Consider the following 57671-nt stretch of genomic DNA (forward strand, 5'->3'; position numbering starts at 1 on the left):
ATGCCGCACGCGGCGGCAACTTTGCCAAGACCATGCTGCGCTTGGCCCAGGAGCGCGAGCGCCTGACCGTGATCGACGACCAGTGGGGCGCGCCGACCGGCGCCGACCTGCTGGCCGACGTGACGGCCCACGCGCTGCGCCACCTGCAGCAGCGCCCGCAGGATGCCGGCCTGTACCACTGTGTGGCGGCCGGTGAAACAACCTGGAATGCGTATGCAAAATACGTGTTTGCGCAGGCCCGGATTGCGCAACCTGCTATAGAAATAAAAGCAAAAGAGGTGGCGCCCGTCCCCACAAGCGCTTTCCCCACGCCAGCGGTGCGCCCGCACAACTCGCGTCTGAACACCCAGAAGCTGCAGACCACCTTTGGCCTTCAAATGCCGCACTGGCAGGCTGGGGTGGCGCGCATGCTGGCTGAAATTCTCTGAACGGCACCCAGACCATGACGCAACGCAAAGGCATCATCCTTGCCGGGGGCTCCGGCACCCGGCTGCACCCGGCCACCCTGGCCATCAGCAAACAACTGCTGCCGGTGTACGACAAACCGATGATCTACTACCCGCTGAGCACCTTGATGCTGGCGGGTATCCGCGACATCCTTGTCATCAGCACTCCGCAGGATACCCCGCGTTTTGAGCAACTGCTGGGCGATGGCAGCCAGTGGGGCATTCGGCTGGAATATGCAGTCCAGCCCAGCCCCGATGGCTTGGCACAGGCATTCCTCATCGGCGAGCAATTCCTGGGGGACGCGCCCAGCGCGCTGGTGTTGGGCGACAACATCTTCTACGGCCATGATTTTCACGAACTGCTGGGCCACGCGATGGTGCGCTCCGAGGGCGCCAGCGTGTTCGCCTACCATGTGCAAGACCCAGAGCGCTACGGCGTAGCCGAATTTGATGCGCGCGGAAAAGTGCTCTCGCTGGAGGAGAAGCCCCAGTCACCCAAGTCCAGCTATGCCGTGACGGGGTTGTATTTCTATGACAACCAGGTGGTCGAGCTGGCACGCGGGCTCAAGCCCTCGGCCCGGGGTGAGTATGAGATCACCGATCTCAATCGCCTGTACCTGGAGCAAGGCCAGCTCAACGTGGAGATCATGGGGCGCGGCTATGCCTGGCTGGATACCGGCACCCACGAAAGCCTGCTTGAGGCTGGGCAATTTATCGCCACGCTGGAGCATCGCCAGGGCCTGAAGATTGCGTGCCCCGAAGAGATTGCCTGGCGCCATCAGTGGATCGATGCTGCGCAACTGGAGCGCATTGCCCAGCCCCTCATCAAAAGCGGCTATGGGCAGTATTTGTTGCGTCTGCTCAAAGAAAAGGTCTATTGATACCCATGAAAGTCACACCGTTAGCCATCCCGGACGTCCTTCTCATCGAGCCCAAGGTGTTTGGTGATTCGCGAGGTTTCTTTTACGAGAGCTTCAACCAGCGGGCGTTCAATGAAGCCACTGGTACCAACCATCAGTTCGTGCAGGACAACCACAGCCGCAGCGCCAAAGGCGTTTTGCGGGGCTTGCACTATCAGATCCAGCAACCCCAGGGAAAACTGGTACGCGTGGTGAAGGGGGCTGTGTTCGATGTGGCGGTGGATCTGCGCAAAAGCTCACCGACTTTTGGCCAATGGGTCGGCGAAGAACTGAGCGAGGAGAATCGTCGCCAGTTGTGGGTGCCGCCGGGGTTTGCTCATGGGTTTTTGGTACTGAGTGACGTGGCTGAGTTTTTGTATAAGACCACTGATTACTACGCACCGGCCTATGAGCGCTGCATTGCGTGGAACGATCCGGACCTGGCAATTGACTGGCGCTTCGCCATTTCGGAGCCCTCATTGTCGGCCAAAGATGCAGCTGGGGCTCGGCTTACACAAGCCGAGCTCTTTGAGTGATGCTCTGCGGCGTCTCAATGTAGGCCTTGGACGGCCTCGTAGAGTTCTGAGGATCCGAATTTCGTGTTTTGCGGATCCAGAGAAAACAGGTTCTGATCGCGTGGCACGCGCTTACCTTGCCAGTAAGGCTCCAGGAAGAATGAAACGAATTCAGCGCCCCGCTGGGCGTGTTGGTCCAGCACCTTCTTCAGTTCTGCTGTCGAGAGGGCCTTGAGAGGATGAAACTCAGTGACGCCATAGCCTCGATGCGTCGTTGTGTTGTACCAAGCCGGGAAGTCCGGGCCATAAGTTGCATCCCCATACAAGCTCACGCCAAGCCGGATATTGGTAGTGTTGCGAAGTGATGCGTCAATGGCGAATTTTTGCGCATCCCAGCTTGGGTTTGCGAAAGGAATAATTTGGTGGGTATAACGTGGCGTTTTGGTCAAGCAAGATTGGCCGACAACGTCGTCAAAGAACCGTAGATAGGCCAGCACCTGCTGACCCCGAAATGCATGCCATAGTGGGACTAGCGGGTTGTAATAGTAGGATGAGCGATCCGCTGGGGTGTCGATATAGGCTTGTACGCTGTCGTCTGCCGGAACATGGTCGGGCAGCGGATGTTGCGGCATGGGGGCCGGAGTTTTTTGCCCTCGATCCATGATGGCAATTTGTCGCGTGCCCAGTGCAATCAGTTGGTCCGGCGCGCGCTCCAAAAATATGTCAATCCGGTGCAGACCTGTTGGCAGGCGCCTAAAGTCCATATCCAGTCGCCATCCGGTGTTGGCGTTGCCAAATTCCGGCTTCGCATCTAGGACATCCTGGCGGCCTTTGTTGGCCGCAGTCTTTCCGATAAAAATGCCGTTGCGGTAAACGTGAATCCAGGCGGGGCTGGCTGCTGCATCACGTTGAGGGACAAAAGCCCATCCGGTAATCGGCAGGCTGCCGTGGGCATACGAATCGACATGCTCGAAGTAGCTCGTCAGTGGTTCGACCCGGATGTCGCGCGATGGCGGCTGAACATCTTCAAAGGATGCAAATTGCGCACCCAGCACACGGTTGAGTTGGTCGATGTTTCCAAACTGGGTTTTTAGATACTTGTGAAATCCTTCAATGGAGGAAGGGCTGTAGTCCGTCACGCGGTAGGGCGGATTGAAGCCCATGCCCCCTTCAAAATTCGGGAACAAATGGTGCAACTCTCCTAGCAGTGTTACCCCACGTACTTTGGACAGGTCATGTGAAGGCAATTTGCACAACTCTTCGAGCAACGCTTGGCCTGCTTGCAAGCGCCGGGCGGTGATGTCCGTTTGTGTGGTTGCAAAAGTCCATGGATAGACTGGCTCTCCATAGTACGAGCTGATCGGCAGCTGTCCGTCTCGGGTCTTTGCCAGATTGTCTGGGTTGCGGGCCAACGCCTCCTCAATGGGCGCCTGTGCAGAAAAATGGGTGGAAAAGAGGTACAAAATTAACGGTCGCTCGGTGTCGCGCACCGTTCGTACAACGCGCCGGATCCGCTCTGCGTCAATGACCCAGTCTGCGCCCTGCGCTCGGAACAGCTGTAGCAGCGGCACTGGCAGCGTGTATCCCATAGGAAATGGAGAGCGGGTGTGAGGCGAAGGCTGTAGCTGGGTCAGCGTTGCCTCCACAAGGGCTGCAGCAGAGCCTTGAGGTCCTGTGCATCGTTGTTCAAGCGAGTCGGACACAGGCGGCTCGGTGGCGTTGGCCTCAGGTCTCAAAATGCAGGTGTCAATTGCACCCACCATGGGGGCTAGCATCATCGGCCCTGGAGGTTTTGTGGATGGAGGGACCCGTTGGTGAAACCAGGCGGCCCCAGCAATACCTGCGATGACGACACCACAGATTGCCGCTGCGATGGCGAGTGTCGTGGCTTTATGGGAAATTGCGTGCATGGCTCAATGGATTGTGAGTGGGTGGACTGTACGCGAAGGTAGTGTGGGGACGCGTCAACTGGTCGCTTTTGGCGGCGCCCATTGGGGCACTGGCCGCCGTCAATTCGCTCCGGTTTCAGGGGCCGGGCTACACTCTTGCCCATTCATTGCAGCCCGCTGGCTTTATTGCCCAGTTGGTTTGTTTTCAGACCATCATGACCACACAAACATTGATTTCCTCAGCCGTTCTGCAGGGCGCTGAAGCCTTGGCTCAGCCGAAATTGGGCGAGCTGCTGGTACAAACTGGCAAGCTCAGCGCCCGCGATCTTGAGCGGGCGCTCTCTGCCCAGCAGGAAATGGGCGGCATGCTCGGACGGGTTCTGGTTCGGCTGGGGCTAGTCTCGGACATCGATGTTGCGAGGGCGCTTTCTAGTCAGTTGAATGTGGATTTGGTGACGGCAGATGGCTTTCCTGACCTCATGCCAGAAGTGGAGGGGTTGCTGCCAGAGTTTCTTCATGCCAATGCTGTTTTCCCACTCCGCTTGGACGGGCGGGAGCTTCATGTGGCGATGACGGTGCCCCAAGACCCTTTCGTGGCGAAAGCATTGCGCCTTGCTACGGGCTGCATCGTTCGTCCGCACTTGGCCCTGGAGGGGGACATCGAAAAGGCTCTGGCAGAGCCGGTGGAGGAGGCTCCGGAAGATGAGGGCGGTTTTGGCGATGGTCTTGACGGTGGAGACTTTATCGAGCACCTCAAAGACTTGGCCAGCGAGGCGCCGGTGATTCGTCTAGTCAACACTATCATTGGCCGCGTGACCGACTTGAGGGCTTCCGATATTCATCTCGAGCCGTTCGACGACGGCCTGCACGTACGCTATCGCGTGGATGGTGTCATTCATATGGGTGAGTTGGTGCCTCCTCGTCTGTCCGCTGCCGTGAGTTCACGCGTTAAGCTGCTGGCCCATCTGGACATTGCCGAGCGCCGGTTGCCTCAAGACGGGCGCATCAAGACGCGAGTGAAAGGGCGAGAGCTGGACCTGCGGGTTTCCACTGTGCCTACCGTTCATGGCGAAAGCGTGGTGATGCGCGTGCTTGACCGCGCTAGCGTGCGGCTGAATCTGGATACCATGGGTTTTGAGCAGGACACGTTGGCCCGCTTTAATACGTTGCTGGCGCGGCCTCACGGAATCCTGCTTGTCACAGGTCCCACTGGCTCTGGTAAAACCACCACGCTGTATGCAGCACTGTCTAAGATCGATGCGCAGGCGAATAAGATCATTACCGTGGAAGATCCGGTGGAATACCAACTGGAGGGCATCAACCAGATCCAGGTGCATCCACAAATCAACCTCACCTTTGCCAACGCATTGCGCTCCATCCTGCGCCAGGATCCTGACATCATCATGATCGGTGAGATGCGGGATGGTGAGACAGCGCAAATTGCCGTGCAATCCGCTCTTACGGGCCATCTTGTGCTCTCCACGCTCCACACAAACACAGCGGCTGGTGCCGTGATCCGTATGCAGGACATGGGGGTGGAGAGTTACCTCATTACCTCTTCTGTCAATGGCGTGTTGGCGCAGCGCTTGGTGCGAACGCTATGCGGGCATTGCAAGCAGGCCTATGAGCCGGGGGCCGAGTTGCGTCAGAGCACGGGGTTGGCTCGCTTCTGCCCGGCGGACCGACCTGTGTATCAAGCAGTGGGTTGCGAGCACTGTCGGCAATCAGGTTACCGGGGGCGCACGGGCATTCATGAGCTTTTGGTGCTGGATGAGCCTATGCGTCGTGCCATCATTGAGGGCCGCGATGCTAATACGCTCAATGCCCTTGCGGCCAGATCCGGAATGTTGAGTCTTTTCGAAGATGGCATGCGCAAAGTTGCGGCAGGCATTACTACGCTGGATGAGCTCGCCCGCGTGACGCAGGATCAGTCCGATGCCTGATTTTGTTTGGAGGGCCGCCTCGGCGGCAGGCAAGATCGAAGAGGGGCAGTTATCAGCATCTAGTAGCACGGCTGCGCTCAAGCAGTTGCGAGCGCAAGGGTTGACGCCGCTACGCATTGAAGAGGCCGCCACTGCCGCATTTGCTGGGACGACGCCCGGGCAATCGAGCGCTGCGGCTGTAGCGCAGCCCAGATCGCGCGCGTCCAAAGGACCGGTGACCTCTGCGGATGTGCTTGCCATAACCTCAGAGCTTGCCATCATGCTGCGTGCCGGCTTGGCGTTGGACAACGCCCTTCGGGTGTTGATCGATATGAGTCACAAGCCTAGCCTGACGGCATTGATGCAGGGTGTTCTCGATGCGGTCAAGGGTGGTACCCCTCTGAGCCGCGCGCTCACCGCGCGCCGCGACCTGTTCGGGGATTTCTACATCAACATGGTGCGTTCGGGTGAGGTCAGCGGCCAGATGTCCGCTGTGTTAGATCGACTGGTAGAGCACATGGAGCGCCAGCGTGCGCTGCGCGACAGTGTTGTATCTGCCACTATCTATCCGGCCATTCTGTTGGGAGTCGCTGTGCTCTCTTTGATCGCAATGCTGGGCTTCGTGGTGCCTCAGTTTGAGAAGCTCTTTACCGATATGGGCGATGCGTTGCCGTTGCCTACGCGCCTGGTCATGATCATGGGGCAGGCATTCAAGCAGTATGGCTTGGTGTTGGGCGTGTTGACGGCTGTGGGCGTGATGCTGCTGCTTCGATGGTTCAAATCACCCGCTGGCCGCCAGTGGTGGCAGACCAGGTTGCTGCGCCTGCCGCTGGTGGGGCGGCTCGCGCTCAAGTACCAGCTCACGTTGTTTTCTCGGTCGCTTGGAACGTTGCTTGGTAACGGGGTTCCGATGCTCACGGCACTTCACATCGCCACGGAGACAGTGGGAAACACCGTGCTTCAGCAGTCACTGGCACGCGTCGCGCCTATTGTGAAAGAGGGTGGAAAAATGGTTCAAGCCATTTCGGCGGCAGGCATTTTTGAACCTCTTGCCATCAACCTCATCCGAGTAGGGGAGGAGACGGGGCGCGTTGGACACATGATGCTGGAGTTGTCCAATATATTGAACCGAGAGGTGGAGACCGGCATCAAACGGTTGCTCACCTTGGTCGAGCCGATCCTCATCCTGGTGCTTGGTGTGCTTATTGCCGCCATAATCGTTTCCATTTTGCTTGGTATCCTTTCCATTAATGACCTCGCCGTATAATTTTCGTTTGCCCAAGGAAGTTGCTCTCATGGTGAGTACTCGCACACGCCGGCGCGCACGCGGCTTCACTTTGATCGAATTGTTGGTGGTGCTTGCCATCCTGACCTTGCTTGCGGGCTTGGTGGGCCCCCGCGTGCTTGGCCAATTGGGCGGCGCCAAGTCAAAGACGGCAGCTGTGCAAATTGCCGATCTCGATAAATCCCTTGAATTGTTCAAGCTCGATGTGGGGCGCTATCCATCTACGGAAGAAGGTTTGGATGCACTGGTCAAGAAGCCAGGCAGTGTGAATGGATGGAACGGTCCTTACCTCAAGGGCGGACTGCCCTCGGACCCTTGGGGGCATCCATATCGCTATGCCAGTTCTGGCAAAGGCATTGAAATCACTTCCTTGGGGGCAGACGGTGCACCCGGTGGCGAGGGGGAGAACGCTGACGTCCGCAACACTCCCTGACCGATTTGTCGGTCGGGCAGGTTTTATGCGGGACGAGCGCGGTTTCACGCTGATCGAACTGCTGGTTGTGTTCGCGATTTTGGCCGTGGTGGTGGGGCTTGTGCCCATGGCCTATGAGCGTGGGCGCGAGGCGTCGCAATATCGTGACACCGTGCGTGGCGTTATGAGTCAATTGCGTTCTGCACGTCTTTTGGCAATGGCTGAAGGCCGAGAGACTCGCTTTACGCTTGATTTGCGCAACCGCCGATACGGGGTGGATGGAGCGCCTGCGAAAGAGCTTCCAGAGCCGCTGCAATTGCGCGTAACAGTTGCGGACCGCGAGATCGATGCAGACGGGCAAGCCTCCATCCGCTTTCTCCCTTCTGGTGGCGCCACAGGCGGCAGCATTGAGGTACTGCGTGCGCCTGGATCCGGAACGAGACTGCGTGTGGACTGGTTCTCTGGCCGTGTCTCTCAAGAGCCGCTGCTGCCATGAAGGTGCGCCAAGCGCAGCGCGGGCTTACTTTGTTGGAGTTATTGGTGGCTTTTGCCATCATGGCTCTTTCGCTGGGCATGATCTATCGCATCATGGGCGGCAACGTGCGTAGTGCCGGAGAGCTTGAAGCGCGTCAGCGTGCTGCTGTTCTTGCGCAATCGCTACTGGCCTTGCGAGATACCGTGCCCGAGGGTGGTTTGGCGCAGTCGGGGGAAAGTGGCGGCTATCGGTGGAGTATGCAAAGTGCGCCTTATGGCACGGGTGTCTCGGGCCCGTCGGTTACACCGCTGCATGAACTCACCATCGTTGTCGCGTGGGAGGGCGGAGGGCTGAGTCGTCGCTTTGAACTCGCCACGTTGCGACCTCAGCGCAAACCCTCTCCAGGGGTGCGTAGATGACCAGCAACACCCATCCGGCCTCATGGCGCGGCTTTACATTGGTCGAATTGCTGATTGTCCTGGTTTTGCTATCGCTGATCAGCCTAGCCCTTGTCTCGGCCATTCGTACTGCGGCGCAGACCGAAGAGCGTGTTGATGCTCGCCTTGAGCGGGTGGATGATCTGAGGCTCGCCAATGATTTTTTGCGTGCCGTATTGGGGCGCATCTCTGCGCAAAAACGGCCAGGTATTCTTGAGCCGGAAAGCAGCCAATACTATTTTCTAGGAACCACGTCGGAAGTCCGGTGGGTCGGCGTTATGCCCGCTCGCTACGGAGCGGGGGGACGATATCATTTTCGCCTCCATTTGGCGGATGACGATACGCTTGCGTTGCAGTACTTGCCATGGTTGGACTCTCCTACGCAGCCCAACTGGTCTGCGGCGTCCAGTACACCTTTGGCCTTGGGAGTGACGGGGCTCTCTTTGCAATATGAAGACGCTTCCGATGAGCCGGTGCAGTGGGGGGCGCCCTGGCGAGTCCCGGAGCGCATGCCTGCACGCATCTCCATCAACGTGACTACCGTGAATGGCGCTTGGCCCGAACTGGTAGTGCCGTTGCGCGTTTTGCCCGCCAGCGATGAGCGCCTCAGGGGACCGGTGTTCGGAGGGTCCGTATGATCAGGTATTGCGCGCTCGCTGAGAATTCGTATCCGCGCCAGGCAGGGATGGCGCTCATCGCCGTGCTGTGGATGGTGGCATTTCTCAGTATCGTTGCTACCAGCCTTACCCGCTCGATTCGGCTTGAAACCCGCTCGGCTGCGTTGGTGTGGCGGCAAACGGAAGCCATGGCCTTGGGCGATGGCGCCATCCAGATTGCATTGCAGGCGATCGCCTCTATGCCGCAGCCGTTGAATCAGATGAGCCAGACGAACATCACGTATCGGGGAGTCGCCATGCAAGTCCAGGCGATGCCGCTTAATGGTCTTGTGGACATCAATGCGGCCGGGCCTACTTTACTGGAAAAAACCTTTGTGGTGGCTGGCGGTTTGTCGGTGCAGGATGCTCAAGTGGCAGGGCAGGCCGTTGTCGAGATGCGCCAGCGCCGCGATTCTCAGGGGCGTATGCAGCGATTCGAAGCCGAAGAAGACCTCTTGCAGGTGCCAGGGATCGGGTATGACCTCTATGCTAGACTTGCCCCGCTTTTGACAGCAGATTTGCGCGGCTCAGGCCGTATCAACCCGCTGGCAGCACCTGTTGAGGTGCTCGCTGTCTTGAGCGGGGGAAATCTGGCCCAGGCGATTCAGATCGCTGCTAGCCGTGATGCGGGCGCCGTCGGTGTGGATACATCGTCGCTGGACGGCAGTCTGATTGACAACGCTGTTTCGCGCACTATGCGCTTGCGTGCTCGTGTTCCCATGGCAGACGGAACCGTGGTGTATGTTTCGCGCAGCGTTGACCTCGCGGCGCGGACCACTGATGGCATGCCCTGGCACACCTTTCGAACTTCAACGAGCGTCGAGCCGCTGCCTCTCAATAAGTAACCCTGATCACCGTATGACCCTCATCACGTCCGACGTCCGGTTCTTGGGCATTGATCTTCGTGCCCTGTGGCGTGAAGTGCGCCAAGCATGGATGTATTTTCAGACTCGGGCGCCTTTGTCATGGCTCACCCCGGCGGTCCCGGTGCGGTTGATTCAAGGTGATGGAGATGAGTCGCTTTGGAGAGATGGGAGGAGACTGAGCCCGGGTTCTTCTGCTCTTAAAAACACTAAAGGAGCTAATAAGCCGCTACTTGCACTCGAATTGCCCGATGATCTTGTGCTGTGTTTGGCTTGGAGTGTGCCAGCGGTGGGAGACGCGGACATTCTTAGCGCGATCGCACTGCACGCCCAGTCCGTGAGCCCGTTTCCCGAGTCCGATCAAATATGGGGCTACCGGATGCAGCCAAGCGTCGATGGCATCGCCCCAGTGGTGGACATTGCCGTTGCCTCTCGAAAGCAGGTCGCTCAGCACATTCAGGCGCAAGCAAGTCGATTGGGGGGCACTAATGTGCCGGAGATTTGGGTGCTGCCTCCCAAAGGGGGGGCGCCTATAGTCCTGCAAGGATTTGGTGAATCCGCACGGCACGCACGGGAGGCGAATGGCCGTGCTGTCCGCTACGTGTTCGTGGCGGGCGTGTTCGCGTTGTTGGCGGCCATTGTCGCCACTCCTTCGCTGCAACTGAGATCGCGTGCTCTGGATGCCTATGTGATGCATCGAGCGTTGATACAAAAAACGGCACCTCTTGTAATGCAGCGTGAAGCCTTGATGAAGAGTGCAGAGGGACTCGGAGTCCTGGCTGAACTTCAGGCTCTGCGCATAGAGCCGCTGCGGGTATTGGAAAAACTCACCCGCGCACTTCCTGACGATACGGCTTTGCAGAGCTTTCTTCTAAAGGAGCAGAAGGTGACCATTGGCGGCCTCACCGCCAACGCCTCTGCTCTCATGCAAATACTGAGCGAGCAGGAAGGTTTGCGCGATGTTCGCGCTCCCAGTCCTGCCGTCCGGTCGGGGGGGGACTCCAAAGAAAATTTCACCATTGAATTCATGGTTGACCCGCACGTCTATGGCATGGCGCCTGGCGCTTCTGCCGCCGGTGTGGCCGCGAAAGCATCTGCTTCAAGCCCGTCGGAGGGGAAACCATGAACAAGCCCGCCTTGCGCAGGGGTGTCATTGTTGCGCTCTGTGCGGTCATCGTCCTGCTGCCTTTGTTGTGGGGCGGCCTGTTTGTCTGGCGCAAGTACGTCTGGGTCAGCGACAACCTCGCACGCATCGAGCCCCGCCATGCGCGGTTGCTTGGTCTTGAGTCACAGGGGGCAGATCTGGCTGGCATGCTCCAGCGCACTCAAGCTATGCGCGCGCAATTTGTGTACCCTGCGTCGCAGGATGATGCCCAGACGGGCAATCTTGCCCAGCAAAAAGTGCGCAGCATCTTTGCCTCTGCCGGCCTTCAGGTTATCAGTAGCCAAGTACTGCCTTCCAAGGAAAACAAAGGCTTTGACCGCATTCCGCTTTCCGTGCGGGTAGAGGGAGAAATGCTGGCTTTGCAAAGTGCCTTGGCTGTCCTGGGCAATCAGCAGCCGGTGATATTTATGGACGATATCAACATCCAGTTGGTAGGCGGTTTGAGCCAGGCCAACATGCGGGTTGCCCCGAAGCTCGCTGTTCAGTTTAACTTCAGCGTACTACGGGAGCGTTCATGAGCTTCATGAATCGGTACGCACTCCATGCGCTCCTGGGCCTGAATCTCGCGCTCGCGTTGGTATTGGCCTTCCTGTGGGTCGGGCCTGGTGGCAAGCTGCGACGCACACATTGGCAACCTCCGGCCGCGCAAATGACCGACTATGCTGCCATGTTGCCAGATATACCGGCTTCGGTGCCAATGAGCACGGGTGACGTCATGGCCATGCTTGAGCGCCCCTTGTTCACCATTACCCGTCGTCCCCCTCCGCCTCCCCCGCCGCCGAAGCCGACCGAAGCGCCTGCGCCAGACAATCTCAGCACCGCCAAACTCACGGGTGTTTACATGGGGCAAGAGGCAGGTGGTGTCATTCTTAACATCGGCGGCAAAGACCGGCGGGTGCGCATGCGTGAACAGGTGGAGGGCTGGACGCTCTCTGCCATAGATCAGCGCAGTGCCACTTTCTCCAATGGTGACAGTCAGCGTGTTTTGCCGCTCCTCAAAGGTAGTCTTGCTAATTTTACGGGTCAGGTGCCGGCGGCTCCCGTGCCACCGCCATCTGTTGCATCGCCTTTGGCTGTCCCAGCTCCCGCAGAGAATCCTGCAACTGCGACCTCGGGCGCAGCCAGAAGCGGGCGCCCGCAACCTGTTTTTGGCGGCAGCATTCGCTAACGCAGACTAATACCTATCTAACACAAGGGTTCTTGAGAATCTATGTCGACATCCTCCAGTCAGCTCCTTGCCGTGACAGCCCTTGCGGCCCTTCAGGTAGCGTGTGTCCAGGCGCCTTTGCAACCGGTTGCCGCCGCTCCCTCGTCGGCATTTGCTCCGGTCACGACCAATATCAAGACAGAATCCGGGGGGGCTGCGACGACGACTAGTTCATCCGAGCCGCAGTCTGTTGGGGCACCCGTACCTGCGTCCACACCCGCTGCGGAGCCGCGCTATATACGCGGAAACGATCAGGTGGTGGCGCCGCCCAAGCCCGTTCCGGCGATTGAGGGCAGCCCCATGGTCCTCAACTTTGAAGAGGCGCCTGTGGCTGAGGTCGTCCGCACTGTGCTGGGCGACATCATGAAGGCTCCCTATGTGCTTCATCCGCCCCTGAGCGGCACAGTCACCCTGACCACCCGCAATCCCGTAGCTCCAGACCAAGCCGTATTTTTGCTCGAGAGCGCATTACAGGCCAACGGCCTGGCGATGGCGCGCGACGCGCGGGGCGCCTATCACGTTGGTCGAGTGGACGCGCTCAAGAACCTTGGTGTTGGTGCGGTAGGTCAGGCTGGTAGGGGGGCTCCATTGCCGCCGGGTTATGGGGCTGTGATCGTGCCTCTGCAGTACATTGGGGCTGGCGAAATGGCAGCCATTCTGCGGCCCTTGGCGTCCGGTGATGCCATTGTGCGTGTGGACAACGTGCGTAATCTTCTGGTATTGCGTGGCAGCCGAGCCCAGGCCGAGGGCTGGCTTGATCTTGTCAGCACCTTTGATATTGATTTGCTCAAAGGCATGTCGGTGGGGCTATTTCCTCTAAAGCATGCCACCATCAAGGAAGTTGAAGAGGCATTGCGTCTTGTTAGCGGCGCGCCACAAACCTCTGTGCCTGCAGGCAGTGCGGCGGTCGCCGCGGCCAGGCCTGGTGGGGCTACTGGCACTGCATCTTCCGGCTCGTCAGCGGCAGCCATGTTGGGTGAGGGCAATCCGGTGTTCGGTGCGCTGCGCGTGATGCCTGTAGAGAGGCTCAATGCCATATTGGTAGTGACTCCGAGGGCTGCATATCTGGAGGATGCCCGTCGCTGGATTGAAAAGCTCGACCAACCCGGCGACGGTGGTGCTGATGCGCAGTTGTTTATCTACCGGGTGCAAAACGGCAATGCAAAGCACCTGGCAGGCGTGCTTTCGGGCATTTTCGGAGGTACGCAGCAAAGCGGCGCCAATGTCGCGAACAGCGGCGTGGCGCCTGGATTGCGCTCGGGCGTCAGCAACTCGTTCGGGCAGTCCCAGTCCTTTGGAAGTACAGGCGGTTTTGGTGGAGGATTGGGCGGTGGCTATGGAGGGGGCTCGTTTGGTGCGAACAACGCTTTCGGCGTCAATAGCGGGGGGGGCAATGCGTTCGGCAATCAAAATCGCAACAACACCGGCCAAGCCGCGGGTCAAGGGGCTGTTGCCGCGACGATTGGCGGCGTGCGCGTCATGCCTGATGAGCAGAACAACTCCGTTCTGGTGTGGAGTACCCGGGCCGAGTTTCAGAAAATCGAGGCTACCCTCAAGCGCTTGGACCTGCCGCCCACGCAGGTGCTTATTGAAGCCAGCATCATTGAGGTGACCCTTGGCGACGATTTGAAGTATGGCTTGCAATGGGCTTTCTCGGACACTCACCGGGGAGGGCCAGGCCATGGCGTTGTGGGTGCGCTGCCCGCCGACTCTGGCGGAGGCTTTTCGTACACGCTCAAGGAGACTCTGGGTAATATGCGGGTCACCCTTAACGCGCTTGCGGCTAAATCGCTCATCAAGGTCATCTCCAGTCCATCGTTGATGGTGCTAGACAACCAGACTGCCACCATTGCCGTCGGCACACAGCAGCCTATCCGTACGGGCGAAACCACCAACCTCAATACGGTGGGCAACACGACCACCACGACCTACCAGTACAAAGATACTGGCGTACAGCTTGCTGTGCAGCCGTCAGTCAATTCTGGCGATCTTGTCACTATGGATATCACCCAGTCCGTCACCGATGTGGGCGAAGGAGACACGGTCACTGGGCAGCGCGCGTTCTTGCAGCGGCAAATCAGCAGCAAGGTGGCGGTGCGCTCGGGCGAAGCCATTGTGCTTGGCGGGCTCATTAAAGACAATGCGTCCTCAGGCCGTTCTGGAGTGCCCTTGCTAAGCGGGTTGCCCGTGGTGGGCGGACTCTTCGGCGCCACCACGAGTACCAGTGGACGCACCGAGTTGCTCGTTGTCATCACTCCCCGGGTCGTACGCACCGACCCCGAGATTCGCGAGGTCAGTGAAGATTTGCGCGAGCGCCTCAAAGGGCTGCGCATGTTGGACTTGCGCCAAAACGGCCCTGCTTCCCGCATCTCTGCCGAGCCTAGCGTGCCAAACGCCGCTCCGCAGCAGTAAGTCGTCCGCAAACTGGGCATAGATGGCGCACCGAACCTCTTTGGAGTAAAGGGCGGTTGCCGACTCCATAGATTCGCATCGAGCGGTCTATACCATTCGTTTTTCTACAGGAGAAAGTTAACATGAACATGTCCCCATGGCAAAGTCCACGGCCCTTGCGTGCCGGCATTGCTGCAATATTGGTAGCGCTGGCGGGCTGCGCAAGCATTGGCGATCAAACACCCGAGCAGCAGGTGGAGCGACGTGCCGCCGCCTACTGGAAAGCCAGGGCGAGCGCAGACCTAAAAACAGCTTATTCGTTGCTGACGCCCGCCTATCGCGGCATCAATAGTGAAGAGCAGTTTGGCAGGCAGTTTGGCACGGGGGCTGCCTTGACCGATACTGGGGTCGAAAAGGTGACATGCGAAGCCGAGGACCGTTGCACCGCGCGGATCAGAATCACGGCCAAACCAGCAGTGCCCGGGTTGAGCTTGCCGAAAGTTACCACCTACATAGATGAAACATGGCTGCAACAGGGGCAGCAATGGTGGCGTTTTGAGGAGCCTTGAAATGCGTTGGCCTAATAGCAACACTTTGGCGAATGAGGCCTATTTTCTCTTAGTTGGTGAGTGTACATTCCTAGCTCGCAATTGCTAGTGGTGCGGCATGGTACGTCTGGCGCGATGCATCTATTGGTGCTGGATTTGTTGTTGCGCTTTAGCAACTAATTGAGCGAAGGATCGGGTCCGTGGCAGGTTTTTTCAAAGGCTGTGCTAGGATTCTCATGCGTAATCAATCGTGGTAGTTGCGCTTATTTTTTTAACTGGAGTTAAAGCATGAAAAAGAATGTATTGGCACTGAGCATTGCTGCCATGGTTGGTGGCTTTGCCGGCGTCGCACAAGCAGGCGTCATCAATGCCGCCGCTGCCCTGGCAACTGGTGCCGTCATGGGTACCAATCCGGAAACGACGCCTGGTACTGTGGCTGCTGCGGCTGCGCCTCTGGCTACCGCGCTGGAAATCAACCCCAATCGCGTGGGCCACATGCTGGTGGTGCCTTACTACACGGCTCAAAATGGCAACATGTCGGTCATTCACCTGACCAATACCGACCGTGCCAACGGCAAGGCTGTGAAGGTCCGTTTCCGCGGCGCTGCGAACTCTGACGATGTGAAGGATTTCCAGTTGTACCTGTCGCCTGGCGACGTGTGGACTGGTGCTGTGCTGCAAGGTGCTGACGGCGCGGCTGTTCTGTACTCGGCTGATAACAGCTGCACGGTTCCTGCAATCCCCAGCACCGGCACATCTTTCGCTACCGCTCGTCTGAACACTGCTACGAACGTGAATGGCACGCGTGAAGGCTACGTTGAAATCTTCAACATGGCTGACATTCCTTCTGTGCAGCTGTACTCTGCTACTGGCGCTGGTGCTGGTGCAGTGAACTCGAATCTGTACAACGCCATCAAGCACAATGCTTCCGGTGTGGCTCCTTGCTCGGTGACAGGCTCTGCTGCTCGCACCGCGCTGGACAATGTCGCTTTGACCAACTACACCACTGCTGCTGCAGCTGCTGGCATTGGTTTCGGCCTGCCTACCACTGGTCTGACCGCTGACTGGTACATCCTGAATCTGGCCCAATCCACGGCCTTCTCGGGTTCGGCAACTGCTGTGGAAGCTCGCGCTGGTGCTGCTGGTGCTGCTGGTGCTGCTAACTTCGTGCACTTCCCGCAAACCGACGTGGGTTCTGGCGCGTTCTTCTCGGGTGCTAACACTCCAGCCGATGCCTTCACGGCTGACCCGCTGCTGCGTCAGCAAGCGGTCAACAACGCCAATGCAGCTGCTGCAGGCCCTGCTGTGACGCCTCTGTTCATCGACCTGCCTGACATGTCGACGCCTTACGTCACGCCAATGGGTGCCGCTCCAGCGGATGCCAACCTGCCTAAGGTGCAAGCTGCCATCCTGACGCGCGCTCTGTCGCGCACCACGGTGGCTAATCAGTTTGCACTGGATGCTGGCATCAACGCTGCTACGGACTGGGTGTTCTCCATGCCTACCCGTCGCTACAGTGTGGCTGCCAACTACACCGTGTCGCCTGCAACGGCTGCTGGTTATCGCCTGTACTCTGACCTGAACACCGTTCAAGCTACGGCTGCTACGGCTGTGGCTGGTGGTAACACGTCGTGGTTCAACCCCGGTAACACCCGTGTGGACGCCCGTGGCAACATCTGCGTGGACGCTGCTGGCATGCGTTTCTTTGACCGTAACGAAGTGACCTCCGGTGCTGCTCCGATCTTCTCGCCTGCTGTGGCTGGAACGCTGAGCTTCTGCGGCGAAACCAGCGTGGTGTCGTTCTCTTCGCAAAAGGTTCTGGGCTCCAGCTCTGATCTGACGGCGCTGACGATGACGGCTCCTTACGCTAACGGTTGGTCCGTGGTGAGCGTGCCTAACGCTACTACGTTGGTGGCCGGTAACATGACTGCCGCTCAGCCTAATGGTGCTGGCTACGCTGCTGGTGCGACTAACCTGGGTCTGCCAGTGCTGGGTGATGCCTTCATCAAGCTGAACAACGATTCCGCTGGTAGCGGCTTCAAGAGCACGTTCGGCGTGACTTGGGCGCACCGTTAATCAACCGTTTTGGTTGAACTTACCGCAGCAATGCGGTCTCCAAAAAGGCGGGGTAACCCGCCTTTTTTTTATTGCCTGCCCATACCGGGTGGGGCCAATTTTTTCCTATTCGATCGTATGCACAAGTTCGCACGCACCTTCATCGAAAACCAGCTCGGCTATTTGCCTGCGCTACATATCCCAAGACCCGCAGCCTTGGTGGCCGGTAGCCTGCTGGTGCTGCTGGCAAGCGGGGCATCTGCCAACGAAACTCTCGCTCATGGACAAGTGAGTGGGGCTGGAGCAGTGCAGGTGACTGCACAAGATATCGAAGTGGACATGCAGCGTATTCCTCCGGAGGTTCGTCCACAGGTCTTGGAGCAGCAAGCCACCATGAACCAGTTGGTCACGAATCTGTACTTGCGTCGTGCGATTGCGCAGAAGGCCGAAGCGGATGGCATACAAAATTCGCCTTCCGTGGCAACTGCATTGGTGCTGGCACGAGACAAAGTGCTTTCCGATGCGTTGCTGGCATTGATCGACAAGGCAAACCAACTGACCGATGCACAAGCACTGGAGCTGGCCACGACGATGTATAAAGCAAAGCCTGGCGATTTTGTGAGGCCGGAGCAGGTGCGTGTGCGTCACATCTTGATCACACCCGCCGCAGCAGGCGGCGAGGAGGCTGCGAAAGCTAAAGCGGAAAAATTGCTTGAGCAGTTGAAGTCGGGCTCAGATTTTGCAGCCCTCGCAAAGGAGCATTCGAATGATCCCGGTTCGGCTGAAAAAGGGGGGGACGTAGGCTTGTTTGCCTCTGGTCGAATGGTTCCTGAGTTTGAAGCAGCAGCATTTGCGTTGCAGAAGCCAGGGGAACTGAGCGGTCCCGTGAAATCGCAGTTTGGCTATCATCTCATCCAGTTTACGGAGCGAAAGCCCCAAGGTGTGCAGCCCTTTGACGAAGTACGCGAAGGTTTGGTAGCCAAAGTGAAGCAGCTCCAGGTGGACAAGGGGCGTGTCAAACTGGTGGATGAGCTGAAGGCCACAATGAAGCTGGATGAGTCTGCTGTCTCAGACGCTTTCAAGAAGGCGTTGTCGGCACCGAAGCCGTAAGCACGTTTTCGTTCGGTTGGATGTGTGGTAGTAGGCGCTTTCCAGAGCGCCTACTACCACTTTTGCTCCGTTGACTGCGTTCCCGTTGAAACTTTATTTATATAGGCGCCTTCTTGCCGAGGCGCTCTTTCGCATTCATGTTGCATGCAGTAGGCGTTGAACTCCGTGCTATCTGGAGCGCACGCGCGCTGGTCTGGGTGCTTACAAAACGAGAGGTTGCCGCACGCCATGCAGGCACGGCCGCGGGTATTGTGTGGCCCTACATCCAGCCATTGTTAACAGTGGCGGCTTATTATTTGGTGTTCGATGTAGTGTTTTCCATGCGGTTGGGCGATGGCGCCCCTACGCATGCCGTTGGCACTTACCTGATTGTTGGGGCCCTACCTTGGATGGCCTTTTGTGATGCCATATCCAGAGGCATGAACAGTCTGATCGATGCGGGCGGGCTGCTGCATAAAAACCCTCTGCCTCCTGTGCTGTTTGTGGTGCGTTCGGTGCTCGCCAGTGCGGTGGTATTTGCACCTTTGCTGCTGTTGCTGGCACTGGCGTACGCGCCTTTGCACGGCTTTGGGTTGCCGACGCTGTCTCTGCCCCTGTTGCTGCTGCTGCAGTGGGGGGTGTGCTTGTTGCTAGCCTATGTGCTCGCCATTTTGGCGGCGGCCCTGCGAGACACGGTGCAGATGGTCGGCTTTCTGCTGTCGGTGGGCATCTATCTGTCACCCGTGCTGTTTCCTATGGCGCTCTTCCCGGAGCGCTGGCGCTGGGTGTTGTGGCTCAACCCCATGACTGCGCCGGTGCAGGGATATCAGCAGGTGTTGTTGCAGGGTGCGTGGCCACTCCCGGCAGTGTGGTGGGTACTGTTGGCCTGGATGGGTGTGCTCGTGTTGGTGCTCAACCTCCTGATTGAACGCAGCCGCGACCAGTTGGTGGACTGGTTATGAACACCGCGCAATCAGCGCTGTCGTCTGGTCCTGACGCACAGGCCGTCGTGCTGCGTGTTCAAGGCGCAGGCAAGGAGTACAAGCTGTATCCGTCGCCGCGGGCCCGTTTGAGAGCATTGCTGACAGGGCGTGCATTTCATCGCAGTCATTGGGCCTTACGGGGGGTGTCTTTCGAGCTGCAGCGTGGCGAGTGTATCGGCGTGATTGGTGACAACGGTGCAGGCAAAAGCACGCTTCTGAAGCTCTTGGCAGGGACGCTGCAGCCCAGCCAGGGGTGCATCGACCGCGTGGGGAGAGTGACTGCCATCCTGGAACTGGGAGCCGGCTTTCATCCGGATTTCAGCGGCCGCGACAACCTCTACTTTGCTGGCAGCCTCATTGGCCTTGACCATCATGAAATGAAGCGGCTGGAGCCGGAGATCATCGACTTCTGTGAATTGGGCGAGGCGCTTGACCGCCCCGTGAAAACCTATTCATCAGGCATGACAGTGCGTTTGGCCTTTGCCTTGGTGACTGCGGTGCAGCCCGACGTGCTGATCATCGACGAGGCGCTCGCAGTGGGCGACCAGAACTTCCAGAAGAAATGCGTAGAGCGCATCACGGCGTTTCGCAACAATGGATGCACCATCCTGTTTTGCTCGCACAGTCCGTACCATATTCGCCATCTTTGTGATCGAGCCCTTTGGCTTAAAGGTGGGCAGGTGGAGCAGTTTGGCGAAACCGAGGCTGTGCTGGCTGCCTACGATGTTCACACGCGCCTGAGAGACGCTGAAGCACAGGAAATACTGCAACCTGCGGTGCCCGCCGCGCAGATGGACCCTGTGGCAGGGATGCCGCACCAGCCGAAGGATCGGGCTTATGGCGGGAGCGCATGCCTTTTGGCGGTGGATGTCGCTGATCTTGGCGAACCGCCTGAGGGGCAGCCCCCAACGCTTCAAAGCAAGGACCTTGTGGTGACAATCACTGCCCGAGGGCGGGGTGATGAGCGTCCCCACATCGGCTTCATGATAGAACAGTCCAAGGGGGTCGGCATCACATCGCTGGCAACCCATGAGGATGGGGCCGCCCCGGTGCGTTTACCCGATGGCACCTGGCGGTCTGTTCTCTCCTTTCCCGACCTCCCCTTGCACAGTGGGGACTACGTAATCAGTGCGTTTTTATTCGATGAAACGGGACTGGCCGTGTACGACGAGTGGTTCCAGTTTCTGCATTTCCGGTTCATCTTCCCCAAGCCATTGCCAGGTTTGGTGCGCTTGCCGCATCACTGGAGCTGAGGCCACGCGCCGCTACCAGCGTGATGGGCGTAACCCAGACCGACCAGATAATTGACAGCCGTATGACAACGAAATTAAGAGAAACCACCAATGGTCAGCGCCTACTCGACGAGGGGAGGGATTTGCTGGCACAGGGTAATCGCACGGGCGCCGCACAGGTGCTGGCACGGGCGAGGGATGAGCGCGATACCTGTCTGGCCGCACACACACTGATTGAAGCCAATGGTTTGGTAGGTTCCTTCTCCAATGTCATGGGACTCGACTGCACGATTGCTGCGCAAGACGATATTTTTGGATTCTTTGCAGGGCACCCTTCAAGTCGGAACCCTCTGCGGGACTACTTGGCAGATGGGTGGCGAACCTTGTCTGAACTGATGGTCTTGCTGGAGGCCGTAGATCAGCCTATCCTCAAGATGTCCAGTGTTCTGGAGTTTGCGAGTGGGCACGGCCGTTTCACGCGACATCTCGTCAAGGCCGTTGGCGCTGAGCGGGTGGTGGTGTCGGATGTGGTTCAAAGCGCTGTCGATTTTTCACGCAACACATTTGGTGTGAACGGATTTCCGTCTGCAAGCATTCCCGAACAGGTGGAGTGGCCTGCTCGCTACGAGTTGGTGTTCGTGCTTTCACTTTTCAGTCACCTGCCGCGTTCCACCTGGTCGCGCTGGCTGAAGGCGCTGTACGAGGCCGTGGCACCCGGCGGGCTGCTGGTTTTCAGTACCCATGGTCTCAAGGCCGCGAATTTTGATCATGTGACCCTGGACGAAGAGGGTTACTTCTTCGCCGCGTCCAGCGAGTCCACCGCAATCGATGAGCAGGAGTACGGAACCACTTTCACGTCCGAGGCATTTGTGCTTGCGCGTATTGCGGAAACAGTGGGCTCCGACAAGCTTATTCACAGGATGCCCGTGCATTTTTGGAACCACCAGGATGCCTATGTGTTGCGCAAATTCTAACGATGCGTCGGTTCTGATGTTGCGATCGTTTTTTGAGAAAGCGCTACTTCAATGAACTGGATACTCAGGCTTCGTGAGCAGATCTCGGGACTAGCCCCTTGGGATGCAGAGAAGATCACGGATGAGTGGTTTCGAGCCCACTTTGAATACGCTGCGGATGTCGTTCACCAGTGGGTTGGGGATGTGTTGGACGTGCGTACGGCGACATTTCTGAATTTTGGTTGCGGCGATGGCATCACGGACTTGTCGCTGGTTCTGCGTTATGGGGCCACCACCATTCATGGGGTGGATATTCGACGTGAATATGCAAAGCTACCCGCGATAGCACGTGAGCAACTGGGCATGGCACGCATTCCGTCGGCACTGACGTTTGAAACCATCCAGCCAGGGGCCTCGCTGGCAGGTAAACGTGTGCCGGTGGATGGAATCATGAGTTGGTCCACCTTTGAGCACGTACAGCGTGATCAGTTGGCGCCAATTCTGGCGGACCTGCATGCGTGCCTGAAGCCGGGGGGGTACTTCTTCATTCAGATTGAGCCCTTGTTCTATTCTCCCTACGGGGCGCATCTGCGTCGCTATGACGGGGTGCCGTGGCATCACTTGCTGGCATCCGAGGAGGAGCTATGGAGGACCATTCAAAACCATGACGGCCCTATCGATGCCGCCGAGGTGGATTTTGGTTTTGCCGATTTTGGCGTGGATGGCTATAAGCGTTTTGTATTCAGGGAGTACCAAGCCCTGAACCGCCTGACAGCCGATGAGCTCGTGGATTTCGCCACCCAGGCAGGTTTTCATCTGCACCGACAGGAGCGGCGCAACGTGGAGATGGCTGTGCCGGAGAGTTTGCTGGAGCGCTATCCGAGGGAGTGGCTGCTCAACAACGAGATTCTGCTGTTGCTGCGCAAGGAATGACGGGCATGGGTATGCAGGCGTCCAGCGAGCATCAGAACGCGTTCAATGCACTGCGCATTGGTGCTGCTTCTGCGGTGATTTTCAGTCATCATTTTCATATCACAGGCACACGACCCCCGGCATGGCTGCATTCGGATATGGTAGGTGGCGTGGCTGTGATGACTTTTTTCACTATCAGTGGGTATCTGGTGACCCTGAGCTGGCTGCGTGATCCACGTCTTCTCGCATTTGTGGCAAAGCGCCTGTTGCGGCTGTGGCCCGGCATGCTGGTTGCAGTCGTGGCAGATGTATTGCTGTTCGGATCCACATTTACCGCGCTGCCACTGCGTGAATTCTGGACGCATCCAGCAACACTGGAGCATTGGCGCAACCTGCTGTTGGTGGAGGCTTACGTCAACTTGCCGGGGGTTTTTCCGGCCAACCCGCTGGCCGGACTGATGAACGGGCCGCTGTGGACCATTCCGATGGAGCTAATGTGCTACGCGGGACTGGCAGCCATCGGTGTGCTCGGGATGTTGCGCTGGCGCGTGCTGGGATGCATCGCGGCGCTGGGCTATATCGCTTATTTTTTGACGATGCGCAATGCCGACTTGACGGGCACTATGTACCACTGGTTTGAGTATCCGGCTTATTTCGCCTTTGGTGGCTTGATTGCTTTGTTGCGTGATGTATTTCTGTTGCATGGGCGGGTTGTGCTGCTGGCCCTGCTGCCATTGGCAGCAGGGCTCTTCTTTGGGCTAAAGCTGGAGCATTCGGCAGGCTTGTTGCTCTTGCCGCCATTGTTGATTTATCTTGGATTGCACGAGGCACCGGTGTTTGCGCGGCTCCACCGGGCAGGGGATCCGTCTTACGGTATTTATATCCTGGGCTGCCCTATCCAGCAGTCGGTGCAGGCGATCTGTCCACAGTTGCCGTTTGCAGCGAGTCTATTGTTGGCGTTGCTGCTGGCGCTGGTGGCGGGCTACGCGTCATGGCACGCTGTGGAGGCGCCGGCCTTGCGTCTCAAGCGTTTGTGGGGCCAAGCGAGCCGACCCGCCAAGGTGACGGGTTGGGTGAATGCGTCTTGAGCCATGGTGAGAAGCGTTGCCTCTATCGCCTTTTTGGCGGTGAATGACTGAGACGTCATGCAGCCGAGCCACCAGAATAATCATTTTAATTTGTTGCGCTTGGCAGCGGCTTTGGCTGTGTTTGTCGCTCATGGGGATTTTCTATACCGACTGCATCTTCCGGTGCCGTTTGCTGGCCACAGTCTAGGCTCCGTGGCGGTTTACATATTTTTCTTCATCAGCGGCTATCTGATATGCCAGAGCTGGTCGCGGGAGCCGGACTGGTTTGCTTTCTGGATCAAACGCTTGATGCGCATCTACCCGGGACTTGTCGTGGCAGTGGTTTTCTCGGTGTGCATCGTCGGTTGGTCTGCGACAGTGCTAACTTCTGCCGACTATTGGCAGGCTCCAGGAACGTGGAGCCACCTGGCCAACAACGCTGCTGGTCTGGCTACCGTACAGACCCTACCCGGAGTGTTTGAATCGAATCCTTTTGCCCGCGCAGTGAATGGCTCGCTCTGGACGATTCGCTATGAGCTTGCGATGTATTTTTTGTTGGCCTTCTTGGCCTGGGGGGGCGGTGGACGCCGTTGGGTCTATCCGATGGCTGTCTGTGTGCTCGCATCTTTGTGGGGTGCTGCCCGGTCAGGTGGGTGGGATGCTGCCATTGAGGCTGCGGGAGGTGGTGTCGCGGATGTTTTTCGCTGGCGGGATTTCTGCGGTTTTGGTGTGCCCTTTTTCATGGGTAGCACGATGGCCGCATATGCGGTTAGGCCGCAGTGGTGGATGGGCTGGGTTGCCGGAGCAATGGTGGTGTGCGCCATCTACTCATCTAGTGTCGTGGCAGTTCAGGTTGCTGTGTGGGCGCTCGTGGTTTTTGGTACGTTCCACGTGGCACATGCAAGGAACCCTGGCCAGCGGAGTCGTGCCCGAGGGCAGACCGATCTTTCCTACGGTATTTACATCTACGCGTTCCCGATTCAGCAGGCAGCGACGGAGTTTTGTCTGCGAGAAGGTTGGCCATTGAGCGTCTGCATGCTGGTGTCGCTGGGTTTCATTTTGATGCTTGCGGCGCTATCGTGGCACTGCGTGGAGCGCCCGTGTATCCAGGCCGCTCATCGATATTTGGCAGCACGGCGACAGTTGCGCTCTATGTTTGCAGCCAATTCTTGATCGTGCGCTGCCAGTGCCCCGGAATGTGCTGGGCCACCCCGCGCAGCAGCGGATTGGAGCGCAAACGCACAACACCCGACAGCAGCAGCGACTTAGTAGTGTTGTGGGGCCTGTCAGTGGGTACCACAAGATGCTCTAGTAGAAACTGCATCGAAGCGGGGGCAACCTTTGCGGCAGGGGGTAGGCCGACAAGGTAGTTCTGGCGGTAGTCCCAGTCACTGGGTGGAGTGTTGCCCGTCTGTTGTGGTGGCTGGGGTGACAAGCCTTTGGCAAAGTTTTGTTCACGCAACATTAGCAACAGGTTGAGGTACTCCACGGGAGACTTGTCCCAGCGCACTACCCAGCTCCAGGGGCGTCCTGCCAGTCGTTCGGGAAAAGCGCCCAAATCGGGTGCGACCACGGGGAGCCCTGCCTGCAGGCTCGCGCTGAGGGTGTAGCTGTATGTCTCGGGCCATTGGGCGGGGAACCACACCAGATGGGGCTGTAGCCACTGCAACAGGCCTGGCAGGTCTTTTTCGTCGTAGGCACCATGAACTGTGAGATGGGCTCGTGGTTGTGTTTGCAGGTGGCGGTAACCGTAGCCCAGCAAGTGAAATTCAAGCGGCGCCTTTCGCTTGGCCGCTTCAAGTGCCACGGCCTCTAGCAGGTCGGCCCCCTTTATTGCGCTGAGTGCACCCAACACTACGATCTTGAGGGTGGTGTCTTCAGATAGTCGTTTGGCTTGGGGTTCCGGTAGTGCGGGGGGGGCTGTGATGGCTGAGTCGGTGTGGGGGATCGTGCGCACGCGCGCGCCGGGGGCAAAAGCCGCCATGCGCTGTGCGGTGTCTTGACTGGGAGCGAGCACGAGGCGCGCCCCTGTCAGGAAGTGTCGGTTTCGGTGACGCCAGTCCGCCACAGTACCGCTCCCCATAGGCGCGGGGTCTTGCGGTGAGCAGCACGCGCACTGGCCGGGCGCATGCTCTCCGGCATAGCGGTTATCGCTGCCAGTGACGGAGATGTGGGTGCAGTAGCTGTAGAAATCGTGTGCGGTAAAGTCGTAACCTACGTCCAGCTGAGGAGGAAGATCAAGAATCAGCGGGTCGTGGCCGAGCAAATGATGGTAATGGATGTGCCGCACGCCTAGTTGGGAAAGGGCCTGCACGAGATCCTGGTACTGGTCTGCAAGCCGGAAAAGAAGTTGAAAGCCTTCACCATCGTTTGCAAGGGTCAAGCGCACGCAGCGGCCTGGTGCAGGGGTCAAGGTCAGGAAAACGGCCTGCGCACTCAGGTGGTGGGCAAGTTCTCGCACATGGCGCAGCGTACCGCCTGCACGGTCATGCAGCACGGCCAGAACAACGGGTAGTTGGGCGCGCAGGATGCGTGCCACGTCTAACGCAAGTCGATATGGTTGCGCAGGATCCGTCTGGACGAAGGCCATCACATCGCGCTCGTAGCGCGGGTGCAGGCGTCGCAAAGTCTCCATGGCAGCGCGCTCGCGTGGGCTCTTGCTGTCGCCAAAGCTCACGCCGCCGGTGTGCAGCACAAACGTGTCGAGCAGGTGCAGGTTGCGCCAGCCCGCCTCTGCAGCCCTTTGGCAGAAGTCGTTTTCCTCACCGTAGCCCTTGCCGAAGTTCTCAGTGTCAAAAAGGCCAACTTGTGTGAGGCAGTCACGGCGGATATACATGCAAAAGCCGACGCCTGTGGGCACATCCACGACTGCGCCAGGGTTGGTTTGCGCGCACAGGGCGTCCAGTCGGGCCGTGTCGTAACCATCCGGCAATTGGTTGTCCTTGCAGAAACGAGGGTAGCTGCAGATGGTGGCGTTGTTGGAGAACGGCGTGACAGAGGCCACCTTGCTGTCGCCATAGGCTGCGCGGCGAATGCGGTCCAGCCAGTCGTTGGCCACCTCGGTGTCGCTGTTGAGCAGAAGCACATCGTTGCTGCCGCTCAGGGCCATGCCGCGATTGACGGTGCCAACGAACCCCAGGTTTTCGGGGTTCTCCAGCAGGGTGATGCGACCATCTTGCGAGGCACGTTCGCGCAACCACTGGGTAACTTCAGGCTCGGGGCTGGCGTCGTTGATGACGATGAGGCGCCAGGCGCTCTGGTTGGTGCTGGCCAGTACGGATTCGACGCACAAGCGGGTGTCGGCCAGGCCTCGGTACACGGGAACTATGATGTCCACCGGGTGTTGAGGGGGCGTTATGGGTGTGGAGGCGGGGGCAGGCTGGGTGGCTTTGGGGCCACGGCCCAGTAGTCGGTCCAGTCGCATCTTGGCGTGAACAATAGGGCGGGTAGCGCGGAACACGGTAGAGGTTTCGATGGTGTGAAGGTGTTGGGCCAACTCGTCCAGGTCGCTTTTGAGGCGGGTGGCTTCTTGTTGCCAAGTGGCGCGTTGTCTGGATGCCGCTTGGTTGGCCTCTTCCAGCAACTGGTTGCGGTTTTGGGTGGCAGCGAGATCTGTTTGCACGCTGTTGAGTCGGCCGACGGTATCGCGGCAGTTGCTTTCCAACTGAGCAATCCGGTCATGCAGCGGGAGCACCGTGCCAGACAAGGCCACATAGTCCGCAGACATGGGCCAACCCAACTCAACCTCCAGTGTGGTGCCTTCTGAAGGGTACTGCGCCAAAACCGCAGGGTCGATGGGCAACTCGAACCATGGTTCGTCGCCAGCGAGGAGGAGCAGCGTGGCGCCGGACGCCGCTGGCAAGGGGGCTTGCCAGACAATTTGGCTGTGGGGTGTCGTGGCCAGAAGTGATCGCGAATCGGAATCGGCGGCCCATTGCCACAGCAGGTTGCCTTGCGCAGTCCGCAATGCCAGCCGATACAGGTGCACGAACCCTGGTCGGTCGGCAGGGTCCAGACGTAGCTGAGTGACGGGCGCCTCGGTGCTAGGCAGCTCGAAGCGCAGGGTTTGCCGCTCTCGGCCAATGACGCCTGATGCGGTGAGCTTTCGGGATTCGTCGTAGTGGCCGTTGTGGCCCAGATAGAGTTGGGTGGTGAACAGCGCGTGCGCAGGGCCTCCAGTTGAAGAGGAGGGCATTGCTGCAGGCACAGTTTCGGCCGTTGGATGCGCAACGCAAATGAACTGGTAGGTCAGTGCATCCTGTACGCCCAGCAAATGCCTGGCCACGGAGGGGGGCAGGCGGTCAAAGGCGACATCAAATTCTGATTCAGGCAGCTCGCGTGTGATGGTGTCGATGGAGTCGGGCACCCATCGTTGTTCTCCGAGAAAGCGGGCCAGTGACTTGCGTGTGAAGAAGCGCAGGTGGGTGCGATCCAGCAGACCTTCCTCGCGGTAGAGAAACTCGCCTTCCAGCAACTCGGCGATGAGGCCGCTGTAGCCAGCGTTGGGCACGGAGATGAGCAGCTTCCCCTCCGGCTGAAGCAGTTGTCGGCAGGCGCCCAGCACGCGTTCAGGGCGGCTCAGGTGTTCCAGCACGTCGGCGCATACGATGAAGTCATAGCGTTGGCCTGCAAAAGTGGTCAGCAGATCGCACGACTCGAGGTTGTCCACCACCACGTGCCGGTAGTGGGGCCGCGCATGGGCGGCTTCGGCTTCGCTGAGGGTCACGCCGTCCATGGTGCAGCCCCGTGTTTCCGACAGATACTGGCCCAGGGCACCACTGCCACAGCCCAGGTCCAGCACCGTGGCCTGGTCGTGCACCAGGCTGGCCAGCACTGACAGCGATGTGCGCTCGCCCGGGGTAATGCTGCGCAAATAAACGTGCAAATCTTCTATTGAATGCGTCATCCCGGGATTATGACGGTGGGGGTGGAGTATTTGTAACAGTGCCTGGGGCGGGAACTGGGACAATGCAGCCTTGATGAACGTCTCTTCTTTTTCGCCGCCACGCAGTCTGGTGATTTCTGTGGTCAGCCATGGCCACGGGCCATTGGTGCAGGCGCTGCTGCACGATCTGGCGAGATTTTCTGCAATCACCGTGCAACGCGTAGTGCTGACGCAGAACCTGCCCGAGGCAGAACCCCAAGCCCCTGCCATGGGGTGGCCGTTCGTGTTTCAGATTGTCAAAAATTTCACGCCCGCCGGGTTTGGTGCCAATCACAATCGGGCACTCTCGGGCGCAGCCGAGTCTTTGGTGTGTGTGTTGAACCCCGACATCCGATTGGGTGGGAGCGATCCGTTTGCGGCGCTGGCCCAGGCGGCGGCGCAGGTGGGTGTCGGGTGCGCCTACCCGGTGCAGTTGGATGAGCAAGGGCGGCTGCAGGACAGCGAGCGCGAATTGCCCACGCCCTGGACGCTGTGGCGTCGCCGCATGCTGGGGCGCTGTGAAACCCGGGTGGATTGGGTGAATGCGGCCTGCATGGTGTTGCCGCAGCCTGTGTGGCGCGCCGTGGGCGGATTTGATGAGACTTACTTCATGTATTGCGAGGATGTGGATTTGTGCCTGCGGATTCGTCTGACCGGGCGGGCGCTGGTTCGCGCGCCCGCGCAGGTGGTGCACGCCGGTCAGCGTGCCAGCCATAAGCGCTGGAGCCACTTGCAGTGGCATGTGCGCAGCTTGTTGCGTTTGTGGCGCTCCCCGGCCTACGCGCAGGCGCGCCATTTGTTACGGGGTGACGTGACCCGCGCGGGTACGATCGGCCGCTCATGATTTGGTTGTCTTTTGTCGCTTTTGTGGTCGTGGCGCTCGTGGCGGGGCTGATTGTTCGCTGGATGCGCAGCCACGCTTCCGTCTATGGCAATGGCATGCCGCAGCGTTTTCATCTGGGCGATATCCCCCGGTTGGGTGGGGCTGCGTTGCTCTTGGGTATTGGCTGCAGTTGGGGGCTGGGCGCGCTGCAGTCCCGGTGGTGGGGCGATCCCGGTTCGCTCGGGCTGGGGGCTTGGGTGGGGACATGGCTACTGGTGCTGCTGCCTGCCGCCTTGGGGGGTATTGCCGAAGACATGACCCAGCGCCTTTCCGTGCGCTACCGCTTGATCCTGACCGGTGCATCGGGTGTCCTAGCTGTTGGGTTGCTGAACTTGACCCTGTCCCGTGTGGGCTGGCCCTGGTTTGATGCCGTTTTGGCCGCCGCCCCTTGGTTAGGCATGGCTTTTGTGGTGCTGGCGGTGGCGGGGCTCCCCCATGCGTTCAACATCATCGACGGCTACAACGGCCTGGCGGGCATGGTGGCCTTGATCGTCTGTCTGGCGCTGGCCCATGTGGCCTTGCAGGTGGGGGACCGTGCGCTGGCGGCGCTGCTGGTGTCTACCGCAGCAGCCACGGGGGGGTTTCTGGTCTGGAACTATCCGCGCGGCATGCTGTTTGCGGGGGATGGCGGGGCCTATGTGTGGGGCGTGGTGATTGCCATGGCCAGCATTTCGCTGGTGCAACGCAATGCAGATGTCTCGCCTTGGTTTCCCATGCTGCTGTTGATCTACCCTGTGTGGGAGACGGTGTTTTCCATCTACCGCAAAGCGGTTCGAGGGGTGTCTCCGGGGGTTGCAGACGCGCTGCATTTCCACCAACTGATCTACCGGCGCATCGTGCGCGGGGTGTTTCATGACGATGAGTCGCGCCGTGTGCTGATGCGCAACAACCGCACGTCGCCTTACCTCTGGGGTTTTACTTTGTTGACGGTGGTGCCAGCGGTGCTGTTTTGGAACAACACGCTCTTGCTCGCGGCGTTTTGCGGGCTGTTCGTGGTCAGTTACGTGATGGCCTATCTGGCGATCGTGCGCTTCAAGGTGCCGCACTGGCTGCGCCACTGAGTGTTGCCTTACATCACGTGTGCCCTGCGAATGCGGCACAATTTGCGCCTTACTGTTTTCTTCTTCTGGATGGCCCGCCTCCATGACCGACCTTCTTTCGATTGCCCCACGCGACAAGGCTGAAATCCTGGCCCAGGCGCTGCCTTACATCCGCAAGTTCCATGGCAAGACCATGGTCATTAAGTACGGCGGCAACGCCATGACCGACCCGGCCCTGCAGGCCGACTTCGCCGAGGATGTGGTGCTGCTCAAGCTGGTGGGCATGAACCCCGTGGTGGTGCATGGCGGCGGACCGCAGATCGAGACGGCGCTCAAGCGCCTGGGCAAGAAGGGCGAGTTCATCCAGGGCATGCGTGTGACGGATGCCGAGACCATGGAAGTGGTGGAGTGGGTGCTGGCCGGTGAGGTGCAGCAGGACATCGTGGGCCTGATCAACCAGGCCGGGGGCAAGGCCGTGGGGCTGACCGGGCGCGACGGCGGCATGATCCGTGCGCAAAAGCTCAAGATGCTGGACAACAAGAATCCCGCCATCGAACACGATGTGGGCCAGGTGGGCGACATTGTCTCCATCGACCCCAGCGTGGTGAAGGCGCTGCAAGATGACGCGTTCATTCCCGTCATCAGCCCCATCGGCTTTGGCGAGAACAACGAGAGCTACAACATCAACGCCGATGTGGTGGCCAGCAAGCTGGCCGAGGTGCTGCGCGCCGAAAAGCTCATGCTGTTGACCAACACGCCCGGCGTGCTGGACAAGGCGGGCAACCTGCTGACCGACCTCACGGCCCGCGAGATCGATGCGCTGTTTGCTGACGGCACCATCTCTGGCGGCATGCTGCCCAAGATCGCGGGGGCGCTTGACGCCGCCAAGGCGGGTGTCAACGCGGTGCACATCATTGATGGCCGTGTGCCGCACGCCATGCTGCTGGAGATCCTGACCGAGCAGGCCTACGGCACGATGATTCGGTCGCACTGATTTTTCGATACATCAGCAGCCTGCCATGCGCTTGCTATTGGTCGAAGACGATGTGATGGTGGCCAGCGGCATCAAGCTGGGCCTGACCGACGCCGGTTACGCCGTGGACTGGGTGGGCAGTGGCGAGCGCGCCGAGGAGGTGCTGCGCACCGAGTCGTTTGACGCGGCCATCATCGACATCGGCCTGCCCGCCATGGATGGGCTGGAACTCACCCGCCGCCTGCGCCGCCCTGACATGGCCAGCCCGGCCATGCCTGTGCTCATCCTGACTGCGCGCGACGCTCTGCACGATCGGGTCCAGGGTCTGGACCTGGGGGCGGACGACTACATGGTCAAGCCCTTCGAGTTGCCCGAACTGCTGGCGCGACTGCGGGCGCTGCTGCGCCGCTCGCAGGCCGCCACCACGGCGGTGCTGAGTTTTGGTCCGCTGGAGCTCGACACCGCCGGCCGCCGCGCGAGCATCCGCAGCGACAGCGGTGACGCCGAGCAAGTGATCGAGCTCGGTCCCCGCGAGTGGACGGTGCTGGAATACCTGCTCATCCATGCCCCCAAGCCCGCCAGCAAAGACAAGCTTCTGCAGGCGCTGACGGGCTGGGACAAGGAGATCACGCCCAACGCGGTCGAGGTCTATGTCTCGCGCCTGCGCGGCAAGCTGGAGCCCCACGGCGTCGCGTTGCGGTCGATTCGTGGTTTCGGCTACCGGCTCGAGCTCCAGGCGCCCTGACCGGGGCTTCTTTTTCCCCTTCCTCTCCCGCCATGGCGCTTCAGAGCGGTTTCACCCAGCGGCCCGGCTTGCGTGCCATGACGTCCGACCTGCGGACCCGGTTGCTCCTGACGCTGGTGTTTCCGCTGTGCCTGTTGGCGCTGGTGGGAGTGTGGCTGGACTACCGATCTGCCGACGAGGCCGCAAGCCAGCACGATCAGCGCCTGCTGCGCTTGCTGCCCGCGCTGGCCGATTCGGTGCTGGCCCCTCCGATCCATGACAACCATCCACCGCTTCTGCTGCTGGCGCCACCCATCGAAGAATTTCTGCGCCAGAACGCAGGCTTTTCGGCCTACAGTGTGCGCGACACCTCGGGGCGCCTGTTGCTCGGCGAAAGCTGGGTGCAGGGGGCCGTGCCCAGCACGCAGGCCCCTGAGTTCCATAGCATGGAATTTGGTGGCGTGACCTACCGGGTGGCGATGCAGCGTGGCGGAACGGGCGCCGGAGAGTTGGTGGTGGCACTGGCCGATGGGTCCGATCCGCGCCAGCAGTGGGGCCAGCAATTGCTGCTCAGGGTGCTGCTGCCCAACCTGGTGCTGCTGATGGCCGCCGGGCTGGCCATCCACTGGGCGGTGCGGCAGGCTTTCAAGCCCCTGGTGGGCCTGGCCGAGGCGGTGGAGCGCCGCTCGCCGCGCGACCTGAGCCCCATCGACGAGGCGGCCTCGCCTGACGAAGTGCGCCCGCTGGTGCATTCGATCAACCGCTTGTTCGCGCTGGTCAACGCGCAGGCCGAGGGCCAGCGCCGCTTCGTGGCCGATGCCGCGCACCAGTTGCGCACCCCGCTGGCGGGCTTGCAGGCCCAGGTCGAGGCCTGGGCCATGATGGCCAAAGCAGCGGCGCCGCAGCGCCCATTAATCCAGGATGTTGATCCAAAACAGCCTCTAGCGCAGGATAGTCGTGCGCAGGGCGCTATTGTTTTAGGGGTTGATCAGATCGAAAAACTGCGCAACGCCACGCGCCGTACCTCGCAACTGGCGCACCAGTTGCTGGCGCTGTCCCGTGCCGATGCGCGCAGCCTCGATGCCCAGCCGCCGCAGCGTGTGGACCTCAAAGATCTTTGCGAGTCGCTGCTGGAGAACTTTTTGGATGCCGCCACCGGCAAGGGGCTGGACCTGGGGCTGGACGTGCAACTGGTGCACGTCACCGGCCACGGCTGGCTGTTGCGCGAGCTGCTGTCCAACCTGGTGGACAACGCCATCAAATACACGCCGCCGGGTGGCATCGTCACCATCCGCTGCGGCCTGCGCCAGGGCCGCAGCGGTCCACCGCGCGCCTATGTCGAGGTGGAGGACGACGGCCCCGGCGTGTCCGAGGCCGAGCGCACGCGGGTGCTCCAGCGGTTCTACCGCGTGCCGGGGGCGGTGGGCGAGGGCACGGGCCTGGGGCTGGCCATTGCCGATGAGATCGTGCGGGTGCACCGCGCCACACTGAAGCTGGGCGAGGGGCCAGAGGGGCGCGGACTGTTGGTGACGGTGTTGTTTCCCCTGTAGCTGGGTCGGGCGCCTGGCCTTGGGGCGCAAGGCCAAGACCCTGTGCGAGAATCATTTCCATACACGAGTGACTTGTGCAAACAGGGGCGGCGCCAGCGGGCCCCCCGAGCCCTGCGGCAGGTATCCGCCGTCAGGGGGCGCACCGTGATGACCCATGCCTTGCCGCTGTCCGTTCATGCCCCCGCTGGCATGCAATGGGGGCGCAAGGCCTTACCAGAGCCCTTGTTCCGCATGTCCGAACTTTCGCCCCTGCCCGAGACCGCCCCTACTGACGATGCGGGCGACACCCCTGCTGCGCGCAAGCGGCCCAAGCCAGGCGAGCGGCGCGTGCAGATCCTGCAGGCGCTGGCGTCCATGCTGGAGCAGCCGGGCGCCGAGCGCATCACCACGGCCGCGCTGGCGGCGCGCCTGTCGGTGAGCGAGGCCGCGCTGTACCGTCACTTCGCCAGCAAGGCACAGATGTTCGAGGGCCTGATCGACTTCATCGAGCAGACCGTGTTCACCCTGGTGGCGCAGATCACCGGGCGCGACGTGCCCGACCCCGCGCAGGCCCCCGAAGTTGGCGCGCGCCAGGCGGCGCGCATCGTGGCACTGTTGCTGCAGTTTGGTGAACGCAACCCCGGCATGGTGCGCGTGATGGTGGGCGATGCGCTGGTGTTCGAGCACGAGCGTCTGCAGCAGCGCATGAACCAGTTCTTCGACCGCATCGAGTCCACGCTGCGCCAGTGCCTGCGCCCGGCCACGGCGGCCTCAGCCACCCCCACGGTCGATGCCCAGGTGGCGGCCAGCGTGCTCACGGCCTTTGCGGTGGGGCGGCTGCAGCGTTATGCGCGCTCGGGCTTCAAGCGCCTGCCGTCCGAGCACCTGGACGCCAGCCTGGCGCTGATCCTGTAGTTCGGATAGTGGCGAAATCGAGGGTTTTCCCTGGGCGATGAGCGGCGGTTCAGGCCGCCGGTGGCGCCGTCGCAACGGGCGATTTGGGTGGCCTCCCTATTTTTCCCAGGGGTTTTGGTGGGGCGCTGAATTTGCTGCAGAATAGAACGATCGTTCGTTTTTATTCGCGTACATGTCCGCTCTTCCCCAACCCAGCCAGGCCACCCGCAGCCCACGTGCCCGCAGCAGCACCGGCCGTGCATTGCAAAAAGGCCAGCAAACCAAGGCAGCCATCGTAGAGGCGGCGCTGGGTTTGGCCACGCACATCGGGCTGGAAGGCCTGTCGATTGGTGCGCTGGCCGATGTCACGGGCATGAGCAAGTCCGGGGTGTTCGCCCATTTTGGCTCCCGCGAAGAACTGCAGATTTCCGTCGTCCGCGAGTACCACACCCGCTTCGAGCAGGAGGTGTTCTACCCCGCCATGTTGGCTCCGCGTGGCCTGGCCCGACTCAGCGCCATGTTCGATAACTGGATGAAGCGCACCTCCATCGAAATCGACTCGGGCTGCATCTATATCAGCGGCGCGGTCGAGTTCGACGATCGCACCGGCCCCGTGCGCGACGCGCTGGCCAGCTCGGTGCTGACCTGGCACGCCGCCATGCGCCGCGCCATCGAACAGTGCAAGGCGCTGGGCGAACTGCGCACGGACACCGACGCCGAGCAGATGCTGTTTGAGATCCACGGCCTCATCCTCGCGCTGCACTATGAAGCGCGATTCCTGCAAACCCCCGGCTCCATGGGCCGGGCGGTGCAGGGCTTTCAGAACATCCTGGCGCGCTACAGCGCCGAGACGCCAACTGCTGCTGCAGTAGCAGCCCCTGCGGCCGCCAAGCGCCGCAAAGTTTCCAACCAAACCACCACCTCCAAGGAGTAAACCCCATGCCTACCTACACGCCGCCCCTGCGCGACATGCAATTCGTCATGCACGAAGTGCTCAAGGTCAGTGATGAATTCAAGGCGCTGCCGCCCCACGCCGAGGTGGATGTGGACACCATCAATGCCGTGCTCGAAGAAGCCGGCAAGTTCGCCGCCGAAGTCGCGTTCCCGCTCAACATCAGCGGCGACACCGAAGGCTGCGTGCTGGACAAGGCCAGCCACGAAGTGAAGACCCCCACGGGCTTCAAGGACGCCTACGCCAAGTACGTCGAAGGTGGTTGGGCAGCGTTGTCGTGCGACCCTGCCTACGGCGGCCAAGGCCTGCCCTTCGTGTTGAACCAGTGCCTGTACGAGATGATGAACTCGGCCAACCAGGCCTGGACCATGTACCCCGGCCTGTCGCACGGCGCCTATGAGGCCCTGCACGCCCACGGCACCGAAGAGCAAAAGGCCCTGTACCTGCCCAAGCTGACCAGCGGCGAGTGGACCGGCACCATGTGCCTGACCGAACCCCATTGCGGCACCGACCTGGGCCTTCTGCGCACCAAGGCCGAACCCCAGGCCGATGGCACCTACAAGATCACCGGCAACAAGATCTTCATCAGCGCCGGCGAACACGACATGGCCGCCAACATCGTCCACCTGGTGCTGGCCCGCCTGCCCGATGCGCCCAAGGGCAGCAAGGGCATCAGCCTGTTCGTCGTGCCCAAGTTCAACATCAAGGCCGATGGCTCTCTGGGCGACCGCAACCCCATCTTCTGCACGGGCCTCGAGCACAAGATGGGCATCCACGGCAACGCCACCGCGCAGATCGCCATCGACGGCGCCATCGGCACCATGGTGGGCCAGCCCAACAAGGGCCTGGCCGCGATGTTCGTGATGATGAACGCCGCCCGCCTGGGCGTGGGCAACCAGTCGCTGGGCCTGACCGAAGTGGCCTACCAGAACGCGCTGGCCTACGCCAAGGACCGCATCCAGATGCGCAGCCTGACGGGCGTGAAGGCCAAGGACAAGGAAGCCGACCCCATCATCGTGCACCCCGACGTGCGCAAGATGCTGCTCACCGCCAAGGCCTATGCCGAAGGCGGCCGCGCGCTGCAGATCTTCACCACCATGCTGCTCGACAAGTCGCACAGCCACCCCGACGAGAAGGTGCGCAAGGATTCCGACGAACTCGTGGCCCTGCTCACGCCCATCGTCAAGGCCTTCATCACCGACAACGGCCATGTCTCCACCAACGCCTGTATGCAGGTTTTTGGCGGCCACGGCTTCATCAAGGAATGGGGCATGGAGCAGTACGTGCGCGACAACCGCATCAACATGATCTATGAAGGCACCAACACCATCCAGTCGCTGGACCTGCTGGGCCGCAAGATTCTGGGCAACAACGGCGCTACGCTCAAGAAGTTTGGCAAGCTGGTGGGCGCGCTGGTGGCCGAAGAAGGCGTCAATGAAAAGATGGCCGAGTTCATCAACCCCGTGGCCTACCTGGCCGACCAGATGACCAAGTTCACCACCGAGATCGGTTTCCGCGGTATGCAGAACCCCGACGAAGTGGGCGCCGCCGCCGTGGACTACCTGCGCGTGGCAGGCCACCTGGTGTTCGGCTACCTGTTCGCCCGCATGGCCCAGGTGGCACTGCGCGAAATCGCCGCTGGCAACACCGACCCCTTCTACGGCGCCAAGCTGCAGACCGCACGCTTCTACTTCGCCAAGCTGTTCCCCGAAACGGCAACGCTGATGCGCACGGCGCGTGCCGGTAGCAAGGTGTTGATGGACACCGATCTGGCCCTGGCCTGATTCCCCGCGGCCAGTCTCTGCAGATTTTTTGCCTTTTTTGTCATGGAGCGCTTATGAAACAAGCGGTAGCAGCTATTGTTTTGGTAGCAAGTGCGGTGCCAACATGGGCGCAGATGACGCCTGAAGGCCTGTGGCGCAGCATCGACGACAAGACCGGTGAAGCCAAGGCGGAAATCCGTATCCGCGACACCGGCGGCGGTGTGCTGAACGGGGCGCTGGAAAGGCGCCTCGCCAAGGACGCCAAGCCCGACGACGTCTGCAACGAATGCACGGACGACCGCAAAGGCAAACCCATCGTGGGGCTGGAGATCATCCGTGGCGCCAAGAAGGCCGAAGGCAAGGACGCCGCCCAGCCTGTCTGGGAGGGCGGCAAGATCCTCGACCCCGAAAACGGCCGCAACTACACGCTGCGCATGACACCCATCGAGAGCGGCAAGAAGCTCGAGGTGCGCGGCTCCATCGGCCCCTTCGGGCGCACGCAGACCTGGATCCGGGTCCAGTAAGAAGCGCCCATCTTTCACAACACACCGTTCGCCCTGAGCTTGTCTAGGGGCCAGGCCCACCCTTCCCACGGCTAGGGCAAGCTCAGCCCGAACGGATTGAACCTACTCACAAACCCATGTCAAGATTCCAAGTGAAGAAAGTCGCCGTTCTCGGCGCAGGCGTGATGGGCGCGCAGATCGCTGCGCACCTGGTCAACGTCAAGGTGCCCGTGGTGCTGTTCGACCTGCCCGCCAAGGAAGGCCCGAAGAACGGCATCGTCACCCGCGCCGTCGAGGGCCTGAAAAAGCTCAAGCCCGCACCGCTGGGCGTGGCCGATGACGCCGCGCTGATCGGCCAGGCCAACTACGAAGAGCATCTGGAGCAACTGCGCGGCTGCGACCTCATCATTGAGGCGATTGCCGAGCGCATGGACTGGAAGCTCGACCTGTACAAGAAGATCGCGCCGTTCGTGGCACCGCACGCCATCGTGGCGTCCAACACCTCGGGCCTGTCGATCACCAAGCTCTCCGAAGCGCTGCCCGAGAACATCAAGCCGCGCTTTTGTGGCATCCACTTCTTCAACCCCCCGCGCTACATGACGCTGGTGGAGCTGATCAACACCCCCACCACCGCCCCCGAAGTGCTCGACCAACTCGAAGCCTTTGTCACCAGCGGCCTGGGCAAGGGCGTGGTGCGTGCGCACGACACGCCCAACTTCGTGGCCAACCGCGTGGGCATTGCGGGCATGCTGGCCACCATGAAGGAGGTCGAGAACTTTGGCCTGACGTTTGATGTGGTGGACGACCTCACGGGCAAGAAGCTCGGCCGCGCATCGAGCGGCACCTTCCGCACCGCCGACGTGGTGGGCCTCGATACCATGGCCCACGTCATCAAGACGCTGCAAGACAACCTCGACGAAAAGAGCGACCCGTTCTACACCAGCTTTGGCACGCCTGCCGTGCTGAAAAAGCTGCTGGAGCTCGGTAACCTGGGCCAAAAGGCCAAGGCCGGTTTCTACAAAAAGGTTGGCCGCGACGTGCTGCGCTTCGATCTGGAAAGCGAAGAGTACGTGCCCGGCGGCCAGAAGGCCGACGAGGTGTATGGCCGCATGCTCAAGAAGCCTGCCGCCGAGCGCCTCAAGCTCTTGCGCAATGCCGAAGGCGCGCAGGGCCAGTTCCTGTGGGCCATTCTGCGCAACAGCTTTCACTATGCCGCCGTGCACCTTGGCACCATTGCCGACAACGCCCGCGACGTGGACCAGGCCATGCGCTGGGGCTTTGGCATGAAGCAGGGCCCCTTCGAGCTGTGGCAAGAGGCGGGCTGGCTTGAAGTGGCGAAGATGATCCAGGAAGACATCGACGCGGGCAAGGCGCTGTGCAAGGCGCCGCTGCCCGAGTGGGTGTTCAAGGGCCCCGTGGCCGAAGCCGGTGGTGTGCACACCGCACAAGGTTCGTGGAGTGCGTCTGCTAACAAATTCATAGCGCGTCGCGCTCTCCCCGTCTACGCAAAGCAGTATTTTCCTGAAAAATTGCTGGGCGAAGCGCTGCCCGACTTCCAGACCGCTGGCAAGACGCTGCACGAGGACGACGCCATCCGCCTGTGGACGCTCGATGACGAGATCGTCATCGCCAGCATCAAGACCAAGATGCACGCCATCAGCCCCGACGTGGCCGAGGGCCTGGCCATGGCTGTGGACATCGCCGAGAAGGACTATCAAGGCGTGGTGATCTGGTCGGGCGACGAGCCCTTCAGCGCCGGTGCCGACCTGCAGGCCATGTTGCCCGCGTTCATGATCGCTGGCGTGAGCGCCATCGAAGGCGCCGAGGCTGAGCTGCAGAACACCATGCTGCGCATCCGTTATGCCAACGTGCCCGTGGTCTCGGCCGTGCGCGGTTTGGCGCTGGGCGGTGGCTGCGAGCTGGCCATCCACTCGGCCCGCCGCGTGGTGCACATGGAAAGCTACATCGGCCTGGTGGAAGTGGGCGTCGGCCTGGTGCCTGGCGCGGGCGGCCTCACCTACATCGCCCGCCGCGCGGCTGAGAATGCAGCCACCTCCACGGGCAAGGACATCCTGCCCTTCCTGACCGAAGGTTTCACCGCCGCCGCCATGGCCAAGGTGGGCACCAGCGCGCTGGAATCGCGCAAGCTGGGCTACCTGCTCGACAGCGACGTCATCGTGCCGCACAAGGACGAGCTGCTCTACACCGCCATCAACGAAGCCAAGGCCCTGGCCAACGGCGGCTGGCGTGCGCCGCACAAGCGCCTGTTCCCCGTGGCGGGCCGCAGCGGTGTTGCCACCATCAAGGGCTCGCTGGTCAATATGCGCGACGGCGGCTTCATCAGCCAGCACGACTTCCACATCGCCAGCTTGATCGCCGAAGTGGTTTGCGGCGGCGACGTGGACACCGGCACGCTGGTGAGCGAGGAGTACCTGATGACGCTGGAGCGCAAAGCGTTCTGCGCGCTCATCGAGCACCCCAAGACGCAAGAGCGCATCCTGGGCATGCTGTCCACCGGCAAGCCTGTGCGCAACTGATCGCCGCCATGATGACGACGGACCACGCCCCCAACAAGCTGCAGCGCTCGCTGATGCGCCTGGACGAAGCCCCCGCCTTCATGCGCGGCTTCGTGCAGAACATCATCCTGCGCCGCGCCGTGCCTTTCACCGGCACGGCGGGCGTGCGGTTTGTGTCGCTGACACCCGAGCGGGTGGAAGTGCACCTGGCCAACGAACGCCGCGTGCAGAACCACATCGGCGGCGTGCATGCCTCGGCCATGAACCTGCTGGCCGAAACGGCCACCGGCATGGTTGTGGGCATGAACGTACGCGACGACTGCCTGCCGCTGGCCAAGGAGCTCTCCATGGCGTTCAAGAAGCGCGCCACGGGCAGCCTCAAAGCCGTGGCCACGCTCAGCGCCGATCAGCGCGCGATCATGCAATCCCGCGACAAGGGCGAGGTTCAGGTCCAGGTCACTGTGACCGATGAAGCCGGCGTGGAGCCGGTCGAATGTGTTTTTACGTGGGCCTGGGTTCCCTCCAGCCGCCCCGCCAAGAATTGAAGGAGTTACCCCATGGCCAAACAAGTCCAGGAAGCCTACATCGTTGCTGCCACGCGCACGCCCATCGGGCGCTCGCACCGCGGCTACTTCCGCAACACCCGCCCCGATGACCTGCTGGCGACCACGCTGAAGGCCGCGCTGGCCGCAGCGCCGGGGCTCGACCCCGCCGCGATCGAAGACATCATCTGCGGTTGCGCCATCCCCGAAGCCCAGCAAGGCCTCAACGTGGCGCGCATCGGCGCCGTGCTGGCGGGCCTGCCCACCAGCGTGGGTGGCATCACCGTCAACCGCTTCTGCGCATCGGGCCTGTCGGCCGTGCAGATGGCCGCCGACCGCATCCGCGTGGGCGAAGCCGACGTGATGATCGCCGCTGGCGTAGAGAGCATGAGCATGGTGCCCATGATGGGCAACAGCCCCAGCCTGTCGCCCAGCATCTTTGAGCGCGATGGCGACGTGGGCATTGCCTACGGCATGGGCCTCACGGCCGAAAAGGTGGCCCAGCAGTGGAAGGTGAGCCGCGACGCGCAGGACGCGTTTGCGCTGGCCTCGCACCAGAAGGCCCTGGCCGCGCAGCAGGCGGGCTATTTTGCCGACGAGATCACGCCCATCGAAGTGACCGACCGCACGGCCAACCTGGAGACGGGTGAGTCGATCGCCAAGACGCGCACCGTCAACATGGACGAAGGCGCCCGCCCCGACACCAGCCTGGAAGGCCTGGCCAAACTCAAGACCGTGTTCGCCGCGCGCGGCAGCGTCACGGCGGGCAACAGCTCGCAGACCAGCGACGGCGCAGGCGCGCTGATCCTGGCGAGCGAGGCCGCCGTGAAGCGCTTTGGCCTTACGCCGCTGGCGCGTTTCGTGAGCTACGCCTCCAAGGGCGTGCCACCACACATCATGGGCATCGGCCCTATCGAAGCGATTCCTGCGGCACTGCGCTATGCGGGCCTGCAGCAGCAGGACATCGACTGGTTCGAGCTGAATGAAGCCTTTGCCGCGCAGTCGCTGGCCGTGATGAACACGCTGGGCATGGATCCGGCCAAGGTGAACCCGATGGGTGGTGCGATCGCGTTGGGGCATCCGCTGGGTGCGACCGGGGCGATCCGCTCGGCGACGGTGGTGCATGCGCTCAAGCGCAACAAGCTCAAGTACGGCATGGTGACGATGTGTGTAGGGATGGGCCAAGGCGCCGCCGGCATCTTCGAATCCGTTTGAGGTAGTTGGCTACCGAGCGGGCGATCTGCGTCGTTGGGCGGTGCTCGCCATCCTCACGTACCTTGAGTACGTTCCGGTGGCTGTGCTCCGTCCGCCTAGCAGCTCATCCCGCTCGCTACGCCTGGGGCGCGGGGTGTGAAGACAGGGGGAAAGTCATTTCCCTCCACCCGTTCGGGCTGAGCTTGTCGAAGCCAGGGCCCTGTGCCCGCGATAGTTTTCTTTCCAAACCGGCGCAGATCGGTTTCGAGTCAAGGAGACAGACATGATCAAGCAAACCTTGCAGGTCAACGGCGCCGTGTCGCTGGCGCTGCGGGTCTATGAACCCGAGGGCGCTATGGCCCGCGCCAGCGTTGTCATCGGCGGCGCGATGGGGGTGCGGCAGTCGTTTTATGAGGCCTTTGCGCTGTGGATGGCGCAGCAAGGGTTTCGGGTCACTACCTTTGACTACCGGGGGCATGGCGATTCGCTGCAGGGCGCCATGCGTGATGTGAAGGCGGACTTGTTTGATTGGGCGCAGGACTACGAGGCCGTGATCTCTGCCGCCAAGGCCGCGCTGCCGTCGCAGCCTTTGTTTTTGCTTGGGCACAGCCTGGGGGCGCAGTTGCCGGGGTTGCTCAAGAAGCCCGAGCAGGTCGACGGCCTGCTGAGCGTGGCCGCTGGCAGCGGCTACTGGCGCGACAACGCGCCGCAGCTCAAGCGCATCGTTCCGTATTTCTGGTGGGTGCTGGTGCCGCTGGCCACGCGGCTGTGTGGCTACTTTCCGGGGCGCACGCTCAAGAAGGTGGGCGATCTGCCTGCGGGCGTGATTTTGCAATGGCGCCGCTGGTGCCTGGACCCCGCCTACAGCGTGGGTGCGGAAGGCCCGGCGGTGGCGCAAAGTTATGGCGCGGTGCGCTTTCCCGTGCTGGCGCTGTCGATGGCCGACGACGAGCTGATGACACTGCGCGGCACGCACAACCTCGTGAACCTGTATGCCAACACCGAGCGCCGGGTGGAGAGCATTACCCCGGCAGAGCTGCAGGTGCGGCGCATCGGGCACTTTGGGTTTTTTCGCGACCAGTTTCGCCAGAGCCTGTGGCCGCGCGCGGCGGCTGCGCTGGCGGCCCTGGGGGGCGCGACCGTAGTCACCGGTACGACGGCCTGAGTTTTCAATTGGCGGCACACTCGCAGCATGACTTCAGCATCCCAGTTTTCTTCTTCTGCTCACCCCCTGGACGAAGCGCTCGTGCTGCAAAGCACATCCACCGTTGGCCAGTACGAAGGTGCCACCCATCCCGGCTACTGGAACATGGTCGGCCCGTTTGGCGGCATCACCGCAGCCACGCTGTTGCAGGCCGTCATGCAGCACCCCGACCGCCTGGGCGAGCCGCTGTCGCTCACGGTGAACTACGCCGGTGCGCTGGCGGCCGGCCCATTCACCGTGCAGGCCGTGCCCGTGCGCACCAACCGCTCCACCCAGCACTGGACGCTGTCCATCCTGCAGGCCGATGCCGAGGGCGTACCCGTGGTCACCACCACCGCCACGGCCGTCACCGCCGTGCGCCGCGAGACCTGGAGCGTGGGCGATGTGCCCATGCCGGTGGTGCCCCCACCTTCGGAGCACAAGGCCCTCGTCGTTCCCGGCGGCGCTGTGGAATGGCTTAACCGCTACGAGATGCGCCCCATCGCCGGTTTTATCCCACGCACCTGGGACGGCAGCGGCGACCACAGCCTGACCCAGCTGTGGATGCGCGATGTGCCCGAGCGCCCGCTGGATTTTTGCGCCCTGACGGCCCTCGCTGATGTGTTCTTCCCCCGCGTGTGGCTGCGCCGTGCGCGCCAGGTGCCTGCGGGCACGGTGTCGATCACCGTGTACTTCCACGCAAGCGCGGCCCAGTTGCAAGAGACCGGCACGGGCTACCTGCTGGGCCAGGCGCGCGGCCAGGAGTTTCGCAACGGTTTCTTCGACCAGACCGCGCAGCTCTGGAACGAGGCGGGCACCATGCTGGCCACCAGCCACCAGATCGTTTACTACAAGGAGTAGGGCAGGGGCCTGTCGCCTTCCTTCCTTTCCCTCTCCACGCACATACATCACCAAGAACCAGACCCCGGAACCCATCACCATGACCGAAACCACCCAAGACATCCTCGTCCACACCGAAGCCGGTATCGCCACCATCACCTTCAACCGTGTGGACAAAAAGAACTCCATCACCAGCGCCATGTACGCCGCCATGGCCGACGCGCTGGAGGCTGCGAAGGCCGACGCCAGCGTGCGCGTGGTGGTGTTCCAGGGCGATGTGGCCATCTTCAGCGCGGGTAACGACATTGGCGACTTCTTGCAGCAGCCACCGGCCACGCAGGACTCGCCGGTGTTCCGCTTCCTGCGCGGCATCGCCACGTTTCCCAAGCCCGTGATCGCCTCCGTGTGTGGCCCGGCCGTGGGCATCGGCACCACGATGCTGTTCCATTGCGACCTGGTCTATGCGGGCGACAACGCGGCGTTCTCCATGCCCTTCGTCAACCTGGGCCTGTGCCCCGAAGCCGCATCCAGCCTGCTGGTGCCGCAGATGCTGGGCTACCACCGCGCCGCCGAGGCACTGCTGCTGGGCGATCCTTTCATGGCCGAGGCTGCCCTGGAAGTGGGCCTGGTCAACCGCGTGGTGCCGCCCACCGAGTGCAATGGCGTGGCGCAGGCGCAGGCCAAAAAGCTGGCGGCCAAGCCTTTGTCGGCGCTGATCGAGACCAAGCGCTTGATGAAAGGCGGGCAGACGGCGAAGGTGCTGGAAGTGATGGCGGAGGAAGGCGTGAGCTTCGGGCGCATGCTGCGCGAGCCCGCAGCGCGGGAGGCGTTCTCGGCGTTTATGGAAAAGCGCAAGCCAGATTTCAGCAAGAGCTGAGATCTGGCCACCGCGCTAGCGGTGAGGGCTGCGAAGCAGCCCCGTGGTTTCGCTAAAAGCACGAGCCAGATTTCAAGGCGGGGAACTCCTGCCTTCTTTTTTGAATATGCTATAAAAATAATAGCTGATAGCGCTTTGTGAATAAGCGCTAGAAGTCAAAAAGCATCAAAAACTCAGGCGCCTGAATCGTTCTCCGGTTTCAGTATTTATTTTTGCCAAGCACTTGCTTGCTAAAAATAAATAGTTTTGCTATCGTGCCTGCATGGACTCACTCGTGCCGCGCACCAGCGCCATCGCCCCCTCGCAAAAGAAGCCCTCGGCCCGCACCCGCAGCAAGGCCGTGGTACCCCCTGGCGCCAACCCCGTATCCACAGCAGAGCCCTCTGTTGAAGAAGCAACCCGCCGCCCCCGTGGCCGTCCGCGCAAGACCGCTGAAGAGCTGGACGACGGCAACCGCCGCCGCGAGCTCATGGACACCGCTGCCAGGCTCTTTCTCACCCAAGGTTTTGCAGCCACCAGCACGCGCGACATAGCCGCTGCCGTGGGCATGCACAGCGGCTCGCCCTTCTACCACTTCGAGAGCAAAAGCGCGCTACTTTTTGCCGTGATGAACGAAGGCATGACCACTGCGGCGCAGAGTCAGCAGCAGGCGCTGGATGCGCTGGCCGCCAGCAACCCTAAAGCCACTGCGCGCGAGCGCCTGCGGGTGCTCATCCGCCACCACTTCGAGGTGCTGCTCGGCCCCCGCAGCGGGTTCATCCCGGTGATGCTGTACGAGTGGCGCTCGCTCACGCTCGCACAGCGCAAGAGCATCGCCCGCGTGAAGGATGCCTACGAGATCGCGTGGATGCCCACGCTCGAAGCGCTTGCCCGCAAGAAGGTGCTGCAGGCCGACCCCGGCGTGGCGCGGCTGTTCATCTTCGGCGCGCTCAATTGGGCGGTGCAGTGGTTCACACCCAAAAAAGGCAAGTCGCTTGACGAGCTGACCGAAGAGGCCCTGGCACTTTTCATCCACGAGGTCTGAACGATGGCGACGAGCTCCTCCATGTACCAATCGGTTTTTGCTCCGGGGCTGTTCGATGGCCAGGTGGTCATCGTCACGGGTGGTGGTTCGGGCATCGGCCGCTGCGTGGCGCATGAACTGGCGCGTCTGGCCGCGCACGTGGTGCTGGTGGGCCGCAAGCCCGAAAAGTTGTTGGCTGTCGAGGCCGAGATCCAGGCAGACGGTGGCCGCGCCTCCTGTTTTGCTTGCGACATCCGCTCCGAGGACGGCGTGGTGCTTCTGGTGCAGCAGGTGCTGGCCGCGCAGGGGCGTATTGATGGACTGGTGAACAACGCGGGCGGCCAGTTCATGGCCCCGCTCGAATCCATCTCAGCCAAGGGCTGGGAGGCGGTGCTGCACACCAACCTGACCGGCGGCTTCCTCATGGCGCGCGAGTGCTACCGGCAGTGGATGGCGTCGAATGGCGGCGCCATCGTCAATATCGTTGCCGACATGTGGGGCTCGATGCCCGGCATGGGCCACAGTGGTGCCTCGCGTGCGGGCATGGTCAGTTTCACCGAAACCGCTGCACTCGAATGGGCCTGCAATGGCGTGCGCGTGAACGCCGTGGCGCCGGGCTACATCGCATCCAGCGGAATGGACAACTACCCGCCCGCTGCCGCCCACATGCTGCGTGCTATGCCGCAGACGGTGCCGCTGGGCCGCTTCGGCAACGAGGCCGAGGTGTCGGCCGCCATCACCTTCTTGCTCAGCCCGGCGGCCAGCTTCGTGAGCGGCACCACCCTGCGCGTGGATGGCGCGCGGCCCCAGGTGCGCATGGGCTGGCCGTTGCGCATGCCCGATGCGGCCACCCGGCAGCGCGCCGCTGTGCGGCCGTTTGCGGGCTTTCACCGCGCGCAGGTGCCGCGTGTTTTTGCCGAAACAGAGAACGATGATCCGAAGGAGCCCTCTGCATGACCGCTGCCGCAGCCTTTGCCTCGCGCTTTCACAGCGGCGCGCCCGGTGCACAAAAGCGCCGCGCCGCGCTGGCCGCGCGCCTGGATGCCCTGCGTGCGCTGGAGGAGCGTGCCGCCGCCGCCTCGGCCCGCTCGTTGCCCCAGTTTGAAAAGCGCGGCCAGTTGCTGCCGCGCCAGCGCGTGGCGCTGCTGCTGGATGCGGGTGCGCCCTGGCTGCCGCTGGCCACGCTGGCGGGTTATTTGCAGGATGTGAAGGACCCGGCAAAGTCCGTGCCTGGCGGCGGCATGATCGCTGGCATCGGTTTTGTTCGTGGTGTGCGCTGCATGGTTGTGGCCAGCGACTCCGGCATCGAGGCGGGTGCCATCCAACCCATTGGCCTCGAAAAAATATTGCGTGTTCAAGAGATCGCGCTGCGCGAGCGCTTGCCCTTTGTACACCTGGTGGAGAGCGCGGGCGCCAATCTCACGCGCTACCGGGTCGAGGGCTTTGTGCACGGCGGCAGCCTGTTTCGCAACCTGGCGCTGCTGTCGGCGGCGGGCATTCCAGTCATCACCGTGCAGCACGGATCGGGCACGGCGGGCGGTGCCTACATGCCGGGCCTGTCGGACGTGGTCATCATGGTGCAGGGCCGCTCGCGCGCCTTTCTGGCAGGGCCGCCGCTGCTCAAGGCCGCCACGGGCGAAGTGGCTACGGAAGAAGAGCTGGGCGGCGCCGACATGCACACCGCCGTTTCGGGCCTGGGTGAATACCTGGCGCTGGACGACCGCGAGGCTATCGGCATCGCACGCGACGTGATCGCACAGACCGGCTGGGCCGTAGCGCAACGCGCAGCCGAGGTGCCACCCACGTTGCCTGCCGACGATCTACTGGCCCTGATGCCCGACGACCTGCGCCAGCCGGTGGACATGCGCGAGGTCATCGCGCGGCTGGTGGATGGATCGGAACTGCTCGAATTCAAGGCCCGCTACGGCGTGGCAACGCTGTGCGCACAGGGCCGTATTGGCGGCCATGCCGTGGGCTTCATCAGCAACAACGGGCCCATCGACGTGGCGGGCGCGAACAAGGCCACGCACTTCATTCAGTGGATGTGCCAGTTGGGCCACCCCATCATCTACCTGCAGAACACCACGGGGTTCATGGTGGGCAAAGACAGCGAGCAGGGCGGCATGATCAAGCACGGCAGCAAGATGATCCAGGCCGTGACCAACGCCACCGTGCCGCAGATCACCATCCAGTGCGGCGCCAGCTTTGGCGCGGGCAACTACGGCATGTGCGGGCGGGGTTATGCGCCGCGCTTCTTGTTCAGTTGGCCGGGCGCAAAGACGGCCGTGATGGGTGGCGAGCAGGCCGCGCGCACCATGCAGATCGTGACCGAGGCCGCGCTGGCGCGCAAAGGCATCACGCCCGACCCGGCCGAATCGCAGGCGCAGTTCGACAAGATCGTCGCCATGTTCGAGGCCCAGGCGGATGCGTTCTACACCAGCGGCCTGTTGCTGGACGACGGCGTCATCGATCCACGCGACACACGCGCAGTGCTGGCCTTTTGTCTGGATACCTGCGTCGAGGCACAGGCCCGCGCACTGCGGCCCCTGAGTTTTGGCGTGGCCCGGATGTAAGAGAAGAGAGCGCAAGCACCATGGCCGAGCCGCTCAAATACCTGCTGAACGACACTGTGCCGCCACGCATCGCGGCGATGGTGCAGCGCGCGTGGCGCAAGTTTGACAGTGCTGCATTTCTGCGGCAGATAAAGCCGGGCTACGAATCGCTGGAATTGATGGCGCGTGGCCAGCGCATTGCGCAGGCCCTGCAGGCACACCTGCCCCAGGACGTGCCCCGCGCGCTGGCGGTGCTGGTCGATGCCATGGACCCACCCATGGGCCTCAACGCAGCAGGTGAGCCCGATGCGGGCGACCGCCCCTACAGCGCGTTTTTATACCTGCCGCACAGCCTGTACATCGGCACACAAGGCCTGGCGCATTTCGACGCGGCCATGGCGGCGCAGCATGCGCTGACCCAGCGCTTCACCGCCGAGTTCTGCATACGTCCCTACCTGCTGCACCACCAGGAGGCCACGCTCGCGCAATTGCGCGGCTGGGCCCAGGACGACAACGCGCATGTGCGCCGCCTGGTGAGCGAAGGCACGCGGCCCCGCCTGCCCTGGGCGCCGCGCCTGCCCGCGTTTCAGAAAAACCCGCAGTTGGCCCTGCCGCTGCTCGATGCGCTCAAGGACGACCCATCGTCCTATGTGCGCCGCTCGGTGGCCAACCACCTGGGCGACATCGCCAAGGACCACCCGGAGCTGGCGGTGGGCACTGCGCGCACCTGGCTGCAGGGCGCACCCGCACCACGCGAAGCCCTGGTGCGCCACGGCCTGCGTTTTCTCATCAAACGCGGCGACCCCGGAGCGCTCGGCGCCCTGGGCGTGGGCCATGCCGTGGCGCTGGATGTGTGTGCCGCGCGGGTGGTGCCCGCCCGCGCCCGCATTGGCGACAAGGTGCGCATCGAGGCCGAGCTGCACAACCCCACACCACAGCCCCAGCGCGTGCTGGCCGACCTCAAGGTGCATTACGTCAAGGCCCACGGCGGCGCGGCGCCCAAGGTGTTCAAGCTGCAAACGCTGGACATCCCGCCCGGTGCCACGGTAGCCGTGGGCAAAATGCTTTCGCTCCAGCAGATGACTACACGCACCCACTACCCCGGCGTGCACCAGGTGGAGCTGGTGCTCAACGGGCGCCCGCAACCGCTGGGGCAGTTTCAGCTGTCGTGATCAAGGTCCACACAAACAAAACACCGGAGACAAAAACCATGCAGTTCACGCACGAGCACCGCGAGATCCAGAAAACCCTCAAACGCTTCATCGACGAAGAGATCAACCCCCATGTGGACGAGTGGGAGGCGGCCGAGATCTTCCCCGCGCACGAGGTCTTCAAGAAGATGGGTAACCTGGGCCTGCTGGGCCTGTGCAAGCCCGAGGAATACGGCGGTGCGGGCCTGGACTATTCGTACAGCCTGGCCATGGCCGAGACGTTGGGCCACATCCACTGCGGCGGTGTGCCCATGGCCATTGGTGTGCAGACCGACATGTGCACCCCGGCGCTCGCGCGCTACGGCAGCGAAGAACTCAAGCGCCAGTTTCTGGCCCCGGCCATTGCGGGCGATACGGTGGGCTGCATTGGCGTGAGCGAGCCGGGTGCGGGCAGCGATGTGTCGGGCATCAAGAGCGTGGCGCGCAAGGATGGCGACGACTACGTGATCACCGGCCAGAAGATGTGGATCACCAACAGCCTGCAGGCCGACTGGATGTGCATGCTGGTCAACACGGGCGAAGGCCCCGTGCACAAGAACAAGAGCCTGGTCATGGTGCCCATGCGCGACGGGCCCGGAGGCAAGCTCACCAAGGGCATCGAGGTGGCGCAGAAGATCCGCAAGATCGGCATGCACAGCAGCGACACGGGCCTGATCTACTTTGACGAAGTGCGTGTGCCGCAGCGCTACCGCATCGGCGCCGAAGGCCAGGGCTTCATCTACCAGATGCAGCAGTTCCAGGAAGAGCGCCTGTGGTGCGCGTCCAGCACGCTCGAATCGCTGAACCACTGCATCCAGTGGACCATCGACTATGCGCAAGAGCGCAAGATGTTTGGCGCCACGCTGGCCGACCAGCAGTGGGTGCAGTTCAAGCTGGCCGAACTCAAGACCGAGGTCGAGGCCCTGCGCGCACTCGCCTACCGCGCCTGCGATCTGTATGTGAACGGGCAAGATGTGCTGGAGCTGGCCAGCATGGCCAAACTCAAGGCTGGGCGTCTCAACCGCGAGGTGCCCGACACCTGCCTTCAGTTCTGGGGCGGCATGGGCTACACGCTGGAGAACAAGGTCTCGCGCATGTACCGCGACGGGCGGCTGGCGTCGATTGGCGGCGGTGCGGACGAGGTGATGCTGGGCATCCTGTCCAAGCTCATGGGCATCGCCAAAAAGCCAGTGCATTGACGCCATGGCCGAAGCACTGTTGATTCACCGCGCGCCGCTGTCCAGCGGTTGTGTGGAAACCTGGACGCTGAACGACCCCGGCAGCCGCAACGCATTGTCGGAGCCGATGGTGGATGCCCTGCTTGCCGCGTGCGAGCGGGCCACTGCTGATGCCGACCTGCGCGGCGTGGTGCTGCGCGGCGCGGGCGGGCATTTCTGCGCCGGCGGCAGCCTGGGCGGTTTTTCCAAGACCATCGGCCAGCCGTTGGCGGTGGGCGAGGCCGACCCGCTGGTGCCCCTGAACCGCCGTTTTGGCGTGCTGCTGCAGGCACTGTGTGCGCTGCCGCAGTGGCTCATCGTGGCGGTGGAGGGTGCCGCCATGGGTGGCGGCTTCGGGCTGGTGTGTTGCGCCGACCGCGTGCTGGCCCACACCAGCGCGCAGTTCGCCACGCCCGAGGTCACGCTGGGCATCGTGCCCGCGCAGATCGCGCCGTTTGTGGTGCAGCGCCTTGGCCCCACATCGGCGCGGCGTTGTTTGCTGACGGGTGAGCGGTGGGATGCCGTTGCCGCCCAGCGCTTTGGTTTGGCCGATGACGTGGTGCAGGGCGACATGGACGCGGCCGTGCAGACAGCCATCGCGCGCCACGCCGCTGCAGCCCCCCTGGCCGTGGCCGCCACCAAACGCCTGCTGCTGGCCCAGCCAGATGTGCCGTTGCCTGCGTTGCTTGATGATGCAGCCGTTGCCTTTGCGCAGGCACTGCGCGGGCCAGAGGCGCCACAAGGGCTGGCTGCGTTTACAGCGCGCAAAGCGCCACCATGGAGCGCACAGCTATGAAAAAAATCCTCATCGCAAACAGATCCGAGATCGCCCGCCGCATCATTCACACCGCCCACCGCATGGGTATCGAAACCGTCGCCGTCTATTCCGACCCCGACACCCATGCCCTGCACGTGCGCGAGGCCACGCAAGCTGTCGCGCTGAGCGGCGCCACCAGTGCCGACACCTACCTGCGCACCGACAAACTGCTGGCGGCAGCCCGCGCCACCGGCGCCGACGCAGTACACCCCGGCTATGGCTTTCTCAGCGAGAACGCAGACTTTGCCCAGGCCGTGGTGGACGCCGGCCTGACCTGGATCGGCCCGCCGCCCGCCGCCATTCGCGCGCTGGGCAGCAAGGCAGGCGCCAAGGCGCTGGCGGCGGCACACGGTGTGCCTTGTCTGCCCGGCTATGCGGGCGATGACCAGCGTGATGAGCGTTTTGTGGCCGAGGCCGCGCGTGTTGGCACGCCCCTCATGGTCAAGGCCGTGGCGGGCGGTGGCGGGCGCGGTATGCGACTGGTGACAGACGCAGCGCAGTTGCCTGCCGCGCTCGCCAGTGCCCGGTCGGAAGCGCTGGCGGGCTTTGGGTGTGGCGATTTGCTCATCGAGCGCGCTCTGCTGCAGCCGCGCCATGTGGAGGTGCAAATTTTTGCCGATGCCCACGGCGCTTGCATCCATCTTGGCGAGCGCGACTGCTCGGTGCAGCGCCGCCACCAAAAGCTCGTCGAAGAGTCACCCAGCCCGGCGGTGGATGCCGTGCTGCGCGAGCGCATGGGCGCGTGCGCAGTGGCGCTGGCGCAGGCTGCGGGTTATGTGGGCGCGGGCACGGTGGAGTTTCTGCTCGATGGAAGCGATTTCTATCTCATGGAGATGAACACCCGCCTGCAGGTGGAGCACCCGGTGACCGAAGCGCTCACCGGGCTGGATCTTGTGGAGTGGCAGATTCGCGTGGCACGTGGCGAGCCGTTGCCCATCACGCAGTCGCAGGTGGTGCTGCAAGGCCACGCCATCGAGGTGCGCCTGTGTGCCGAAGACGCGCACTTTCGCCCCCACACGGGCCGTGTGCTGCAGTTCAGCGCGCCAGCCGCCACGGCCTTCGAGCGTGCCGCCATGGGTGCGCTGCGCTTCGACCATGCGCTGGAAGAGGGCGCCGAGGTCTCGCCCCACTACGACGCCATGCTGGGCAAGCTCATCGTGCACGGGCCCACACGGGCCGACGCCATAGCAGCCCTGGTGCGCGCGCTGCATGGCACGCGCGTGCTGGGCCTGCCCACCAACCGCGCGTTTCTGGCGGCCTGTCTGCAGCATCCGGTGTTTGCAAGCGGGCAAGCGCTGGTGCCGTTTCTCGCAGAGCATGCGGCAGAGTTACAAGGTTTGCTATTAAAAGAGGAGCTGCTTGCGCTTATTCCATCAGCGCTAGGTGCCATTTTTGCTTCAAACCCAGCGCCCAGTTTGCCCTGTACGCTGACCCGCCCGCTGCGCCTGCGCCACCAGGGGCAGGTGCATGCCGTGGCCGTGCGCGAGCTGGGGGGCGGGCGGCTACAGGTGGAGCACATCGGCGCCGAGCCCGCGTCCACCACGCTGCAACTGCCCCAGCGCGGCGTGCACAGCGTTGCCGTGGACCCGCTGCGCTGGCACTGGCAGGCGGGCGGAGTGGATGGTTGGGTGGAAGACGCATCGTGGGAGCCCTCCGCACGCGCAGGTGCCGCTGGGGGCGCCACCGAGCTGCGCGCGCCCTTCAACGGCAAGGTGGTTGCGTTGCCTGTGGCCGTAGGCCAAGCCTTGGCGGCGGGTGACACCGTGGTGGTCATCGAATCCATGAAGCTAGAACACAGCCTGGCCAGCCCCGTGGCCGCCACGGTGGCCGAGCTGCTGGTGGCGCCCGGCCAGCAGGTGGCGCCGGGGCAGGTGCTGGCGCGTTTTGCGCCTGCTCCCCAAGGAGCCACCGCGTCATGACTGCCATGGATGAAGAGCGTACGGCGCTCGCCGACACCGTTACCCGCTTCGCCCGCACCGAGATAGCCCCGCATGTCGATGCATGGGACGCGGCGGGCGAGTTTCCGCGTACGCTGTATCGTCGCGCGGCCGACCTGGGCCTGCTCGGCCTGGGCTACCCAGAGCAATACGGCGGCACACCCGCCAGCTATGCGCTGCGTCTGCCGCTGTGGCGCGCGCTCAGCCGCCACGGCGCCAGCGGCGGTGTGCTGGCCAGCCTGCTGTCGCACAATATCGGCCTGCCGCCCGTGCTGGCCCATGGCCGCGATGCCGTGCGCGCCGAGGTCATCCCGCCCGTGCTGGCGGGCGAGCAGATCGCCGCGCTGGCCATCACCGAGCCCGGGGGCGGGTCCGACGTGGCGCAGATCAAGACCACCGCGCGGCGCGAGGGCGACGACTACATCGTCAATGGCGAAAAGGTGTTCATCACTTCGGGCATGCGTGCGGACTGGATCACGGTGGCCGTGCGCACTGGCGATGCGGGGAGCAAAGGTGCAGGTGGCATCTCCATGCTGCTCATCCCCGGCCACAGCGCAGGCCTGTCGCGCAGCAAGCTCGACAAGATGGGCTGGCTCTGCTCCGACACCGCCCACCTGCGCTTCGACAATGTGCGCGTGCCCGCCCGCTACCTGCTGGGCGAAGAGGGCGCGGGCTTTCGCATCATCATGTCCAACTTCAACAGCGAGCGTTTTGGCCTGGCGGCGTCGGCCCTGGGTTTTGCCGAGGCCTGCTACGACGAAGCCCTGGCCTGGGCCCGCCAGCGCAAAACCTTTGGCACCGCGCTGGTGGAGCACCAGGTCATCCGCCACAAGCTGGTGGACATGCAGATGCGCATCCAATCCACCGCAGCATGGTGCGAATCTGTGGCTGCGTTGGCCGATGCGGGCCGCACCGGGCCCGAGTGGGTAGCGCAGGTGTGCCTGCTCAAGAACCACGCCACACAAACCATGCAGTTCTGCGCCGACCAGGCCGTGCAGATCCTGGGCGGCATGGGCTTCATGCGCGGCACCGTCAGCGAACGCATCTACCGTGAGGTCAAGGTCATGATGATCGGCGGCGGTGCGGAAGAAATCATGAAGGACCTGGCTGCAAAGCAGTTGGGAATTTGACACTGTAGCCATGGGCCAAGAGCTCACCTCTACCGCCACCGTTCGGGCTGAGCTTGTCGAAGCCAGGGCGCCTAAGCCCCTCAGGCCGAACGGTCGGTGGAGTGCGAGGCCAGAGACACCACCGTTGATCGGAGACACACACCATGACCCCTCACGCAACCGCCACCGACAAAGCCATCATCACCTGCGCCATCACCGGCGTGCTGACCGACCCCGGTCAGCACCACGTACCCGTCACGCCCGAGCAACTGGCCAAAGAAGCCCGCCGCGCCTACGACGCCGGTGCCGCCGTGGTGCACGTGCACTTTCGCAACCAGGAGCCCGGCAAAGGCCACCTGCCCAGCTGGGACCCGCAGGTGGCGCGCGACTGCGTGCAAGCCATGCGCGAGGCCTGCCCCGGCCTGATCATCAACCAGACCACCGGTGTGGTCGGTCCCCACTACCAGGGCCCGCTCGACTGCCTGCGCGCCACCCGCCCCGAGATGGCGGCCTGCAACGCCGGCTCACTCAACTACCTGAAGGTACGCAGCAACGGCACCTGGGCCTGGCCCCCCATGCTGTTCGACAACCAGCCCGCCAAGGTCAAGGACTTCATCGACGTGATGCTGGAGACGGGCACGCTGCCCGAGTTCGAATGCTTCGACGTGGGCATCGTGCGCTGCGTGGAGATGTATGTGCAGACCGGCATGTACACGCAGGGCCTGCCCGAATACAACTTCGTGATGGGCGTCGAATCCGGCATGCCCGCCGACCCGGACCTGCTGCCCATTTTGCTCAAGCTGAAGATCAAGGACGCCCCCTGGCAAGCCACCGTCATCGGCCGCAGCGGGATCTGGCCCGTGCACCAGCGCGTGGCCGAGCTGGGCGGGCATTTGCGCACGGGGCTGGAAGACACGTTCTATCTGCCGGATGGGACCAAGGCGGAGTCGAATGGGCCGTTGATTGAGCAGTTAGCGCGGTATGCAAGGAATGCGGGGCGGGAGGTGGCTTCGCCGCAGGAGGCGCGGGGGATGTTGGGGTTGAAGTATGTAAATGCTGAGGTTGCCGATGTATGAGGGGGCTATTTTTTAAGCCCTTTGCATTTAAGTGATCAACGCAGCGCGCGAGGTGTGCCTTGGGAGGATGCTGGCCGCTAAACCACTCGATCCCGGCCTATTCATCCTTGCAAATTGATCGGCCGTCGATCAATTTGCAAGGAACTTTGCAGCGAATGAGAAACACCCTAGATAGTCTGCACAAGTGCATTCCTCCTGTGGATCGCGTTGGTCCGATCACAAGGTCACGAGGCGCGGTTCTGTAAGGAGCCATGCATCGAGATACTTGCTAACATTTCGCGGAAGCTTCCGCAAGTGCTGCCTGCGTTCCGTTTGGCCCCTCTCTTTTAAGCTGCGTTGGCAGCAGGAAAGCAACAAGTCGCTGGTAAACTACTGGATGAAAAAACAGAGGTTTGCAATGGAGTTGCGCGATGAGATCAGTTGAACTTTTCGCTGGTGCTGGCGGCCTCGCGATGGGATGTGAGATCGCTGGATTCGAACATTTAGCTGTAGTGGAGTGGGACAAATGGGCCTGCGACACTGTCCGTGAGAACCAGAAGCGAGGCTACCCCATCTTGGCTGGCTGGAATTTGCATGAAGGGGATGTTCGAGCGTTTGACTGGTCGTCGATTCCGAAGGACATTGAACTGCTGGCCGGTGGGCCTCCTTGTCAGCCATTCTCAATTGGGGGCAAGCACAAGGCACATCACGACGGCCGCGACATGTTTCCGGCTACTGTCGAGGTCATTCGACATCTGCGGCCCAAAGCTTTCATCGTGGAAAACGTCAAAGGGCTGACGCGATCAGCCTTTGCCAACTATTTCCACTACATCCAACTGCAGCTGGAGTTTCCCGAACTACCGCCTCGCTTAGATGAGGATTGGGCTGAGCATTTGGCGCGCTTGCAAATGGAGAAAAGTTCCGGAAAGCGCAAAGGTAGTGGGCTTACCTATAACGTTATACCTACCTTGGTGAATGCCGCCGACTATGGCGTGCCACAAAAGCGTGAACGCGTATTCATCATTGGATTCCGGGATGATTTAGAAATCGAGTGGTCTTTTCCCGCTCCTACCCATAGCTACGATGCTCTGCTCTACGAGCAATGGATCAGCGGGGCATATTGGCGACGTCATCGTATTTCCCAACCGGAGATGCCTGACAAGATTGCAGCGCGTGTAGCCACGCTTAGGACCTTAAAAGAGCCACGGACTACCTTGCCGTGGCGCACTGTGCGCGATGCAATTCAAGGGTTGCCGGACCCCGAGTCTTCAACAGCTTTCCGGGTACCTAATCATGTGTTCCAGCCCGGAGCGCGTGTCTACCCCGGTCATACGGGGAGCCCGCTTGATTTACCAGCCAAGACACTAAAGGCGGGTGGTCATGGTGTTCCTGGCGGTGAAAACATGCTTGTAAAGGATGATGGGAGCGTGCGTTATTTCACGGTCCGTGAAAGCGCCCGAATTCAAACCTTTCCCGATGGCTTCCATTTTCACGGAAGCTGGTCTGAAACCATGCGGCAACTCGGCAATGCAGTGCCTGTTGTCTTGGCGCAGCGCGTTGCAAGTTCCGTAGCTGAACAATTGGCTTTGGCCGAGCTGAAACGAGTTGCCTCAATGGTGCCAAGCGTTAAGAGGAAAAGTGCGTGACTGGGCAGATTATTCCATTCAATCCGCTTGACAAGAAGAACCTTGGCGCAAGTGTTGCTGAGGCCTTGTTGACCAAAGAAGTTTATCCGCTTGGCCGTTTGCCAGTGTTTGAGGGTGCCGGTATCTATGCGATTTACTACACAGGTAGTTTTCCCGCATATCAACAGCTAACGCGCTTGAACTGCGACCGCAAGTTCCTGCTTCCTATTTATGTGGGTAAGGCGGTCCCCGCAGGTGCCAGGATGGGGGCTAGCTTGGAGCTAGCGGCGGGGAAGGTCCTGGGCAAGCGACTCAAAGAGCACGCAGATAGCATCAAAGCAGTCACAAACCTGAATATTGATGATTTCTACTGCCGGTTCTTGGTGGTGGACGATATCTGGATTCCACTCGGCGAGTCATTGATCATC

51 protein-coding genes (2 of these 51 only partly in view) are annotated in these 57671 nt (G+C 61.8%); 49 read left to right on the forward strand and 2 right to left on the reverse strand.

Translation table 11 applies throughout. The annotated features are described in order from the left end of the window. The 3 genes in view from rfbD to rfbC are tightly spaced (at most 14 nt apart) and all read left to right on the forward strand, a layout consistent with a single transcriptional unit that may run on beyond the window. On the forward strand, positions 1 to 428 hold the 3' portion of the coding sequence (gene rfbD / locus Q0105_RS19365; RefSeq protein WP_298214131.1) for a dTDP-4-dehydrorhamnose reductase. Its footprint begins 463 nt before the window's first position; the window shows 428 of its 891 coding nt (coding positions 464–891); the start codon falls outside the window, past its left edge; its stop codon occupies positions 426 to 428. Positions 429 to 442: 14 nt separating this feature from the next. Further along, on the forward strand, positions 443 to 1327 hold the full coding sequence (gene rfbA, locus Q0105_RS19370) for a glucose-1-phosphate thymidylyltransferase RfbA (RefSeq protein ID WP_298214133.1): 885 nt from the start codon (positions 443 to 445) through the stop codon (positions 1325 to 1327). A 5-nt stretch (positions 1328 to 1332) separates the two neighbouring features. Then, entirely contained in the window at positions 1333 to 1881 is a 549-nt protein-coding gene (rfbC, locus tag Q0105_RS19375) for a dTDP-4-dehydrorhamnose 3,5-epimerase (protein ID WP_298214135.1), read from the forward strand. Between the two features lie 14 nt (positions 1882 to 1895). Here rfbC and Q0105_RS19380 read toward each other — a convergent pair whose 3' ends face one another. Further along, a complete protein-coding gene (locus tag Q0105_RS19380) occupies positions 1896 to 3770 on the reverse strand; it encodes a beta-galactosidase (protein ID WP_298214137.1) in 1875 nt (624 codons plus the stop codon). Between the two features lie 194 nt (positions 3771 to 3964). Here Q0105_RS19380 and Q0105_RS19385 point away from each other — a divergent pair, with 194 nt between their 5' ends. From Q0105_RS19385 to Q0105_RS19480, 20 genes are all read left to right on the forward strand, one after another. Further along, positions 3965 to 5692 carry an ATPase, T2SS/T4P/T4SS family gene (locus tag Q0105_RS19385; protein WP_298214139.1) on the forward strand — a complete coding sequence of 576 codons (1728 nt, stop codon included), beginning with the start codon at positions 3965 to 3967 and terminating at the stop codon, positions 5690 to 5692. Beyond that, the gene (locus Q0105_RS19390) at positions 5685 to 6938 is read left to right on the forward strand and encodes a type II secretion system F family protein (RefSeq protein WP_298214141.1); all 1254 of its coding nucleotides are present in this window, start codon (positions 5685 to 5687) and stop codon (positions 6936 to 6938) included. Before Q0105_RS19385 ends, Q0105_RS19390 begins: the two co-directional genes overlap by 8 nt. A 28-nt stretch (positions 6939 to 6966) precedes the next feature. Next, complete coding sequence (gene gspG / locus Q0105_RS19395; protein ID WP_298214143.1) at positions 6967 to 7389, forward strand: type II secretion system major pseudopilin GspG; 423 nt, start codon at positions 6967 to 6969, stop codon at positions 7387 to 7389. Between the two features lie 25 nt (positions 7390 to 7414). Then, the gene (locus tag Q0105_RS19400; protein WP_298214145.1) at positions 7415 to 7864 is read left to right on the forward strand and encodes a type II secretion system protein; all 450 of its coding nucleotides are present in this window, start codon (positions 7415 to 7417) and stop codon (positions 7862 to 7864) included. Next, a complete protein-coding gene (locus Q0105_RS19405) occupies positions 7861 to 8262 on the forward strand; it encodes a type II secretion system protein (RefSeq protein WP_298214147.1) in 402 nt (133 codons plus the stop codon). The genes Q0105_RS19400 and Q0105_RS19405 overlap by 4 nt, the downstream gene beginning before the upstream one ends. Continuing rightward, a complete protein-coding gene (locus Q0105_RS19410) occupies positions 8259 to 8918 on the forward strand; it encodes a prepilin-type N-terminal cleavage/methylation domain-containing protein (protein WP_298214149.1) in 660 nt (219 codons plus the stop codon). The genes Q0105_RS19405 and Q0105_RS19410 overlap by 4 nt, the downstream gene beginning before the upstream one ends. Before the next feature lie 47 nt (positions 8919 to 8965). Further along, on the forward strand, positions 8966 to 9781 hold the full coding sequence (locus Q0105_RS19415; RefSeq protein WP_298214151.1) for a type II secretion system protein GspK: 816 nt from the start codon (positions 8966 to 8968) through the stop codon (positions 9779 to 9781). 13 nt (positions 9782 to 9794) lie between these two features. Then, the gene (locus Q0105_RS19420; protein ID WP_298214154.1) at positions 9795 to 10925 is read left to right on the forward strand and encodes a PilN domain-containing protein; all 1131 of its coding nucleotides are present in this window, start codon (positions 9795 to 9797) and stop codon (positions 10923 to 10925) included. Further along, positions 10922 to 11482: a type II secretion system protein GspM gene (gene gspM / locus Q0105_RS19425; RefSeq protein ID WP_298214156.1), complete on the forward strand. Its 561-nt coding sequence runs from the start codon at positions 10922 to 10924 to the stop codon at positions 11480 to 11482. Before Q0105_RS19420 ends, gspM begins: the two co-directional genes overlap by 4 nt. Further along, positions 11479 to 12132 (forward strand): hypothetical protein, encoded by a 654-nt coding sequence (locus Q0105_RS19430; protein WP_298214158.1) that lies wholly within the window; start codon positions 11479 to 11481, stop codon positions 12130 to 12132. Before gspM ends, Q0105_RS19430 begins: the two co-directional genes overlap by 4 nt. Before the next feature lie 339 nt (positions 12133 to 12471). Beyond that, the gene (gene gspD, locus Q0105_RS19435; RefSeq protein ID WP_298214160.1) at positions 12472 to 14583 is read left to right on the forward strand and encodes a type II secretion system secretin GspD; all 2112 of its coding nucleotides are present in this window, start codon (positions 12472 to 12474) and stop codon (positions 14581 to 14583) included. A 122-nt stretch (positions 14584 to 14705) separates the two neighbouring features. After that, on the forward strand, positions 14706 to 15131 hold the full coding sequence (locus Q0105_RS19440) for a hypothetical protein (protein ID WP_298214161.1): 426 nt from the start codon (positions 14706 to 14708) through the stop codon (positions 15129 to 15131). Between the two features lie 267 nt (positions 15132 to 15398). Beyond that, positions 15399 to 17186, forward strand: a complete 1788-nt coding sequence (locus tag Q0105_RS19445; RefSeq protein WP_298214162.1) for a cell surface protein — start codon at positions 15399 to 15401, stop codon at positions 17184 to 17186. Positions 17187 to 17303: 117 nt separating this feature from the next. Further along, entirely contained in the window at positions 17304 to 18275 is a 972-nt protein-coding gene (locus tag Q0105_RS19450) for a peptidylprolyl isomerase (RefSeq protein WP_298214163.1), read from the forward strand. A gap of 137 nt (positions 18276 to 18412) precedes the next feature. Then, complete coding sequence (locus Q0105_RS19455; protein ID WP_298214165.1) at positions 18413 to 19216, forward strand: ABC transporter permease; 804 nt, start codon at positions 18413 to 18415, stop codon at positions 19214 to 19216. After that, positions 19213 to 20490 carry an ABC transporter ATP-binding protein gene (locus Q0105_RS19460; RefSeq protein WP_298214167.1) on the forward strand — a complete coding sequence of 426 codons (1278 nt, stop codon included), beginning with the start codon at positions 19213 to 19215 and terminating at the stop codon, positions 20488 to 20490. Before Q0105_RS19455 ends, Q0105_RS19460 begins: the two co-directional genes overlap by 4 nt. Before the next feature lie 62 nt (positions 20491 to 20552). Continuing rightward, complete coding sequence (locus Q0105_RS19465; protein ID WP_298214168.1) at positions 20553 to 21443, forward strand: class I SAM-dependent methyltransferase; 891 nt, start codon at positions 20553 to 20555, stop codon at positions 21441 to 21443. Positions 21444 to 21494: 51 nt separating this feature from the next. Further along, positions 21495 to 22355, forward strand: a complete 861-nt coding sequence (locus Q0105_RS19470) for a class I SAM-dependent methyltransferase (protein WP_298214169.1) — start codon at positions 21495 to 21497, stop codon at positions 22353 to 22355. Then, positions 22310 to 23422 (forward strand): acyltransferase, encoded by a 1113-nt coding sequence (locus tag Q0105_RS19475; RefSeq protein WP_298214170.1) that lies wholly within the window; start codon positions 22310 to 22312, stop codon positions 23420 to 23422. Before Q0105_RS19470 ends, Q0105_RS19475 begins: the two co-directional genes overlap by 46 nt. A 57-nt stretch (positions 23423 to 23479) precedes the next feature. Then, the gene (locus Q0105_RS19480) at positions 23480 to 24574 is read left to right on the forward strand and encodes an acyltransferase (protein ID WP_298214171.1); all 1095 of its coding nucleotides are present in this window, start codon (positions 23480 to 23482) and stop codon (positions 24572 to 24574) included. Here Q0105_RS19480 and Q0105_RS19485 read toward each other — a convergent pair. Beyond that, positions 24552 to 28307 carry a methyltransferase domain-containing protein gene (locus Q0105_RS19485; RefSeq protein WP_298214173.1) on the reverse strand — a complete coding sequence of 1252 codons (3756 nt, stop codon included), beginning with the start codon at positions 28305 to 28307 and terminating at the stop codon, positions 24552 to 24554. The genes Q0105_RS19480 and Q0105_RS19485 overlap by 23 nt on opposite strands. 73 nt (positions 28308 to 28380) lie before the next feature. On the opposite strand from Q0105_RS19485, the gene Q0105_RS19490 reads away from it, so the two are divergent. The 26 genes from Q0105_RS19490 to Q0105_RS19615 form a co-directional block, all read left to right on the forward strand. Beyond that, on the forward strand, positions 28381 to 29169 hold the full coding sequence (locus tag Q0105_RS19490) for a glycosyltransferase (protein ID WP_298214176.1): 789 nt from the start codon (positions 28381 to 28383) through the stop codon (positions 29167 to 29169). Further along, positions 29166 to 30269 carry a glycosyltransferase gene (locus tag Q0105_RS19495; RefSeq protein ID WP_298214178.1) on the forward strand — a complete coding sequence of 368 codons (1104 nt, stop codon included), beginning with the start codon at positions 29166 to 29168 and terminating at the stop codon, positions 30267 to 30269. Before Q0105_RS19490 ends, Q0105_RS19495 begins: the two co-directional genes overlap by 4 nt. Positions 30270 to 30351: 82 nt before the next feature. Next, on the forward strand, positions 30352 to 31242 hold the full coding sequence (argB, locus tag Q0105_RS19500; RefSeq protein ID WP_298214180.1) for an acetylglutamate kinase: 891 nt from the start codon (positions 30352 to 30354) through the stop codon (positions 31240 to 31242). A gap of 25 nt (positions 31243 to 31267) precedes the next feature. Continuing rightward, positions 31268 to 31966: a response regulator transcription factor gene (locus Q0105_RS19505; protein WP_298214183.1), complete on the forward strand. Its 699-nt coding sequence runs from the start codon at positions 31268 to 31270 to the stop codon at positions 31964 to 31966. 77 nt (positions 31967 to 32043) lie between these two features. Beyond that, positions 32044 to 33495, forward strand: a complete 1452-nt coding sequence (locus Q0105_RS19510) for a sensor histidine kinase (RefSeq protein WP_298214452.1) — start codon at positions 32044 to 32046, stop codon at positions 33493 to 33495. A 231-nt stretch (positions 33496 to 33726) separates the two neighbouring features. After that, a complete protein-coding gene (gene slmA / locus Q0105_RS19515) occupies positions 33727 to 34389 on the forward strand; it encodes a nucleoid occlusion factor SlmA (RefSeq protein WP_298214454.1) in 663 nt (220 codons plus the stop codon). A 172-nt stretch (positions 34390 to 34561) separates the two neighbouring features. Then, positions 34562 to 35302, forward strand: a complete 741-nt coding sequence (locus Q0105_RS19520) for a TetR/AcrR family transcriptional regulator (protein WP_298214185.1) — start codon at positions 34562 to 34564, stop codon at positions 35300 to 35302. 5 nt (positions 35303 to 35307) lie between these two features. After that, a complete protein-coding gene (locus Q0105_RS19525) occupies positions 35308 to 37104 on the forward strand; it encodes an acyl-CoA dehydrogenase C-terminal domain-containing protein (protein ID WP_298214187.1) in 1797 nt (598 codons plus the stop codon). A 53-nt stretch (positions 37105 to 37157) separates the two neighbouring features. Then, positions 37158 to 37607, forward strand: coding sequence for a DUF2147 domain-containing protein (locus Q0105_RS19530; RefSeq protein WP_298214189.1), 450 nt, complete (start codon positions 37158 to 37160; stop codon positions 37605 to 37607). Positions 37608 to 37723: 116 nt separating this feature from the next. Beyond that, positions 37724 to 40123: a 3-hydroxyacyl-CoA dehydrogenase/enoyl-CoA hydratase family protein gene (locus Q0105_RS19535; RefSeq protein WP_298214191.1), complete on the forward strand. Its 2400-nt coding sequence runs from the start codon at positions 37724 to 37726 to the stop codon at positions 40121 to 40123. A gap of 11 nt (positions 40124 to 40134) precedes the next feature. Then, on the forward strand, positions 40135 to 40647 hold the full coding sequence (locus tag Q0105_RS19540) for a DUF4442 domain-containing protein (RefSeq protein ID WP_298214456.1): 513 nt from the start codon (positions 40135 to 40137) through the stop codon (positions 40645 to 40647). Between the two features lie 12 nt (positions 40648 to 40659). Next, complete coding sequence (locus tag Q0105_RS19545; protein WP_298214193.1) at positions 40660 to 41859, forward strand: acetyl-CoA C-acyltransferase; 1200 nt, start codon at positions 40660 to 40662, stop codon at positions 41857 to 41859. Between the two features lie 262 nt (positions 41860 to 42121). Continuing rightward, positions 42122 to 43003, forward strand: a complete 882-nt coding sequence (locus Q0105_RS19550; protein WP_298214195.1) for an alpha/beta fold hydrolase — start codon at positions 42122 to 42124, stop codon at positions 43001 to 43003. A 27-nt stretch (positions 43004 to 43030) separates the two neighbouring features. Next, the gene (locus tag Q0105_RS19555) at positions 43031 to 43882 is read left to right on the forward strand and encodes a thioesterase family protein (RefSeq protein WP_298214197.1); all 852 of its coding nucleotides are present in this window, start codon (positions 43031 to 43033) and stop codon (positions 43880 to 43882) included. 79 nt (positions 43883 to 43961) lie between these two features. Further along, entirely contained in the window at positions 43962 to 44738 is a 777-nt protein-coding gene (locus Q0105_RS19560; protein ID WP_298214200.1) for an enoyl-CoA hydratase, read from the forward strand. Positions 44739 to 45000: 262 nt separating this feature from the next. Beyond that, entirely contained in the window at positions 45001 to 45762 is a 762-nt protein-coding gene (locus tag Q0105_RS19565; protein ID WP_298214202.1) for a TetR/AcrR family transcriptional regulator, read from the forward strand. Positions 45763 to 45765: 3 nt separating this feature from the next. Then, positions 45766 to 46698 (forward strand): SDR family oxidoreductase, encoded by a 933-nt coding sequence (locus Q0105_RS19570; protein WP_298214204.1) that lies wholly within the window; start codon positions 45766 to 45768, stop codon positions 46696 to 46698. After that, the gene (locus tag Q0105_RS19575; RefSeq protein ID WP_298214206.1) at positions 46695 to 48314 is read left to right on the forward strand and encodes a carboxyl transferase domain-containing protein; all 1620 of its coding nucleotides are present in this window, start codon (positions 46695 to 46697) and stop codon (positions 48312 to 48314) included. Before Q0105_RS19570 ends, Q0105_RS19575 begins: the two co-directional genes overlap by 4 nt. Positions 48315 to 48334: 20 nt before the next feature. After that, entirely contained in the window at positions 48335 to 49465 is a 1131-nt protein-coding gene (locus tag Q0105_RS19580) for a DNA alkylation repair protein (RefSeq protein WP_298214208.1), read from the forward strand. Positions 49466 to 49503: 38 nt separating this feature from the next. After that, positions 49504 to 50682, forward strand: a complete 1179-nt coding sequence (locus Q0105_RS19585) for an acyl-CoA dehydrogenase family protein (RefSeq protein WP_298214210.1) — start codon at positions 49504 to 49506, stop codon at positions 50680 to 50682. A gap of 4 nt (positions 50683 to 50686) precedes the next feature. Next, a complete protein-coding gene (locus tag Q0105_RS19590) occupies positions 50687 to 51496 on the forward strand; it encodes an enoyl-CoA hydratase/isomerase family protein (RefSeq protein ID WP_298214212.1) in 810 nt (269 codons plus the stop codon). Next, positions 51493 to 53436, forward strand: a complete 1944-nt coding sequence (locus tag Q0105_RS19595) for a biotin carboxylase N-terminal domain-containing protein (protein ID WP_298214214.1) — start codon at positions 51493 to 51495, stop codon at positions 53434 to 53436. The genes Q0105_RS19590 and Q0105_RS19595 overlap by 4 nt, the downstream gene beginning before the upstream one ends. Before the next feature lie 5 nt (positions 53437 to 53441). Then, on the forward strand, positions 53442 to 54584 hold the full coding sequence (locus Q0105_RS19600) for an acyl-CoA dehydrogenase family protein (protein WP_298214458.1): 1143 nt from the start codon (positions 53442 to 53444) through the stop codon (positions 54582 to 54584). Positions 54585 to 54727: 143 nt separating this feature from the next. Continuing rightward, the gene (locus tag Q0105_RS19605) at positions 54728 to 55639 is read left to right on the forward strand and encodes a 3-keto-5-aminohexanoate cleavage protein (RefSeq protein WP_298214216.1); all 912 of its coding nucleotides are present in this window, start codon (positions 54728 to 54730) and stop codon (positions 55637 to 55639) included. Positions 55640 to 56049: 410 nt separating this feature from the next. Then, positions 56050 to 57264, forward strand: coding sequence for a DNA cytosine methyltransferase (locus Q0105_RS19610; protein WP_298214218.1), 1215 nt, complete (start codon positions 56050 to 56052; stop codon positions 57262 to 57264). After that, positions 57261 to 57671: the 5' portion of an Eco29kI family restriction endonuclease gene (locus Q0105_RS19615; protein WP_298214220.1), read on the forward strand. Its footprint extends 240 nt past the window's final position; 411 of the gene's 651 nt are visible here — the first part of the coding sequence; the start codon lies at positions 57261 to 57263; the stop codon falls past the right edge of the window. The genes Q0105_RS19610 and Q0105_RS19615 overlap by 4 nt, the downstream gene beginning before the upstream one ends.

The organism is Acidovorax sp. (assembly GCF_027492855.1).
GTDB lineage: Bacteria > Pseudomonadota > Gammaproteobacteria > Burkholderiales > Burkholderiaceae_C > Acidovorax.

Excerpts from the sequence above, each read along its gene's own strand:
- rfbA (WP_298214133.1), top strand. The coding sequence starts at position 443 with ATGACGCAACGCAAAGGCATCATCCTTGCCGGGGGCTCCGGCACCCGG.
- rfbC (WP_298214135.1), top strand. The coding sequence starts at position 1,333 with ATGAAAGTCACACCGTTAGCCATCCCGGACGTCCTTCTCATCGAGCCC.
- Q0105_RS19380 (WP_298214137.1), bottom strand. The coding sequence starts at position 3,770 with ATGCACGCAATTTCCCATAAAGCCACGACACTCGCCATCGCAGCGGCA.
- Q0105_RS19385 (WP_298214139.1), top strand. The coding sequence starts at position 3,965 with ATGACCACACAAACATTGATTTCCTCAGCCGTTCTGCAGGGCGCTGAA.
- Q0105_RS19390 (WP_298214141.1), top strand. The coding sequence starts at position 5,685 with ATGCCTGATTTTGTTTGGAGGGCCGCCTCGGCGGCAGGCAAGATCGAA.
- gspG (WP_298214143.1), top strand. The coding sequence starts at position 6,967 with ATGGTGAGTACTCGCACACGCCGGCGCGCACGCGGCTTCACTTTGATC.
- Q0105_RS19400 (WP_298214145.1), top strand. The coding sequence starts at position 7,415 with ATGCGGGACGAGCGCGGTTTCACGCTGATCGAACTGCTGGTTGTGTTC.
- Q0105_RS19405 (WP_298214147.1), top strand. The coding sequence starts at position 7,861 with ATGAAGGTGCGCCAAGCGCAGCGCGGGCTTACTTTGTTGGAGTTATTG.
- Q0105_RS19410 (WP_298214149.1), top strand. The coding sequence starts at position 8,259 with ATGACCAGCAACACCCATCCGGCCTCATGGCGCGGCTTTACATTGGTC.
- Q0105_RS19415 (WP_298214151.1), top strand. The coding sequence starts at position 8,966 with ATGGCGCTCATCGCCGTGCTGTGGATGGTGGCATTTCTCAGTATCGTT.
- Q0105_RS19420 (WP_298214154.1), top strand. The coding sequence starts at position 9,795 with ATGACCCTCATCACGTCCGACGTCCGGTTCTTGGGCATTGATCTTCGT.
- gspM (WP_298214156.1), top strand. The coding sequence starts at position 10,922 with ATGAACAAGCCCGCCTTGCGCAGGGGTGTCATTGTTGCGCTCTGTGCG.
- Q0105_RS19430 (WP_298214158.1), top strand. The coding sequence starts at position 11,479 with ATGAGCTTCATGAATCGGTACGCACTCCATGCGCTCCTGGGCCTGAAT.
- gspD (WP_298214160.1), top strand. The coding sequence starts at position 12,472 with ATGGTCCTCAACTTTGAAGAGGCGCCTGTGGCTGAGGTCGTCCGCACT.
- Q0105_RS19440 (WP_298214161.1), top strand. The coding sequence starts at position 14,706 with ATGAACATGTCCCCATGGCAAAGTCCACGGCCCTTGCGTGCCGGCATT.
- Q0105_RS19445 (WP_298214162.1), top strand. The coding sequence starts at position 15,399 with ATGAAAAAGAATGTATTGGCACTGAGCATTGCTGCCATGGTTGGTGGC.
- Q0105_RS19450 (WP_298214163.1), top strand. The coding sequence starts at position 17,304 with ATGCACAAGTTCGCACGCACCTTCATCGAAAACCAGCTCGGCTATTTG.
- Q0105_RS19455 (WP_298214165.1), top strand. The coding sequence starts at position 18,413 with ATGTTGCATGCAGTAGGCGTTGAACTCCGTGCTATCTGGAGCGCACGC.
- Q0105_RS19460 (WP_298214167.1), top strand. The coding sequence starts at position 19,213 with ATGAACACCGCGCAATCAGCGCTGTCGTCTGGTCCTGACGCACAGGCC.
- Q0105_RS19465 (WP_298214168.1), top strand. The coding sequence starts at position 20,553 with ATGACAACGAAATTAAGAGAAACCACCAATGGTCAGCGCCTACTCGAC.
- Q0105_RS19470 (WP_298214169.1), top strand. The coding sequence starts at position 21,495 with ATGAACTGGATACTCAGGCTTCGTGAGCAGATCTCGGGACTAGCCCCT.
- Q0105_RS19480 (WP_298214171.1), top strand. The coding sequence starts at position 23,480 with ATGCAGCCGAGCCACCAGAATAATCATTTTAATTTGTTGCGCTTGGCA.
- Q0105_RS19485 (WP_298214173.1), bottom strand. The coding sequence starts at position 28,307 with ATGACGCATTCAATAGAAGATTTGCACGTTTATTTGCGCAGCATTACC.
- Q0105_RS19490 (WP_298214176.1), top strand. The coding sequence starts at position 28,381 with ATGAACGTCTCTTCTTTTTCGCCGCCACGCAGTCTGGTGATTTCTGTG.
- Q0105_RS19495 (WP_298214178.1), top strand. The coding sequence starts at position 29,166 with ATGATTTGGTTGTCTTTTGTCGCTTTTGTGGTCGTGGCGCTCGTGGCG.
- argB (WP_298214180.1), top strand. The coding sequence starts at position 30,352 with ATGACCGACCTTCTTTCGATTGCCCCACGCGACAAGGCTGAAATCCTG.
- Q0105_RS19505 (WP_298214183.1), top strand. The coding sequence starts at position 31,268 with ATGCGCTTGCTATTGGTCGAAGACGATGTGATGGTGGCCAGCGGCATC.
- Q0105_RS19510 (WP_298214452.1), top strand. The coding sequence starts at position 32,044 with ATGACGTCCGACCTGCGGACCCGGTTGCTCCTGACGCTGGTGTTTCCG.
- slmA (WP_298214454.1), top strand. The coding sequence starts at position 33,727 with ATGTCCGAACTTTCGCCCCTGCCCGAGACCGCCCCTACTGACGATGCG.
- Q0105_RS19520 (WP_298214185.1), top strand. The coding sequence starts at position 34,562 with ATGTCCGCTCTTCCCCAACCCAGCCAGGCCACCCGCAGCCCACGTGCC.
- Q0105_RS19525 (WP_298214187.1), top strand. The coding sequence starts at position 35,308 with ATGCCTACCTACACGCCGCCCCTGCGCGACATGCAATTCGTCATGCAC.
- Q0105_RS19530 (WP_298214189.1), top strand. The coding sequence starts at position 37,158 with ATGAAACAAGCGGTAGCAGCTATTGTTTTGGTAGCAAGTGCGGTGCCA.
- Q0105_RS19535 (WP_298214191.1), top strand. The coding sequence starts at position 37,724 with ATGTCAAGATTCCAAGTGAAGAAAGTCGCCGTTCTCGGCGCAGGCGTG.
- Q0105_RS19540 (WP_298214456.1), top strand. The coding sequence starts at position 40,135 with ATGACGACGGACCACGCCCCCAACAAGCTGCAGCGCTCGCTGATGCGC.
- Q0105_RS19545 (WP_298214193.1), top strand. The coding sequence starts at position 40,660 with ATGGCCAAACAAGTCCAGGAAGCCTACATCGTTGCTGCCACGCGCACG.
- Q0105_RS19550 (WP_298214195.1), top strand. The coding sequence starts at position 42,122 with ATGATCAAGCAAACCTTGCAGGTCAACGGCGCCGTGTCGCTGGCGCTG.
- Q0105_RS19555 (WP_298214197.1), top strand. The coding sequence starts at position 43,031 with ATGACTTCAGCATCCCAGTTTTCTTCTTCTGCTCACCCCCTGGACGAA.
- Q0105_RS19560 (WP_298214200.1), top strand. The coding sequence starts at position 43,962 with ATGACCGAAACCACCCAAGACATCCTCGTCCACACCGAAGCCGGTATC.
- Q0105_RS19565 (WP_298214202.1), top strand. The coding sequence starts at position 45,001 with ATGGACTCACTCGTGCCGCGCACCAGCGCCATCGCCCCCTCGCAAAAG.
- Q0105_RS19570 (WP_298214204.1), top strand. The coding sequence starts at position 45,766 with ATGGCGACGAGCTCCTCCATGTACCAATCGGTTTTTGCTCCGGGGCTG.
- Q0105_RS19575 (WP_298214206.1), top strand. The coding sequence starts at position 46,695 with ATGACCGCTGCCGCAGCCTTTGCCTCGCGCTTTCACAGCGGCGCGCCC.
- Q0105_RS19580 (WP_298214208.1), top strand. The coding sequence starts at position 48,335 with ATGGCCGAGCCGCTCAAATACCTGCTGAACGACACTGTGCCGCCACGC.
- Q0105_RS19585 (WP_298214210.1), top strand. The coding sequence starts at position 49,504 with ATGCAGTTCACGCACGAGCACCGCGAGATCCAGAAAACCCTCAAACGC.
- Q0105_RS19590 (WP_298214212.1), top strand. The coding sequence starts at position 50,687 with ATGGCCGAAGCACTGTTGATTCACCGCGCGCCGCTGTCCAGCGGTTGT.
- Q0105_RS19595 (WP_298214214.1), top strand. The coding sequence starts at position 51,493 with ATGAAAAAAATCCTCATCGCAAACAGATCCGAGATCGCCCGCCGCATC.
- Q0105_RS19600 (WP_298214458.1), top strand. The coding sequence starts at position 53,442 with ATGGATGAAGAGCGTACGGCGCTCGCCGACACCGTTACCCGCTTCGCC.
- Q0105_RS19605 (WP_298214216.1), top strand. The coding sequence starts at position 54,728 with ATGACCCCTCACGCAACCGCCACCGACAAAGCCATCATCACCTGCGCC.
- Q0105_RS19610 (WP_298214218.1), top strand. The coding sequence starts at position 56,050 with ATGAGATCAGTTGAACTTTTCGCTGGTGCTGGCGGCCTCGCGATGGGA.